This is a genomic window from Shinella sp. M31, assembly GCF_049199205.1.
GTDB lineage: Bacteria > Pseudomonadota > Alphaproteobacteria > Rhizobiales > Rhizobiaceae > Shinella.
Window position 1 is genome coordinate 1 of the sequence record NZ_JBLZPH010000110.1, and the last position, 51,986, is coordinate 51,986.

Here is a 51,986-nt window from a genome sequence, read left to right on the forward strand (position 1 = left end):
AATCGTGAGACGCCGATAGGCAGCGGATGGTCAATACGCCGGACTGCAAATTATTGAAGCGCCAAAGCTTTCATAAGCCGGGCATTCGGCCCGCTGGCCTTGCCCTCTCTTCCGAATCGGTTCTAGATGCGGTTTAAATCGCCAAATAGGCTTTGAAACGCATTTTGAGATTAGCGACATGAATATGGCTGCAACGTTCGGGCAGGCAATTTCCGAGGTCGATCAACTGATCATCGGTCAGGCGCACGAGCTGTCGGACAAGCTGAAGCAGCATCGGCTGGAGATGTTTCCACCCGTTGCGCAGAAAAACCTGCGCCAGTTTCAGCTGAGCGAGGCTGCCCATTTCCTGGGTGTGACCAGCGGCTATCTGCGCAATCTTTCGCTTGAATCCAAAGGCCCCCTTCCGCAGGTGACGCCTTCGGGCCGCCGCTCCTATTCTGCCGATCAGCTTCAGGAAATGCGGCAGTATTTGGAGCAGAACAGCCGCGGCCAGCGCTATGTCCCACACCGGCGCGGCCGCGAGCACCTGCAGGTCATCGCGGTGGTGAACTTCAAGGGCGGTTCCGGCAAGACGACGACGACGGCGCATCTGGCGCAACACCTGGCCCTCACCGGCCACCGTGTGCTCGCCGTCGATCTCGACCCGCAGGCGAGCCTTTCGGCGATCCACGGTTTTCAGCCGGAATTCGACGTCAACGAGAACGAGACGCTCTACGCCGCCATCCGTTACGACGACCAACGCCGGCCGTTGAAGGAAATCATCCGCAAGACGAATTTCCCCGGCCTGGACATCGTGCCCGGCAATCTAGAACTCATGGAGTTCGAGCACGATACGCCGCGCGTTCTGGCGCAGGGTAACCGCGGCGATTACGGCCGCATCTTCTTTGCCCGCCTCGATGAGGCGCTGTCGTCCGTCGCCGACGACTATGATGTGGTGGTCATCGACTGCCCGCCGCAGCTCGGCTTCCTGACGATGAGCGCAATCTGCGGCGCGACCGCGGTGCTGATCACCGTGCATCCGCAGATGCTCGACGTCATGTCCATGTGCCAGTTCCTGCAGATGCTCGGCGAGGTGCTGAACACGCTGAAGAGCGCCGGCGGCAACATGAACCTCGACTGGCTGCGCTATCTCGTCACCCGCTATGATCCGGCGGACGGGCCGCAGACCCAGATGGTCGCCTTCATGCGCTCGATGTTCAAGCAGCATGTCCTGACCAGTCCGATGGTGCGCAGCGTGGCGATCGCCGATGCGGCGCTGACCAACCAGACGCTTTATGAGGTCGAGCGTAGCCAGTTCACCCGCGCGACCTATGATCGCGCCTTCGAGTCCATGGAAGCGGTCAATTCGGAACTTGTCGAACTTATCCATAAGGCATGGGGGCGTTGATATGGCGCGCAAGAACGTTCTTTCCAATCTGATGGCCCCCGCCAACGACAAGTTGACACCGGTAAACCCCGCAGCGGACGAGCAGCGCCAGCATGTGACCTACAAGGGCATCGGTGCGCTTGGTGCCGTGACGCGCAGCATCGACGCACTGGCGGCGAAAGCCGATGCGGCCAAGGAGATCGAGGCGAAGCTGACGGCCGGCGAGGTCGTTATCGAGCTCGAGCCTGATCAAATCGAGGATTCGTTCGTATCGGACCGTCTGGCGCATTCCGACCAGCAGTTCCAGGAACTGGTGGATGCCATGCGCGTGCGCGGCCAGGATTCGCCGATCCTCGTGCGTCCGCACCCGGCCAAGGATGGCATCTACCAGATTGCCTTCGGTCACCGTCGTGCAAAAGCCGCGCGTCTGCTCGGCCGCCCGGTCCGCGCTGTGGTCAAGGCTCTGACCGACCGCGATCACGTTATCGCACAGGGGCAGGAGAACAGCGCGCGTGCCGATCTGTCATTTCTTGAGCGCGCGACCTTCGCCGGAGAACTGGAAAGCCGCGGCTTTGATCGTGAGACCATTATGTCGGCGTTGAGTGTCGACAAGACGACAGTTTCAAAAATGTTGTCGGTCGTGAACAGAATTCCGAAGGCCGTGCGTACGGGCATCGGCCCGGCGCTCGCCATCGGTCGCGACCGATGGCATGAGCTTGCGACGCGCTTCGACGAACCGTCGAATGAAGACAGGGCCATCGAGTTTCTCGGTCGCGAGCGGATCAAGGCCCGTTCGCCGGAGGAGCGGTTCAACCTTGTCAGCGGCCATCTCGCGAAATCAGACGCTCCGGCGCATGCCGCCAAGCCGGCCCCGGCCGCCTGGGAGCGCAAGGACGGCTCCGTGCGCGCCAGCATCAAGGCGCAGGGGCGGCAATACACGATTTCGCTGAAAGCCACGGAAGCCGCGGCGTTCGGCGCCTACATCACGCAGAACCTCGATCGCCTCTACGAGGCTTACAGGTCTGAAAAGAAACAGAAATCGGGAGATTGATCCGCAAAAGAAAAAGGCCCCCTCAACGTTACCGTCGCGGAAGCCCTTCTCATCGTTTAGCAGCCTGAGAGTCGCACTTCCCCGAATCACAGTCAAGCGTTTTTGGCATCGGTTTTCGATGAAGGGGTCTCTTTTGCCTTTTTGAGGGTGAAGAGACATGGAAACAGATGGCATAGCGACGCCCTTCGGGCGGCGAGCGATGACGCTTGGCATGTTGGCAAGCCAGGCGATCGTCAAGACGATCCCGTCGGAAGCGAGTATCGACAAGTGGAAACTCTACCGCTGGCTCTGCGAAGCGCGGCCCAAGCTGCGCGTCAGCGATCGGGCACTGTCGGTGCTGAATGCGCTGATGAGCTTCTATCCGAAGACGGAACTTGCCGCCGGCGACAGCATGGTCGTCTTTCCCTCCAACATGCAGCTCTCGCTGCGCACGCATGGCATGGCAGAAACCACGCTGCGTCGGCATCTCGCCGCGCTCGTCGATGCCGGTCTGCTGATGCGGCGCGATAGCCCCAACGGAAAGCGGTATGTTCGCCGCGATAGGGAAGGGGAGATCGGCGAGGCTTTTGGCTTTTCGCTTGCCCCCCTCCTCGCGAGGGCAGGGGAGATCGAGCAGCTCGCAGCGGCCGTAACCGCCGAACGATTGCTGTTGCTGCGGCTCCGAGAGCGGATCACGCTTGTCCGCCGTGATATCGTCAAGTTGATCGAAACGGCCCTGGAAGACGGGCTTGCCGGGGATTGGATGCAGTACGAAGCCGAATATCGGGTGCAAATCCTGGCTTTGCCACGCATCGCAACACCGGAAATCCTCACGGTTATTCTTTCTGCGCTCGAAGCCCTGCGCACGGACATACTCAAGTGCATGGAAAAACAGATTATTTTACATAATACGGCTGGCTATCCCGACCAAACTGAGCGGCACAAACAGAATTCAAAACCCGACTCTATTTCTGATCTTGAACCTAGCTTCGAACCGAAGCAGGACGGCAAGGCAGAATTCCAGCCGGAACCAACCGCAATGACTGATACGGCAGCGATGGGTGAAACCGGAAATCCTGCTGGAACGAACAACCCGCTGAACCACGGTGTGGCAGATCGGCAGCCGCGGTCCCTGGGAGCCGGTCCGGAACCACAAAAACCCTATCCCCTCCCCCTTGTCCTGCAAGCTTGCCCGGAAATTATTCTATTTGGTCCGGGTGGCACGATTTCGGGGTGGCGCGATCTGATGGCGGCGGCCGTGGTAGTGCGTTCTATGCTGGCGATCAGCCCATCGGCCTACGAAAATGCCTGCGCGGTGCTTGGGCCGGAAAACGCAGCGACGGTCATCGCCTGCATTCTGGAACGCTCCGGGCATATCAACTCGGCCGGCGGTTACCTGCGCGACCTCACCCGGAGGGCGGAACGCGGTGAATTCACGCTCGGTCCAATGCTGATGGCGCTTGCCCGGGCGAATGGTGCTCCCGCCAAACAGGCGGGATGACGACAAAACGAGACAGTGAATTCGGCTTTGGAAACCGTACGTTAACCATGCAATCCGTAATCATGGGGGGCAAGACAAGGAAGCCCGAATCAATGCCCCCTTATGCCTCCGCGCAGATGCGCCGCCGTTCTGTTGCCACCGAAACCGGACCGGTCGTGCCCTTCCCTGCCGAACGCCGCACGGCGCAAATCCGTCGCTGCGCCGGCGAGCTCGATGGCCTGCACGGCGAGGATGCACGGGTTTATTGGCGGAAGGTTTGCCGCGAACTGGCAGACGAAATGCGCAAGCTCGGATCGAGCGAAGACAATGCGCGCGCCGCGGTTTTCGCCTTCCAGGATGAGGTGCAGCAGGAACTCTTCCGTATGCACCATGCGGAAGAAGCCTGATCGCTTCGATCAGATCAGGCCAGTCGCGCTGCTCACGAGGCCGAGCGAAAAGACGACGAGGAATGCTGCGGCAACTCGGTAGATCAGACGCGGCGATAAAACCGGTGCTTGGCCGACAAGACTGCCGAGCACGAGGAAGCAGGTCCCGGCGCCTGTGACGAGCAGGCCAAAGAGCCCGAGAGCCGGTGCTATTTCCATCAGCGGTCCATGCGGCATGATGACCAGCCCGATGATGGGCGCCTTGGGATTGAGCATGGTGGTCAGGAAGACCTGGCCAACTGTTACCGCTTTCGCATCCCCCTCCCCCGCCGATTTCGACGAAACAAGCCAGAGGCGGGCGGCGAGGAAGAGAACCCAGCACGCCGCAACAATCCGTAGGCCTGCCGCCAAAATTGGGCGCCCTTCGAGAAAAGCGGCTGCAATCGTTGCCAATGGAATGACGACGATGAGATAACCGGACAACTCACCCAGCAGCAATGGAAGGCTCTCGCGAAAACCCCGCGCCGCCGCGCCGACCGTCAGCAGCGTGTTGGTCGGGCCCGGGGTCAGCAGCAAAGCAAGGATGGCGAAGAGAAAGAAGCTGTCCGGCATATCGGTTCCTATGGAAGGTTCGGTCTTTCCGTCTCTTCCCTATGTCTCCTCCTTGAGCGCAACCTTGATCTCCGTCAAGAGACCGCGCAAGCAATGGGATGTCGCTCTTCCCTCCGGCCTTTTGTCCCGCTAGGAACAGAGGCCTATTTCCGCAGGGAGGAAACAATGACGGACATGATCGCAGACGACATTCGCCGGCTCGAGGAACAGGAGCGGCTCCTGCGTTTTACCCGGTTCAGCCCGGATGATGCCTGGGCGCTTGGAAACCGCGTTCGTGAAACGGCGCTTGCGCTTGGTGCCGGTGTTGCGATCGACATCTCGCTCCGCGACCGGGTCCTCTTCCACTGCGCCCTGCCCGGCACGTCGACGGACAATGTCGAATGGATCCGGCGCAAGCGCAACACGGTGTTGCGGCTTTGGCACTCGTCCTATCTCGTCGGCCGTCGCCTGGCGCTTTCCGGCCGCGAGCAGGTGGAGGCGCATAATCTTCCCCATTCGGACTTCGCGGTGCATGGCGGCAGTTTCCCGCTTTTCGTCGCCGAACTCGGATGTGTCGGTGCGGTCACGGTTTCCGGTGTGCCGCAGCGAACCGATCATGCCATCGTAGCCGATGCCATAGCCGCCTTTCTCGGCATCGATCTTGGCGACAACCGCCTGCCGGATTGATCCCTCCCTCCCCCTAGGAAAGAAGCGATAGGCTGCGTAGGATAGGCGGCCCGGCTTCTTTCGGGTGATGGAGGAGAGGAGCCCCCAATTTCGTGAAAGTGCGTCACGCCCTGGCGTTCGCGATTCTACCGATCGTTGTCGTCCTTGCTATCCTGCAAGGCGGAACGCTGATGACGCGCAGCTATATGGATGAGGCATCATCGCAAGCGAGTTCTGCTTTACGCTTGGCGGTCGCCGCACTCGCCGGCCATCTCAGCCGATACGAGCCTCTCCCCGCACTCATCGCCGATCATGACGACATCGAAGCGCTTCTGCAGAAGCCGGACGATCCATCCCTTCGCCGGGCAGCCAGCAATTATCTCAAGGAAATCAACGGACTGCTGGAGTCTTCCGATATTTATGTGATGACCCCCGACGGCAATACGATCGCCGCCAGCAACTACGACATGCCGGCGACCTTCGTCGGGCAGAACTTCCATTACCGCCCGTATTTTCAGGATGCTATCAAGGGACATCGAGCGCGCTTCTATGCGCTTGGAACCACCTCGCTGAAACGCGGCTACTATTTTTCATCGCCTGTGGAGGTGGCCGGCAAGATCCTCGGCGTCATCGTTTTCAAGGTGGACATCGATTCCATCGAGACGTCATGGCGCGGGGGGGAATACAAGATCTTCGTCGCGGATCCCGAAGGCATCATCTTCATGACGGGCAGCCCGGAATGGCTTTATACCGGGATTCTACCACTGGATGCGCCGAGAATTTCCCGCACGCAGGCCTCGCGACGGTATGCGGAAGCCGAGTTGCGCCCCCTCCCCCAGACGGAGACGGTTTACCACGGTCAACATCTGATGAGCATCCGGTCGAATGGTGCCAGCCGCGAATATCTTCGGCTCTCTCAATACATGCCCGAGGCGGATTGGACGGTCAACGTTCTGCTCGATACGGCATCGGTGCGCGCGCAGGCTCGCACGACGCTGATCGCGGTCGTGCTCTTTATCTGCCTTGGCGGACTAGGGGGCGCCGTTCTCTGGCAGCGTCGTAGCCGGGTCGTGGAACGCTTGCGTCTGCAGGAGGAAACGCAAAACGAATTGGAACGGCGCGTCGACGAGCGAACGGCTGCTCTTGCCCGGGTCAATGAGCAGATCGAACTGGAGGTGTCGGAGCGCCGATTGACCGAGCAGGAACTGCGCAAAACGCAGGCCGACCTGATTCAGGCTGGAAAACTCGCCGGCCTCGGCCAGATGTCCGCAGCGCTTTCGCATGAATTCAACCAGCCGCTCGCCGCCGCAAAAACCTATGCTGATAGTGCTGCCCTGTTGATGGACCGTGGCCGTATGCCGGAGGCGCAGGATAACGTCCGCCGCATTTCAAGCCTCATCGACCGTATGGCTTCCATAAGTCGTCACTTACGCAATTTCGCGCGCAAGCCGAATGAAAAATTAGGACCCGTTCTCCTCTCGGCTGTGATCGCCGATACGCTCGAAATCGTCACGCCCCGGCTGAAAGCGGCGAACGCGGAGCTTGTGCTTCAGCTTCAAGAAGACGGCTTGGCTGTTCAGGCTGGGCCGGTGCGTTTGCAACAGGTTCTTGTCAATATTATCGGCAACGCGGCGGATGCCGTCGAGGGCCGCGACGATAGGAAAATTTTGCTGTCGGCAGGCCGCGAGAACGGGCGCATTGCCATCACCATCCGCGATCATGGGCCGGGTGTGCCCGCGGCGATCGCCGAGCGCATCTTCGATCCCTTCTTCACGACAAAGGGCGTCGGCAAGGGTCTTGGCCTTGGTCTTTCCATTTCTTATAATATTATCAAAGACTTTGGCGGAGACTTGTCGGTGATCAATCATGTCGAGGGTGGTGCCATATTCCGGCTTGTGCTCGACCCGGCAGGCGTAGCGCGCGAGGCGGCAGAATGATGGGACCGCGCGTTCTTCTGATCGATGACGAGGAGGAGATGCGCCGTTCCTCCACCCAGGCGCTGGAGCTCTTCGATCTCACGGTGGAGACCTTTTCGAGCGCCGAGCCGGTGCTGGAGCTTGTCGGCTATGCCTTTGATGGAGTCGTGGTGAGCGACATCCGCATGCCGGGCATGGATGGCATGACGCTGCTGCAGCGGATTCGCGAGGTCGATCCCGAAGTGCCCGTCATTCTGGTGACCGGGCATGCGGATGTGCAGCTTGCGGTCAGCGCCATGCGCGCCGGTGTTTATGATTTCATCGAAAAGCCCTTTGCCGCGCAGCATTTGGCGACAGTCATCCGCCGCGCGATGGACCGGCGCAGCCTCGTTCTGGAAAATCGCCGGTTGCGCGCGGTCGCCGGAAAGCGTGACGACATCGAAGCACGGCTGCCGGGACGCACCCAGGTTATGGTGGACCTGCGCTATAGGCTGCGGGCCATCGGCGCGACCGATGCGGACACGCTGGTCATCGGGGAAACCGGCGTCGGCAAGGAGGTCGTCGCGCGGGCGCTGCATGATGTCAGCAGCCGCGCAGGCCGGCCGTTCATCGCAATCAATTGCGCCGCCCTCCCTGAAAATCTTATCGAAAGCGAGTTGTTCGGCCATGAGCCGGGTGCGTTCCCCGGTGCGCTTCGGCCACGCTATGGCAAGTTCGAACACGGCCGTGGCGGCACGATCCTGCTCGATGAGATCGGCTCTATGCCCTTTGATTTACAAGCAAAATTCCTTCGTGTCCTGCAGGAACGCGTCATTACGCGTCTGGGCTCCAACGAGCAGATTCCGCTTGATGTGCGGTTCATCGCGACGAGCAAGGTCGATCTGGAGGCCGAGGTTGCGGCCGGCCGGTTCCGGGCCGATCTCCTCTATCGACTGAATGTTGCGACGCTTCGTGTTCCCTCGCTTGCGCAGCGTCAGGCCGATATCCCTCTCCTCTTTCTCCAACTGGTGCGCGAGGCCGCGGCGCGTTATGGTCGCAATGATATCGACGTACCGCCGGAATTGATAACGGACATCGCTGCGCGCGGGTGGCTTGGCAATGTTCGCGAGCTTCGCAATGCAGCGGATCGACTGGTGCTCGGTCTTCCCCCAGCGCCGGAAGATAGCTCTGAAACAGGTCCGCAGCGTCTGGCGGATCGCGTTGCGTCCTACGAGCGAGGGCTGATTGCCGGTGCACTGGCTGCCCATGGCGGCAGTTTGAAGCCGGTTTACGAACAACTCGGCGTTTCCCGTAAGACGCTTTACGAGAAGATGCAGAAATACGGGCTCGATAAATATGCGCGTTTTGACGTCTCTCAGGACGATTCCTGAGCTCGAATGGGTGGATTTCCACCCATGGGCCGCGCGCTTTGTCCCCTAAGTCACCCATCCCGACCGTGTTTACTGCCGTAAACTGCGCGTCATCAGGGTAACCGGCTTGTTCCGCCGGTACCATCATTCACTCTGGTGCCAACCAGAAACGGTGCGGGAGGAGCTGCGCCGGCTGGTCGTTTCATCTCGGGAGGATTTGATGAAGACCTTGAAATCCCTGCTTGGCGTATCCGCCGCCGTTGTCGCCACCCTGCTCGCGACTTCGGCGCTCGGCCAGACCTATCCGGAACGCACGATCACCATGGTCGTCCCCTTCTCCGCCGGCGGCCCGACCGATACGGTCACCCGTCTTGTAGCGGAAGCCATGTCTAAGGACCTCGGCCAGCAGATCGTCGTGGAGAATGTCGGCGGCGCCGGTGGCACGCTCGGCGCCGGGCGTGTCGCGAGCGCCGATCCCGATGGCTACACGCTGCTGCTGCATCATATCGGCATGGCGACAAGCGCCACGCTTTATCGCAAGCTGGCCTATGACACGCTGAACGCTTTCGAATATGTCGGCCTTGTCACCGAGGTGCCGATGACGATCGTCGCCCGCAAAGACCTTGAGCCGGGTGATCTCAAGGGCCTGATCGATTACATGAAGGCGAACAAGGACACCGTGACCGTGGCCAATGCCGGGATCGGTGCGGCGTCCCATCTCTGCGGTATGATGCTGATGAGCACGCTCCAGACGCAGTTTACCACCGTCCCCTACAAGGGCACCGGCCCGGCCATGACGGACCTGCTGGGCGGCCAGGTCGATGTGATGTGCGACCAGACGACCAACACGACCAAGCAGATCCAGGGCGGCACGATCAAGGCTTATGCCGTGACCTCCCCTGCCCGCCTCGGCAACCTGCCCGATATTCCAACGGCTGAAGAAGGTGGCTTGCCCGGTTTCCAGGTCGGCATCTGGCACGGCATCTATGCGCCGAAGGGCACCCCGGCTGAGGTGACGGAACGGCTTTCGAAGTCGCTTCAGCTGGCGCTGAAGGACCCCAACGTCATCGCCCGTTTCGCCGAACTGGGCACGGCCCCCTCCTCCGACGCCGACGCGACGCCGGCCGGATTGAAGGCCAAGCTCAAGAGTGAAATTGCCAGATGGAAGCCGGTGATCGAGGCCGCTGGTCAGTACGCCGACTGATCATACCTGCAGGATATGGATCGTGGCGGCGGTGACCGCCGTCACGATTTCAGCCGTTGTGCGCGCTCTCGGAGCGCCGGGAGAAGGGGAACCCATGAAAAACCTGCAATTCGACAGCACCAATGTGATATGCGGCCTGACCTTTATCGCTCTCGGATGCTTCTTTATTTATCAATGTCTTAACCTGGAACTTGGCACTGCGCTCCGCATGGGACCGGGCTATTTTCCGCTGTTCCTGGCGGTCATCCTGACGCTTCTCGGCGCAATCGTTCTGGTACAGGCAACCCGTGTTCAGGGCGAGCCGATCGGGCCGATCGCGCTGCGCGGGATGCTGTTCATTCTGCCGGCACCCGTCTTTTTCGGGCTGACGGTGCGTGGTCTCGGCTTCGTGCCGTCGCTGTTCTTCGCCGCCCTCATCGCCGCTTTCGCCTCGTCGCGAATGAAGCCGGGCATGGCGGTGGTTCTCGCGGCCGCCATCACGCTCTTCTCCGTCGCGGTGTTCAGCTATGCCCTCAGTCTGCCGTTCGAGCGGTTCGGCCCTTGGACCCGGCTCTAGGAGGGCGCGTTATGGATCTTATCAGCAATCTCGCGCTGGGCTTCTCGACGGCCGCATCGCCGGCGAACCTCGCCTTCTGCCTCATCGGCGTTCTGCTCGGCACGTTGATCGGCGTGCTGCCCGGCATCGGCGCCACGGCGACGATCGCCATGCTCCTGCCGATTACCTTCCAGCTAGAGCCAGTTTCATCGCTCATCATGCTCGCCGGTATTTACTACGGTGCGCAATATGGCGGCTCCACCACCGCGATCCTGATCAACATGCCCGGCGAATCCTCGTCTGCCGTGACGGCCATCGACGGCTATCAAATGGCGCGCAAGGGCAGGGCGGGTGCCGCGCTGTCCATTGCGGCGCTTGGGTCTTTTTTTGCCGGTACGGTCTCGACCTTCCTGGTGGCGATCTTCGCCATTCCTCTGACAGCCATCGCTTTGAAATTCGGCGCTGCCGAGTATTTCTCGCTGATGGTTGTCGGCCTCGTCTCCTCCATCGCGCTTGCCCATGGTTCCATCGTCAAGGCGCTGGCCATGGTGGCGCTCGGTTTGCTTCTCGGTCTCGTCGGCACGGATATATATACCGGCACGCCCCGATTTACCTTGGGCATTCGCGAATATGCCGACGGGCTCAACTTCGTCGCCGTCGCTGTGGGGGTCTTCGGCATCGCGGAAATCCTGCGCAATCTGGAGGGCGAGAAGACCCGAACCCTGGTGATGGCGAAGGTCTCCGGGCTTTGGCCGACCAAGGACGATTTCAAACGCATGGCGGCGCCGGTGGTGCGCGGCACGGTCATCGGCTCAGCCCTGGGAATCCTGCCGGGGGGAGGGGCGATCCTCGCCGCCTTCGCCTCCTACACGGTGGAAAAACGCGTTTCGGACCACCCCGAGGAGTTCGGACACGGCGCCATCGCCGGTGTCGCCGGGCCGGAATCGGCCAACAATGCGGGTGCGCAGACCTCGTTCATCCCCTTGTTGACATTGGGCATTCCGGCCAATCCCGTCATGGCGCTGATGGTCGGGGCGATGATCATTCAGGGGATCGTGCCGGGACCGAATGTCGCGACCGAACAACCGACGTTGTTCTGGGGCATCATCGCTTCCATGTGGATCGGCAATCTGATGCTCGTGGTGCTGAACCTGCCGCTGATCGGCCTCTGGGTAAAGCTCCTGACGGTGCCTTACTACGTGCTCTTCCCGATCATCATGGCGTTCTGTTCGATCGGCGTCTACAGCGTGAATTCGAATGTCTATGATCTCTATGCCGTCGCGCTGTTCGGCCTTGGCGGTTATCTGCTGGTCAAGCTGCGCTGCGAGCCTGCTCCGCTGCTGCTCGGCTTCGTTCTCGGGCCGCTGCTGGAGGAAAACCTGCGGCGTGCCATGATCCTGTCCAGGGGCGATCCGACAACCTTCGTGACGCGGCCGATCAGCGCGATCCTGTTGGCGATTGCACTTGCGGTTCTCATCATCGTCTTCTTGCCGTCAGTCAAAAAGAAACGCGAAGAGGTGTTCCAGGAAGAAGACTGAGCCCGACATTCGGATGGAATCACAGGGAAGGGCGGCCATAAGCCGCCCTTCTCGTTTTCAGCGATATTGCACCGCAGCGGTATTCGGGATAAAACTTGACTATAATCTGAAGGAATAATCCCCCGGCATGACATTTCAACCGCACATGCAAAACAGGATCGAAGGCTTTTCGGTGGTCGGTGGCCTTAACCGGCGGCACTGGAACGGCATCGTCGCGGATGTCTGGGATGTGGAATGCGCACCACGCGCCGGGGGTTACTATGTCGGCCGGGATCCGCGCCTGTTCGTCCTCCTCGACAAGCGGGGTCCCGGCCTATCCCGCACGCGCCTGGCGCCGGGGGGCATTGAGACCGTCGGCGATTGGGCAAGCCGCCCGATCGCCTATATTCCCGCCAATTTCGAGCTCTGGGCCGATCTCGCCGACCACCGCTTCTTGCGTCATCTCGACCTGCATTTCGACGTCGAGACCGTCAGCCGGAGACTGGCCGAGGACCTCGACCCCGCGCGCTTGCTCACGCCGCAATTGTTCTTTGCCGATGCGAAACTGCTCTCCCTGGCGCAGCTCATCGCGGCCGAAATCACCAATCCGCAGCCTTTGCATGATCTCTATGGCGACGGGCTGTCGCTGGCGCTGATCATCGACGTGATGAAATTTGCCAAGGCACCCGGCCGCAAGCGCAGCAAGCTTGCCGGCTGGCAACTGCGCCGCGCGACCGACTTCATTGAAGAAAACTGCTTGCGCAACATTCGGCTTGAGGAAATCGCCAGCCTGATCGGGCTATCGCAATCCCATTTCAGCCACGCCTTCAAGGCCTCGACCGGCGTCGCGCCGCATCAATGGCAGGTGAACGCGCGCCTCCGCTACGCTAAACAATTGATTTTGAAGGCTGAACAGTCCTTGACGGAGATCGCCGCTGAGGCTGGATTTGCCGATCAGGCGCATTTTACCCGTGTCTTCCGCAAGAATTTCGGGACCACACCCGCCCATTGGCAAAAGGCGAATGTCGGCTGAAGCCGTGTGCCGACGGATCTCCATCCCCCGGAAAATTGCCCAAAAACGTTCAATTTTCGCGGAAAGTGACAATCCCGATCGTTAAAACTGAGTTAATTACTCATCTTATCGTGGCCGGCCCGGAGAGGGGACGGCGGAGTTGGGATATCTGCATGATCATGAATACCAGGAAGTCGCACGTACTGAGAATGGCGCTGGCCTGCGGGACGGCCGCCGCCGCCTTGGTGGCGTCTCTGCCTACTCGTGCACAGGATGCCGGGGGCGCGACCCGCCTTGAGGAAATCCGCGTCGATCAAGGTGACGCCGACGGCGATACCAAGGGCGTCGATCCGGTAAAGGGTATCGTTGCGAAGTCGACGCGAAGCGGTACGAAATCGGTTACGGACCTCAAGGCAGTCCCCCAGTCGGTAACGGTTGTCGGTCGTGAACAGCTCGACGACCAGAGCCCGCAAAAGATCGATGAAGCTCTGCGCTATGTCGCGGGTGTAAGCACCTCGACCTATGGTACGGATGCCGACACGGACTGGTTCTTCATCCGCGGGTTCCAGGCCGAGCAGACCGGCGTGTTCCTTGATGGCCTCTCGCTTTTCCAGACCGGCTTCGGCACCTTTCTCGTCGATCCGTTTTTCCTTGAGCGCGTCGAAGTGATCAAGGGACCCAGCTCGGTTCTCTATGGCAGCGGAAACCCGGGCGGCTTTATCAATATGATCAGCAAGCGGCCGACCGATGAACCGCTTCGTTATGTCGAAACCGGCATCAACAATTTCGGGAACGGCTATCTCGGCCTGGACTTTAGCGACAAGCCCGGCCGCAGCGATGTTATGCGCTACCGTGTCACCGGTAAACTCTCCGGCGGCGGCTGGGAAACCGATCATGCCAAGGATTTCCGTGGCACGATCGCCCCCAGCCTGACCTGGAGCCCGGACGATTCCACGAGCCTGACGATCCTGAGTTCGTATCAGAACATCGATCTGACGCATACCAGCACCGGTTTTCTGCCCTATGTGGGTACGGTCGTCGATTCGCCGAATTTCGGACGGATCCCGCGTGATTTCTTCTATGGCGACGAGGATTTCGATACCTACGAGCGCCAGCAGGCGATGATCGGCTACGAGTTCGAGCACACGTTCGATAACAACTGGACGGTTCGCCAGAACGTTCGCTACGCGAATGTCTCGCTGCAGGAGGATGCGCTGTATGCCAATGGTGCATCGTTTGCGGATCCGGCCAAGATTGCCCGCTACCGGTTTGCGCATGATACCGATGTCGGGTTGCTGACAGTGGACAACCAGCTTGAAGGCGAATTCGCAACGGGTGGGCTTGAACACACGCTGCTCGTCGGGCTGGACTACCGGCACTACGATGTCGACCAGGTTCAGGCGACTGGCGGCTTTGTTCCCGGCGACCTGGATATCGATCCGCAGGATCCGGTTTACGGGAATGTCGATCTGCCCGACCTTTTCGACCCTTACGCGGACAACGAATTCAAGCGGGACCAGATCGGCATCTATGCCCAGGACCAGATCAAGTTCGGCGGTGGCTGGATCGCCACCCTGAACGGGCGCTACGATTTCGTCTCCACCAAAATCGAGGATCGGACAGCGGCGGCGCTTGGCTCTACCGATACGGACAACAGCAAGTTCACGTGGCGGACGGCGCTGGCCTACGAATTTTCCAGCGGCCTTACCCCCTATATCAGCTACTCGACATCCTTCAATCCGGCGACGTCGGTCGATCCGGTGAATGGCCTGCCGGAGCCGGATGTGGGCAAGCAGTGGGAAGCGGGCGTAAAATATCAGCCCGACTTCATGGATGCGCTTTTCACGGCAGCCTATTTCGACATAACCCGGGAAAATGTCGTCAAATCCGAATTCGTCGGCGGCATGAGCCGCTACCACGCGATCGGCGAAGTGGAGGTCCAGGGATTTGAGGCCTCCGCTCAGGCGAATGTGACCGAAAGCCTCAAGGCCATCGCGGCCTTTACCTATCTCGACATGAAGGTCGTCAAGGATCTGCGGCCTGAACTGGTGGGCAATACCCCTGTTCAGGTTCCCGATCTCACCGCATCCTTCTGGCTGGACTACGCCTTCCAGAACGATGCCCTGAGCGGCCTGAGCATTGCGGCAGGCGTCCGCCATGTCGGCAAGTCCTGGGCAAACGATGCGAACACCCTGAGGGTGCCATCCGCGACGCTCGTCGATGCCGCGATCCGTTATGAAAAGGACAATTGGTCGGTCGCGCTCAATGCCTCCAACCTGTTCGACAAGCGGTATGTCGCATCATGCCAGAGCGAAGCGAGTTGCGGCTACGGCGCCGGCCGCACATTCATCCTCAAGGCCAGCACGTCCTTCTGATCGTGCTTCATAGCTTAAAACTGAGAAAACCCGGCGAATCAATCGCCGGGTTTTTAGTTTACTGCAGGCAACTTAGCGGGCGAGATTGATGGTGACGCCGGCCGTCTTGAGCGCCGCCGCGACATCGCGGGGCGGGGCCTTGTCGGTGTAGAGATCGGTGAGGGCGGAGAAGTCGCAGACGCGCACCAGGCCCTGCCGGCCGAACTTCGTGTGATCGGTCACGACGACGGCGCGGCGACCCTGGGCCACCACGGCGCGGGCGAACTCGGCCTCTTCCAGATCGTAGTCCATGATGCCGATCGCGGCATCGATCGCGCCCGTCGAGATGACCGCATGGCCGACGGTGAAATGGCTGATGAACTCGATGGCCGAGATGCCGAAGGCCGCACCGTTGTCGCTGCGCAGCTCGCCGCCGGCCATGTAGACGCGGTTGTCGTTGACGGTCGAAAGCGTGCGGGCGATGTCGGAGGAATTGGTCACCACCGTCAGCCGCCGGTGGCCGAGCAGCTCGCGGGCGAGATAGCTCGTCGTCGTTCCCGTATCCAGCATGATCGAATCGCCGTCGCGGATCGTTGCGGCGACCGCGATGGCGATCGATTTCTTCGCATCGCTGTTTTCGCGCATGCGCTTTTCGAAGGGCGCCTCGCCAAGCACGGAGGGCAGGGCCACGGCGCCGTGCATCTTCACCACCGCGCCGTTGGTGGTCAGCGGCTTGATGTCCCGCCGCACGGTTTCCAGCGACACGTCGAGCTTTTTGGCGAGATCGGCGATGGTCACCGTGCCGTCCTGCTGGAGAAGGCGGAGGATATCGTTGTGGCGTTTGGAGTGATTCATGTCTTCTGGTCCGCGGAGACGTTTATTCCTTCATAATCGCGCTGGAGCGATCTGGCAAGAAAGCCGCAAAAGCAGTCACAAAAACAGAAAAAGCCACATTTCAGGATTGACACCCGGTTTCATCCTGCATGAGATTGCTAACCGAAGCGACCAAAAGACCAAAGGGAACGGCGCTTCGGGACGGTTTGCGGCAGAAGTCCGTGACACCACTTGGGAGGGCGTTGATGGACGGTCACATCGAGCTCAGCCGCGCCGTGGAGGATCGCATTCATGCGATGCCATGCTGGCAGGGCCGGATCACGATTGCGCCGCTGAAGGGCGGCATCAGCAACGAAAGTTATGTCGTCAGCGACGGCGCGGGGCGCCATGTCGTGCGTTTCGGCAAGGATTATCCGTTCCACCATGTCGTTCGTGATCGCGAATTGATGACGGCACGGGCGGCCCATGCGGCGGGTTTCGGGCCGGAGGTGCGCTATGCCGAGCCCGGCATCATGGTCTCGGCCTATCTCGGGGCGAAAACCTTCGGGGCAGGGGATGTGGTGGCGGCGCGAGGCCGCGTCGCCGATCTTCTCCGTCGTTTCCACACCCAGATGCCGGCGGAAATCAGCGGGGCGGCCTTCCTCTTCTGGCCGTTCCACGTGGTGCGCGATTATGCGCGCACGCTGAAGGCCGGAAACAGCCGAATGGTGCCGCATCTGCCCGCCTACATCGCGCTGGCCGATGAGCTGGAGGCGGCGCAAGCGCCGCTGCCCATCATCTTCGGCCATAACGATCTTTTGCCGGCTAATATTCTCGATGATGGGGAGAAACTCTGGCTGATCGATTTCGAATATGCCGGCTTCTCCACCGCCATGTTCGATCTTGCCGGCGCGACCTCCAATGCCGGGCTGTCACCCGACGAGGCGCAGGATTTCCTCGACGCCTATTTCGGCGGTGCGCCGGACCCCGCGATCCGCCGCTCGCACGCCGCCATGCAATGCGCCTCGCTGCTGCGCGAGGCGATGTGGAGCATGGTTTCGGAACTGCACCTCACCGCGCCCGGCGCCGAATATGTCGGCTACACGACGGAAAATCTCGACCGCCTCGAAAAGGCGCTCGACCACTATCGAACCTTATACGGGAAACCCAAGATATGACCCTGCCCTCCCATGCCGAGATCGTTGTCATCGGCGGCGGCATCATCGGCTGCTCGACGGCCTATCATCTGGCGCGCGACCACAAGGCGGATGTCGTCCTGCTGGAGCAGGGCACGCTGACCTCCGGCTCCACCTGGCATGCCGCCGGCCTTGTCGGCCAGCTGCGCTCCTCGGCCTCGATCACCCGCGTGCTGAAATATTCCGTCGATCTTTATAAGGGGCTGGAGGCCGAGACCGGCCTTGCCACCGGCTGGAAAATGAGCGGCTGCCTGCGCCTTGCCACCAACCAGGACCGCTGGACCGAATTCCGCCGCCTCGCCACGACCGCCAAGAGCTTCGGCATGGACATGCATCTGTTGACGCCGCAGGAAGTGAAAGCGACGTGGCCGCTTATGGAGGTCGGCGATCTCGTCGGCGCCAGCTGGCTGCCGACGGACGGGCAGGCGAGCCCCTCCGATATCACCCAATCGCTCGCCAAGGGCGCGCGCATGCATGGCGCCAGGATTGTCGAGAAGGTGCGTGTCACGGGCTTCGACATGGAGGAGGGGCGCATCAGGCGCGTGCGGACGACGCTTGGCGACATCGCTTGCGAAAAGGTCGTCAACTGCGCGGGCCAATGGGCGCGGCAGGTGGGGGCGATGGCGGGCATCAACGTGCCGCTGCAACCGGTCAAGCACCAGTATATTATCACGGAAAAGGTGCCCGGCCTCTCGACCGACGCGCCGACCATCCGCGACCCGGATCGGCGGACCTATTTCAAGGAAGAGGTCGGCGGCCTCGTCATGGGCGGCTACGAGCCGAACCCGCAGCCTTGGACCACTGGTGACGTGCCGGACGAATGGGCCTTCCGCCTGTTCGACGACGACTTCGACCATTTCGAGCAGCATATGGAGCAGGCGATTGCCCGCGTACCGGCGCTGGAGACGGTCGGCGTCAAGCAGATGATCAACGGCCCCGAAAGCTTTACACCCGATGGAAACTTCATTCTGGGTGTTGCACCGGAATGCAAGAACATGTTCGTCGGTGCGGGCTTCAATGCCTTCGGCATTGCCTCCGGGGGAGGGGCGGGCTGGGTGCTGGCGCAATGGGTCGTCGACGGCGAGGCGCCGCTCGATCTCTGGGTGGTCGATATCCGCCGCTTCGCCGGCATGCACCGCGATCGCCAATGGGTGCTCGACCGCACGCTCGAGGCCTACGGCAAGCACTACACGATCGGCTTTCCGCACGAGGAATACGAGAGCGGCCGCCCGCGTGTCGTCTCGCCGCTCTACGAGCGCCTGAAGGCGCATGGCGCGGTGTTCGGCTCGAAGCTCGGTTGGGAGCGGCCGAACTGGTTCGCGCCCAAGAGTGTGGAGCCGAGGGATATCTATTCCATGGGGCGGCAGAACTGGTTTGCCGCCGTCGGCGACGAGCACCGTCATGTCCGCGAGGCCGTCGGCATCTTCGACCAGTCCTCCTTCGCCAAATACGAGATGACGGGGCCGGATGCGCTGAAGGCGCTCGATTGGATCTGCGCCAACGATGTCGGCAAGCCGGCCGGGCGGCTTACCTATACCCAGCTTCTCAACAGCCGCGGCGGTATCGAAGCGGACCTGACGGTGGCACGCCTTGCGGAGGAAACGTTCTACATCGTCACCGGCACGGGCTTCCGCACCCACGATCTCGGCTGGATTGAGGACCACATTCCCGAAGGTCTCGACGTGACCCTGCGCGATGTCACGGAGGATTTCGGCACGCTCTCGCTGATGGGGCCGAAAGCGCGCGACGTGCTCTCGGCCGTCACGGATGCTGATGTCTCCAACGCCGCCTTCCCCTTCGGCCATGTGCGGCAAATCGCGATTGCCGGCCATACCGTTCGCGCGCTGCGCGTTACCTATGTCGGCGAACTCGGCTGGGAGCTGCATGTACCGATTACGGCGATCGGAACCGTTTTCGATGCGTTGATGGCAGCGGGTGCGCCGCACGATATCCGCCCTGTCGGCTACCGCGCGCTGGAATCACTGCGCCTCGAAAAGGGCTATCGCGCCTGGGGCTCGGATATCACGCCGAACGACACGCCCTTCGATGCGGGCCTTGGCTGGGCGGTGAAGCTGCGCAAGAACACCGATTTCCTTGGCCGCCGCGCGCTGGAAGCCGCCCAGGGCGAACCGCGCAAGAAGGCCTTCGCTGGCTTCACGGTCGATGATCCCGATATCGTGCTGGTCGGCCGCGAGACGATCCTTCGCAACGGCGAGCCCGTCGGCTACCTCACCAGCGGCGGCTACGGCTACACGCTCGGCAAGAATGTCGGCTACGGATATGTGCGCCATGCAGATGGAGTCGACGATGCGTTCCTCGAGGACGGCGACTATGAACTCGTCGTCGCCATGGAACGTACGCCGACGAAGATTCATCTTGAACCGCTCTACGATCCAATGGCTGCGCGGGTGAAAGCCTGAAAGAGAGGAACGAAGGGCTGACGGATCTTCGTTCGCGTCGTAGGAGGTGGCCGCCTTTCGGCTGCTGAGGCGCGTAGAGTGGATTTTGTCCGGTTCTGCATCTGGGGCCGCATACGGTCGAACTTCCGCCACAGGGCGCTCTGTGGCGGTTCTTGCGCGTGTTCGGGTAGGGTTTTTGCTGGCGTAGGACGCGCTATGCGCTATTCTCGTGTGAAAGATATTTCATCGCGTGCTCTTGATTTCCACTCCTTCGCATGAAATATATTTCATTATGTGAATTATATTGACACGCAATGCATCCTGCGTTTAGGTGCTCATACCGGACTTCGAGGAGGAGGCCCGGTCTTCACTGAGATCAGCGGCGTCGAACCGACGCCCACGGGCTTTTTGGGAGGGGCTTTGCGCCCCGAGGAGGACACTTGCGCACTTTTTTCACGACGACCGCCATGGCGGTCCTTGCGACCACGCTTTTTGCCGGCGCCGCAGCCGCCGAGACGGAAAATCCGTTCCGCTGCAAGCCGGGCGAAAAATACGTCATGAACGTCATGGTTTCGGGCGTCGAATACTGGTTCCCGGTCTATGAAATGTTCAAGCAGGCCGGCCAGCAGCTGGGCTGCGAGACGGAATATACCGGCACGCCGGAATATGACGTCAACAAGCAGATCGCCACCTTCGATCAGGCGCTCGCGCAAAACCCGGCCGGCATTCTCGTACATCCGATGAACTCCGATCCGTTCATCGAGCCGATCAACCGCGCCATCGACCAGGGCACGGCCGTCGTGACCTTCGCCGCCGACTCGCCGCTCTCCAAGCGCGTCTCGTTCATCACCTCGGACAATACCCGCGAAGGCACCTATGCGGCCGACGCGATCGCCGAAAAAATGGGCGGCAAGGGCGAATATGCCGTCCTCGAGAACCCCGGCCAAGACAACCACGACAAGCGCATCGCCGCCTTCATCGCCCGCATGGAAGAGAAGTGGCCGGACATGAAGCTGGTCGGCCGCGCGGCATCCAACCAGGATCCGACCAAGGCCTATCAGGGGCTTTCCAGCCTCATCCAGGCCAATCCGAACCTCGGTGCGGTCTTCATGCCGGAAGCCAACTCGGCAATCGGTGCGGCACAGGCCAACAAGGAGGCCGGCGGCAAGGTCCTCGTGATGTGCGCCGACGTCAACGCCAACATCCTCGACATGATCAAGGCCGGCGAAGTCTTCGGCTCGATCAACCCGAACCAGGGCATGCAGGGCTATATGGGCTTCATGCTGCTGTGGCTTGCCAAGCATCCGGAACTCATCGACCCGATGAACGACGCCAAGCGCTCGGGCTTCAATCCGATGAGCATCCCGGTCGTCGACAACGGCCTCTCCATCGTCACGGCCGAAAACGCCGACGATTTCTACTGGGACAAGTACCTGAAGCGCCGCGGCACCAAGGGTATCGAGGAGTAATCTCCCGAGCGAACGCCATCCGCGCCTTGCGGCGCGGATGGTCTCGAAAGGAGAAGGAGGAAGACGATGGCGGAGCCGGTGCTCACCATTCATGGCGTGACCAAGCATTTCGGAGCGGTGAAGGCGTTGACGGATGTCGGCTTCACGCTCGAACGCGGCGAGGTCCATGCGCTCTGCGGCGAGAACGGTGCCGGCAAGTCGACGCTGATGAACATCATCGCCGGCGTGTTGCAGCCCACCGACGGCGAAATCCGCGTCGATGGCCAGCCGGTGCGCATAACGTCCCCCGCCGTCGCCCAGTCGCTCGGCATCGGCCTGGTGCACCAGGAAATCGCGCTCTGCCCGGATGCGACGGTCGCCGAAAACATGTTCATGGCGGCCACCAACCGCCGTCGCTCGCCCTTCATGAATTATGGCGCGCTGGAGCGCGATGCGCAGGCCGTGATGAACCGTCTCGCCGCCATCGACGTGCGCCGCAAGGTCGCCGACTTGCCGATTTCCAGCCAGCAGCTCGTCGAGATCGCCAAGGCGCTGACCCTCGACTGCCGCGTGCTGATCCTCGACGAACCGACCGCAGCCCTCACCGAAACCGAGGCGCAGCAGCTCTTTTCGATCATTCGCGACCTCAAGGCCAACGGCATCTCGATCATCTATATCAGCCACCGCATGGCCGAGATCTTTTCGCTTTGCGACCGCGTGACCGTGTTCCGCGACGGCCGCTACGTCTGCACGGATAACATCGCCGATATCACGCCCGACGACGTGGTGCGCCGCATGGTCGGCCGCGAGATTACGCAGCTCTATCCGGACAAGCTCGGTGCGGATGAAGCCTCCGGCGAAACGATCCTTGAGGTCGATGGCATCGGCGACGGCACGCGCTTTCACGATGTCAGCTTTGGCTTACGCAAAGGCGAAATCTTCGGCATCGGCGGCCTGATCGGCTCCGGTCGCACGGAGATCGCCGAAGGCATCTGCGGTCTTCGTCCCTGCACAACGGGCGCGGTGCGACTACACGGCAAAGCACAGACGATTTCGTCCTATTCCGATGCGGTGAAGGCGGGCGTCGTCTATCTCTCGGAAGACCGCAAGGGCTCCGGCGTATTTCTCGACATGTCGATCGCCCAGAACATTTCCGTGCTCGACCTGAAGGCGCTGACCAATGCCGCCGGCCTCTTGAACGGCCGCGCAGAGGCGACGCTGGCGGAGGATTTCGCCAAGCGCCTCGCCTTGCGCATGAGCGGTGTCGAAGCGCCGGTCAAATCGCTGTCGGGTGGCAACCAGCAGAAGGTGGCGATCGCCAAGCAGCTGGCCGTCAATCCGAAGGTTATCCTGATGGATGAGCCGACGCGCGGCATCGATGTCGGCGCCAAGACCGAAATTCACCGCCTTCTGCGCGAACTCGCGCGCTCGGGCATCGGCATCGTCGTCATCTCCTCGGAAATGCCGGAACTGCTCGGCCTTTGCGATCGTGTGCTGGTCGTCCGGGAGGGACGCATCGCAGGCGAACTGGGAGCTGACGAAATGTCGGAAGAAGCCGTGATCCGTCTGGCCTCCGGGCTCGGCGCGGCGAGGGCGGCCGATCATGCCGCGTGAGAAGAAACTGGGAGAGCGGGAAATGGCAATCGACACGATGGCGGGTGCTGCGCCGAAAACATCGTCTTTCAAGCGCATCGGCTCGATGCGCGAGGCCGGGCTGATCGCGATCATTCTGACGCTCGGCATCATCATGAGCTTCGCCTCGCCGCATTTCCTCACGCTCGGCAATTTCCGCGCCATGCTGATGAGCTTTTCGGTCGAAGGCATCGTCGTCGTCGGCATGACGATCCTGCTCATCGTCGGCGGCATCGATCTTGCCGTCGGCTCCGTCGTCTGCTTCGCGATGGTGCTGTCGGGCTCGCTTTTCCTCGCCGGGCTCGATCCATGGACGGCCTCGCTGATCGGCATTCTCGCCTCGAGTGCCATCGGCGGTGCCATGGGCTTCTTCGTGACGGTCGTGGGGCTCAATCACTTCATCACGTCGCTGGCGGCCATGGTGATCGTGCGCGGCCTTTGCCTCATCATCACCAAGGGCACGCCGCTGTCGCTCTTCACGCTGCCGGCCGCCTTCAAGGAAGTCGGGCAGGGCACCTTCTACGGCATTCCCTATGTCATCCTGATCTTCGTTGCCGTCGTCATCCTGTTCGATTTCCTGCTGCGCCGGGCGACCGCCTTTCGCAAGGTCTTCTACACCGGCAGCAACGAGAAGGCCGCGCTCTATTCCGGCATCAAGACCAACCAGGTGAAATTCTGGGTAACGGTGCTGTGCTCGACGCTCGCGGGCGTGGCCGGTGTGATCTACATGTCCCGCTTCGGTGCCGCCACCCCCACCTTCGGCGCCGGCATGGAGCTGAACATCATCGCCGCTGCCGTGATCGGCGGAGCCTCGCTCAGCGGCGGTTCGGGCACGGTCCTCGGTGCCATCCTCGGCATGGCGCTGCTGTCGCTCGTCACCTCGTCGCTCATCCTGCTCAACGTCTCCGTCTATTGGCAGGACATGATCAAGGGTTGCATTCTGCTCGCCGCCGTCTCCATCGATCACTTCATGCACAAGCGGAAGGCCAGCTGACATGCCCATCGCCAAACTGAAGCCCGCCCCGCGCGAAGAGATCGTCATCGCCCGCCAGATGCACCAGGCGCTCGTCCTGCACTTCCTGGAAGGCCTGACGCAGGCGCAGATCGCTGATCAACTCGGCCTGTCGCATGCCACCGTCAACCGCCTCATCAAGCGCGGCCGCCAGCTCGGCCTCGTCGAGATCAAGATCAAGTCGCCGATGGAGCCGCTGGTCGATCTGGAGGAGCGCTTGCTCGCACTCGGCGGCTTCAGCCGCGCGGTGGTGGTGCCGACCGTCTCCGACAATCCGCAGACCGCCCTTCAGGCGGTGGGAGAGGCGGCGGCACGCCTGCTTCTCGAAGAGATCGCCGATGGCGATACGATCTGCATTACCGGCGGCAAGGGCGTCAGCGCCGTCGTCGCCGGGCTGCAGGCCGCACGCCGCTACGATGTCGAGGTCATCCCGGCGACGGGCTGCGTGCAGGGCAAACACTATACCGACGTCAACCACGTCTCGACGCTGATGGCCGACCGGCTCGGCGGCCGCTCCTGGCAGATCCACGCGCCGCTTTTTGCCGACGATGCCGCGCAGCGCGCCATGCTGATCAATATGCGCTCCGTCGCCGATGTCTTCCAGCGGGCGCGCGAAGCGAAGGTCGCGGTGGTCGGCATCGGCTCGATCCTCAGCCAGGATTCGACCTATTACGACCTGCATCCCTCTTCCAGCGAGGACCGCAACGCCATCGAACATTCCGGCGCGAGTGCGGAACTGCTCGCCCATTTGCTCGATGGCGAAGGTCGGGTCTGCGACTATTCCCTCAACCGCGCGCTCGTCTCGCTGACGCTCGAGGAGTTCGAATCCATCCCGACGAAGATCGGCGTGGCGAGCGGCCTGAACAAGGCCGGCTCCATCCTCAGCGTGCTGCGCGGCAACCATCTCGATACGCTCGTCACCGACGAGGCGACCGGCGCGCGCATTCTCGAACTGGCATCCGAAGAAGGACTTTCCGCATGAGCGGCGAACAATTGACCCGCGCCATCGGGCGCTCCGGCGTAATCGCCTCCGCCGTCGGCCTCGGCACCTGGGCCATCGGCGGCTGGATGTGGGGGGGCACGGACGAGGCCGAATCCATCGCCGCCATCCAGGCCTCGCTCGATGCCGGCGTGACGCTGATCGACACAGCGCCCGCCTACGGCCTCGGCCGGTCGGAAGAAATCGTCGGCAAAGCCCTTGCCGGCCGCCGCGACAAGGCCGTCATCGCCACGAAATGCGGCCTCGTCTGGCACACGCAGAAGGGCAAGCATTTCTTCGATCAGGACGGCAAGCCGGTCCACCGTTATCTCGGCCGCGACGGGATCATCCACGAGGTCGAGGAAAGCCTACGCCGGCTCGGCACTGACTATATCGACCTCTACATCACCCATTGGCAGGACCCGACGACCCCCATCGAGGAGACCGTCGCGGCGCTGGAAGAGCTGAAGAAGGCCGGAAAGATCCGCGCCATCGGCGCCAGCAACGTCAACCGCTCGGAGCTGGAGCAATATATCTCGACCGGGTCGCTGGATGCGATCCAGGAGCGGTTCAGCATGATCGATCGCGAGATCGAGGCGGACCTGCTGCCGCTCACTGTTCAAGACGACGTGGCGACGCTCAGCTATTCCTCGCTGGCGCTCGGCCTGCTCTCCGGCACCATCGGGCCGGATCGGGTCTTCGCCGGCGACGACCAGCGCAAGGACAATCCACGCTTCTCCGTTGCGAACCGACAGAAGGCGAAGGATTTCTCCGATGCGATCCGCCCGGTGGCGGAACGGCATAGCGCCAGCATCGCGCAGGTGGTGATCGCCTGGACGCTGGCGCAGCCGGGCGTGACCTTTGCGCTCTGCGGCGCCCGAAACCCGGCGCAGGCGCTCGACAATGCACGGGCCGGAACGCTTCGGCTCGACACGGACGATCTTGCGGCCATCGACGCTGCCATCGCGGCAAAACTGGCCAATATGGACGGATAACGGACTGTCATCATGAACCGGACAGAGACATTGCACGGGCTCCGCCAGAGCCCGAAGGTGGACGTTTGCGTCCTCGGCGGCGGCATCAACGGGCTCAGCGTCTTCCGCGAGCTGGCGCTGCAGGGTGTCAACGTGCTGCTCGTCGAACAGGCGGATTATTGCTCCGGCGCAAGTGCGGCGCTCTCGCGTATGGTTCATGGCGGCCTGCGCTATCTTGAGAATGGCGAGTTCAGCCTCGTCAAGGAATCGCTCGTCGAGCGCGATCGGCTGCTGCGCAACGCGCCCCACTATGTCGCGCCGCTTGCGACCACGGTGCCGATCTTCGATACGTTCTCCGGTCTTGCCAATGGCGTGGTGCGCTTTCTGGGCCTCACCCGCCGCCCGAGCCGCCGCGGCGCCATCGCCATCAAGGCGGGCCTCGGGATCTACGACTTCCTGACGCGCAAGCGCGCGCTGATGCCGAAACACGAGTTCCGCAGCCGCCGGGCGACGCTGTCGAAATGGCCGGCGCTCAACTCGTCGATCCGCAATTCCGCGACCTATTACGACGCCTGGGTCAGCCATCCCGAGCGCATCGGCATCGAGCTGTTGCGCGATGGCCTGTCGGCCGGCCCAAATGCCAGGGCGCTGAACTATGCGAGCGTGGAAGCCAACGGCAGCGGCTATCTTTTGCGCGATGGTCTCACCGGCGAGGCGCTGCCTGTCGAGCCGCGTCTGATCATCAATGCCACCGGTGGCTGGATCGACATTGCCAACGGCACGCTGTTTGCGGACGAGGCACGGCCCGCACCGCTGATGGGCGGCACCAAGGGTTCGCACCTCATCATCGACAATCCCGCGCTGCGAGACATGCTCGACGGCCACATGATCTATTACGAGAACGAGGACGGGCGCATCTGCATCCTGTTCCCCTATCTCGGCAAGGTGCTGGTCGGCTCGACGGATATCCGCGTCGACGATCCCGGCACGGTGCGCTGCGAGGCGGACGAGCGCGACTACATCCTGCAATCGCTCGCCTTCGTGCTGCCGGGCGTCACGATCAGGCCGGAAGAAATCGTCTTCCAGTTCGCCGGCGTGCGTCCACTGCCGGCGAGCAAGGACAGCTTTACCGGCCGCATTCCGCGCGACCATTTCTGCACCGTGCTGGAAGGTAAGAACGGCGGGCCGCCGGTGCTGTGTATGATCGGCGGCAAATGGACGACCTTCCGCTCCTTCGGTGAGCTCGCCGCCAACATGGCGCTGGACCAGTTGGGCGTGACACGCCGTGTCGATACGGCGGAGCGGGCGATCGGCGGCGGGCGCGTCTTCCCGAAAGACCCGGAGCGCTGGGTCCGCGAGCTCGCCGCATCGACAGGCCTTCCCGTCGCGCGCATTGCGGTTCTCTTCGATCGCTATGGCACGGAAGCCGAGGACATCGCCCGCTTCATCGCGGTGAAACCGGACCATCCGCTGCCGCATGCGCTCTACAGCGCGCGGGAGCTTCAGTACCTCGTCCGCGCCGAGGCGGTCGAGCATCTGGACGACCTGCTGCTCCGCCGAACGACGCTGGCGATCTCGGGCGATCTGTCGCTTGCCATGGCCGAGGCGGCGCTGAATCTGCTCGCCACCGAAAAAGGCTGGTCTGCGCAAGAGGCAGACGAAGAGCGCAGCCGTTTCCTCAATCTCATGGATGAACGCTACGGCGTTACCGAACAAACCCTTTCCGCACGGAATGAACACAGGAGTGAACTATGCGAGACAACCGCAAAGTCCGGATGAACCGGCTGTTCGGCAACGGCCGTTGCCTTGACGTGGCGATCGACCACGGTGTGTGCAACGAGCCGTCCTTCCTCGACGGGCTGGAAAACGTTCCGGCGGTGGTGAAGGCGCTGGTCGATGCCGGACCAGATGCGATCCAGATGAACTACGGCCAGGCCGACCTGTTGCAGGACCTTCCTGGCAAGGACAAGCCGGCGCTCGTCATGCGCATCGACATGGGCAACCCCTATAACCGTATCCGCCATCGCGCCATGTGGGCGGTGCTACAGAACGAGGCCGAGCCGCTGATCGGCGCCTTGCAGATGGATGCGGCCTGCGTGGTCGTGAACCTCTTCATGCTGCCGGACGAGCCGGACCTCTTCCGCCAATGCGTGCAGAACATCGCGCGCGTGCGGACCGATTGCGAGAAATACGGCATGCCGCTGATGATCGAGCCGCTGGTCATGCAGCCCGTCACCGAGCGCGGCGGCTACATGGTCGATGGCGATGCCGACAAGATCGTCACCCTGACGCGGCTTGCCCGCGAAATGGGCGCCGATATCGTCAAGGCCGACCCGACGGCCCATGCCGAGGATTTCCACCGCGTCGTCGAGGCGGCGCGCTGCCCGGTTCTGGTGCGCGGCGGCGGCAAGGAAGACTTGTCCGCGGTCTTTTCGAAATCTGCCGCCTTGATGCAGCAGGGCGCAATGGGCATGGTCTATGGGCGCAACATCTACCAGCACGCCAATCCGAGCGCCGTGGTGCGCGGGCTGATGGCGATCATCCACAGGGACGCGAGCGGCGAGGAGGCCTACGCGCTCTATCAGCAGGGATGAGATGCCTGACGCTTGCGGGACAACCACGAGGCGATGTCCCGCAAGCGCGCGAGCGAACTGAACCTGGGAGGGGTTCTCTATGCAAAAATATCTTCTGGGGCTCGATGCGGGCAACACGGTCATCAAGGCCGTCATCTTCGATCTCGAGGGCCGTGAACTCGCCCATGCCGGGGAGGAGGGGCATAGCCGCATGCCGCAGCCCGGCCATGTCGAGCGCGATCTCGGCGAGCTCTGGGCCAATGCGAAACGTGTCATCCGCACCTGCCTCGACAAGGCAGGCATCGCGGCCGGCGATATCGCCGCGATCGGCTGCGCCGGCCACGGCAACGGGCTCTATGCGCTCGACCGGGATGGCGCCCCGCTGATCGGCATCCAGTCGATCGATACGCGCGCCACCGGTCTGGTCGAGGAATGGCTGGCCGAAGGCGTAGGCGACCGCACCTATCCGATCGCCCGCCAGCGCCCCTGGCCGGCCCAGACGCCGACGCTGCTCGCCTGGCTGAAGCGCTTCAGGCCCGATGTTTTCAAGCGTATCGGCACGGTGTTCTATTCCAAGGATTTCGTCGTGAACCGCCTGACGGGAAAGCGCGTCAGCGAGGTCTCGGACATGTCCGGTGCGGGCCTGCTCGATTTGGCCGCCCGCCGCTATGACAGGACGCTGATGGAGGCCTATGGTCTCGGCGATTGCATGGACCTCCTGCCGCCGCTGATCGAAAGCGCCGACATTGCCGGGCATGTGACGGAGGCCGTGGCGGTGGAAACCGGCCTTGCCGCCGGCACGCCCGTGGTCGGCGGTCTCTTCGATGTCGTCGCCTCGGCGCTCGGCTCCGGTGTTTCGCGCACGGGCAGCGCCTCGATCATCGCCGGCACGTGGAGCATCAACCAGGTGATCATCGACGGCCCGGACCTGAAAGGCCCGGTCTTCATGTCCTCCACCTTCGACCGCAGCCGCTATATGGCGATGGAAAACAGCGCCACCTCGGCGGCCAATCTCGAATGGCTGGTGCGGGAGTTCTTCGAGGGCGATCACCACGCCGAGGTCTCGCCCTTCGATGCCTGTTGCGCGCTTGCGGCGGCCGTGGAGCCTGCAGCGGACGATCCGCTTTACCATCCCTATCTCTACGGCGCCCAGCAGGATGGCCATGCACGGGCGGGTTTTTACGGCATGGCGGGCTGGCACACCAAGGGCCACCTGATCCGCGCCCTGCTGGAGGGCGTCGCCTTCGGCCATCGCCAGCATGTCGAGACGATCCGCAAGGCGGGCGCGACCTTCGAGGAGGCGGTGCTGTCGGGCGGCGGTTCGCGCAGCAAGCTCTGGCCGCAGATCTTTGCGGATGTGCTCGGTGTGCCGGTCTCGGTTGCCGCATCGCGTGAGACGGGGGCGCTCGGTGCGGCGATTGCGGCCGGCACGGGCGTCGGCCTCTTCGCCGATTTCACGGAAGGCGCTAAAGCCATGGTGCGCACGGAGCGGCACTATAAGCCGAATGCCGGCCTTGCCGCGCATTATGCGCGGCGCTACGCGCTTTACATCGATATCGCCGAAGCCATGACGCCGCTCTGGCGGCGGCTTGCGGCTTCGGAAAAGATGGCAACGGGAGTTGCAGCGTGAACCATCCGACCCCGGGCGACCGGATGCTCGCCGCCAAGTCCATTCGCCATGCCCGCAGCCTCATGCGGGCCAAAGCGATCGCGAAATTCCGCCCTGAAGAGATGCTGCCCGGCCGCGAATACCAGAGTGAGGACGAGCTGATCCGCCGCGCCGGCGATATCGCCACGACGATCTTCCACCCGGTTGGTACATGCAAGATGGGCAGCGACCCGATGGCGGTGGTCGATGCGAAGCTGCGCGTGCACGGGCTTGACCGGTTGCGTGTCGTCGATGCCTCGATCATGCCGACCATCGTTTCCGGCAACACCAACTCGCCCGTGATCATGATCGCGGAAAAGGCGGCCGAAGCGATGCTCGCGCGGGCCTAGCCGCCGATCTGGCCGAGGAAGCGCAGGACGGCATCGTTGAAGAGCGCCGGCCGTTGCAGCGGGGCGAAATGGCTGACACCGGGCAGGGTGGTGAGCGTGGCACGTGGAATAGTTGCGGCCAGATAGGCCGCGTGTTCCGGGCGGATGAACTCGTCATGCTCGCCGAGCACGATGGCGACGGGAACCGTGATCCCGGCAAGATCCTCGGCAGTGTAGTTCGGCTCGGTCTGCATCATCAGCGAGACGTCCGCCACGAAGGTGTCGAAGGTGTCCGGCGTCGCGGACAGGGCCTGATAATCCAGCCGGTGCCGGAGGAAGCAGCGGTCGAGCACGGGCGTCGGCTGGAATTCGAACGTGCCGCTCGGGTCCATGTTGCAGGCGAAGAAGAAGACGCCGCTGACGCGTTCCGGATGCCGGTCGGCCAGGATCAGCGCCGTGCAGGCGCCGTCGCTCCAGCCGACGAGGCTGGCCTTGTCGATGCCGAGATGGTTCATCACCGTCAGCACATCGCCGGCCATCCGGCCGTAGCTGAACGGCCGGGCATCGCGCGTGCTGCGGCCATGGCCGCGGCTGTCGATGACGATAACCGTCCTGCCGGCCGCAACAAGAGCCGGCACCTGGTTGCCCCAGTTGCCGGCATGGCCGAGACCGCCATGCAGCAGGACGACAGCCGGCCCGGTGCCGAAGACGGCGTGCCAGATCCGCGCGCCATCGTGTTCGACATGGCTTTGCACGCGCGGCGGCGGCAGCGGCGGCGCGCCGTCCCGTTCGAAAGCGATGAGGTCGTCGTCAGTCGTCTGCATCGGTCTCTCCTGCTGCTTTTGTCAAGGACGCGGGGCCCGGTCGTCCTACGACATCATTCGCTAAAAATCTGCACGGGGCAGTCGCGAACCCCTCCCGCGAGCAGCGCGGCATTTGCATAGCTGCATTGCACAATAAATGTTTTCCATCCGGTCAAAAACTGGGCATAGTGCACGCAGTTGATGCACACGGCGGTTTTCCTCCCAGTGCCGCCGCATCAGCTGTTCCCCTCTGGAGGTTTTTTAACCTTCACACTTCAATGGGCCGCGATTTCGCTGGCCCATTTTTTTTGCCTGCTCCCGGCGCTGTCCGAAAATGACGCGTTCTAAATGGAGCGATAAAATGCAATCTAGTGGTTGTATTAGCATTTTCATTACGCTCTTGTGTTCCAATTCCTGCTGCCGATGTGATGATGCGATGTCCGGATTTTCGGGCAATGTCACGGGCAGGGATGCGCATATGCGACGAGCGGGCGGGATGACGGCAAACGGGACGAGGCGAAGACAGACAGCCTGTAGCATCGCAGTCATATACCCGCAGAGCCGGGGTCTTGCATGACGAGGTCTCGCAAGACAACGCTGCGCCTCGTCGCCGTCGCCTGGCCTTTCGTTCTCATCGTCCTTCTCCAGACGGCACTTGCCACGTTCAGCCTTCAGGTCACGTCGTCGTTGCGGGCGTTCGTCAGCGGCGAAAGCCTGTGGTCGAAAGGCCAGCATGATGCGCTCTACTATCTCAACCGGTATGCCGAATCCGGCAACCGGTCCTTCGTCGCGCGCTATCACCAGGCCATGGCGGTGCCGCTGGGCGACCGCGCGGCACGGCTGGCGCTCGAGGCCGATCCGCCCGATGTCGACGCTGCCTTCGAAGGCTTTCTGGCCGGCGGCAACCATCCCGACGACATTCCAAACGTCATATGGCTGTTCCGCTATTTCCGCTGGCTGCCCGTCATGGAGGCCTGCATCCGCGACTGGCGCACAGCCGAAGGCGTGCTGTTGCAACTCCTGCCGATTGGCGAGAGCATCGATACGTCCCGCCACATCAACGAGAACGACCGGCGCGATATCATCCGCCAGCTCGACGAGATCAATGCGCTGGTGACGCCGCTGACGAAGCGCTTCTCGGACCGGCTGGGGGAGGGCACGCGGCAGGTGCAGACGGTGCTCTTCGTCAGCAATGCCGTCATGGCGCTCGTCTTCATCCTCCTGACCGTCTGGCGGTTGAACAGTTTCCTGGCGCATCGCCACGCCATCGAGGAACAGCTTTCCCACACGGCCAACCATGATGACCTCACGGGTCTTCCAAACCGTCGGCTCTTCGAGGAGCGGCTGACGCGCGCGCTGGCGGAGCCCGGCAGCCGCCACGCCTTGATGTTCATCGACCTCGACCAGTTCAAGGCCGTCAACGATAACGGGGGGCACGCAGCCGGCGACGCGCTGCTGCGCCGCATCTCGCACGATCTGGACAAGGCGATCCGCGGCACGGATCTGCTGGCGCGGCTGGGCGGCGACGAATTCGGCATCATCCTGCCGGACTGCGCGCCGGAGGATGCGCTGCGCATCGGCCTCAGGCTGCGTGAGATTGCCGAGGCGATCGATTTCGTCTGGAACGGCCACCGCTATTCGATCAGCGCCAGCATCGGCGTCGTCCATCTAGCCGGGCGCAGCTACACGCTGCAGGAGGCGCTCAGGGCGGCCGATATCGCCTGCTATATGGCCAAGGAAAAGGGCCGCAACCGCGTGCATGTCTTCGAGACGACGGATGCGGCGCAGACCCAGTTTGCCGCCAATCTCAACTGGGTGCAGCGCCTGCACCGCGCGCTGGAGGAAGACAGTTTCAGGCTGTTCTCGCAGAAAATCGCCACCATCGACGGCAGCGGCGCACCGGCCGAGCACTGCGAAATTCTGCTGCGTCTGGAAGAAGGCGGCAAGCTTCTGGCGCCCGGCGCCTTCATTCCGGCGGCCGAGCGGTTCGGCCTGATGCCGGCCCTCGACCGCTGGGTGGTGCGTCACGCGCTCGACATCATCAGCCGGCGAACCGGAGCCGCCTCATCTACGTATTCAATCAATCTCAGCGGCCTGACGCTGAAGGACGACACGTTCCTGCCCTTCCTGCGCGAGATGCTGCGCCGCAGCCGCGTGCCGGCTGATATGCTCTGCTTCGAGATCACCGAGACCAGCGCCATCGAGAATCTCGACGAGGCCATCGCCTTCATGAACGCCATGCGCGCCATGGGCTGCCGTTTCGCGCTCGACGATTTCGGCGTCGGCATGTCGTCGCTCACCTACCTCAAGCGCCTGCCGGTCGACTACGTGAAAATAGACGGCAGCTTCGTGCGCGACATGCTGACCGACAAGGCGGACTGGATGACGGTCGAGATGATCAACCAGATCTCGCATCTCGCCGGGCGCAAGACGATTGCCGAGTTCGTGGAGAATGCCGAGATTCTCGCCGCCCTGAAGACGATCGGCGTCGACTATGCGCAGGGCTATTTCCTCGGGCGGCCGGAGCCTTTCCTGCCGGGCGTTGCGGGCACCGTTATCCCCTTGCGTCGCGCCGACGTTGCTTAGGGCATTTACAGCAAAAGTGTGAAGCGGTTTTGCGTTCGGAAATGCGGAATTGTTCTAAGCCTGTTCGGCCCGCTCCAGCGCCTTCAACATCGTGCGTTCGGCAAGGTTGAGATAGGTCTCCATCTGCGCGGCGGCCTCGGCCGGCTTTCCCTGCTCCAGCAGCGTGACGATGGCGTCGTTCATGTCGACGAAAGGCGAATGCAGGTGCTCGGGATCGTTGAGGAGCCCGAAGCAGAGGCGCAGCTCCGCCGAGATGCGCTCGTAGAATTCGGTGAGCCGCGCGCTGTCCGAGAGGTCGATGATGGCCGAGTGAAAGATCATGTTGGCGCTGCCGACGCCGACCCAGTCGCCCGCATCGCGTTTTTTCTGCCCGTTGGCGACGGCATCGCGCATCACGCGGATGGCCGGGTGCTGCTGCCAGGCCTGGCGCAGCGCGCCGCATTCCAGCATGCGCCGCACGCGGTAGATATCGATGACGGAGGCCATGGAGGGCACAGTGACGAAAACGCCGCGATTGGCCTCATGGCGCAAAAGCCCGTCCTTGGTGAGCAGGCGGAAGGCTTCGCGCAGCGAATTGCGCGAGACGTCGAAGCGTTCGCTGAAGGCGGCTTCCGACAGGCGCTGGCCGGGCGAAAGCTCGCCTGAAATCAGGAGCGTGCGAATGTGCCGCGCCAACCGGTCCGCCAGCGGCAGGCCTTCTCCGTCTTCCGTCATGCTCTTCTCCCCGGCCGGGCAAATGATGCCCGGTGACCCTCTTTCCGCTCTGCCCTTAGCATGAATGCGGGGGCGGTGGCGCCGAAAATTGTGGCGAATCCTGTGCTATGTGATTGGTAAAGCGGCGATAATAAGGAACGATATAGAAATATTGTTGAACAATGTTGACATTTTTGTGTAGCAGTTCATCATTTGGGCATGAAACATCCGCGAGGGGCGGGTGCGTGAGAGCGGAGAAATCTCATGGAACGCAATGCTGCCGTGCCCGCGGGCCAGAGCGCGATCGCGCAGGGCCTCGAAACCGTCAAGTCCCGTCGTTCGGCGCTTGTCGCTGCGATCTTCCTGATGGCGACCAGCGCCATCGGTCCCGGTTTCATCACCCAGACGGCGACGTTTACGACGAAGCTCGGCGCCGCCTTTGCCTTCGGCATCCTCGCTTCCATCATCATCGATTTCGTGGTGCAGCTCAACATCTGGCGCATCGTCACGCTGACGCGCATGCGCGCCTCCGATGTCGCCAATGCGGCGATCCCCGGTTCCGGTTATCTGCTCGCCATCCTCGTCATCGTCGGCGGCCTGTTCTTCAATATCGGCAATATCGGCGGCACGGGTCTCGGCCTTAATGCCGTTTTCGGTCTCGACCCGAAGATCGGCGGGGCGATCAGCGCAGTGTTTTCGATCGGCATCTTCCTGTCGAAGCGTGCCGGCCTTGCCGTTGACCGCTTCATCATTTTTGCCGGTATCCTGATGATCGTGCTAACACTTTACGTCGCCTTCGTGTCCGGTCCGCCGGTCGGCGATGCCCTGTTCCAGACCTTCCTGCCCGATACGATCGACTTCGCCACGATCACCACCATCGTCGGCGGCACGGTCGGCGGCTACATCACCTATTCCGGTGCGCACCGGCTGCTCGACCGCGGCATGGTCGGCCAGGAGCATCTGCCGGCCGTCACCCGCGCCGCGCTGACCGGCATCGCCGTTACCGGCCTGATGCGCTATGTACTCTTCCTTGCCATTCTGGGCGTCGTTGCCAGCGGCGTCGTCATCGACACGGCGAGCCAGGCGGCAAACCCCGCAGCGCAGGCCTTCCAGGCGGCCTCCGGCGATTTCGGCCTGCGCCTCTTCGGCATCATCTTCTGGGCGGCCGCCATCACCAGCGTCATCGGCGCGGCCTATACGTCGGTCTCCTTCATCACGGTCTTCAAGCAGGATATCAGCGAGCGCGCCCGCAACCTCGCCACCGTGGTCTTCATTGCCATCTCGCTCGTCTGCTACCTGCTGATGACCACGCCGCCCGCCGCCATGCTGGTCTTCGTCGGCGGTCTCAACGGCCTCATCCTGCCGATCGGCCTTTCCATCTTCCTCTTCGCCGCCTGGAAGCGCGAAGACCTGATGGGCGGTTATCGCTATCCGCGTTGGCTGCTGGTGCTCGGCGCCCTGGTCTGCGCGCTCACATGGTATATGGGCTACAAGTCGGCCGGCACGATCTTCGGACTGCTGGGTCTCTAAAAGAAGAGGGAGGAAACCATGACAGCGATCGACCTCAACAGCGATCTCGGCGAAAGCTATGGCGCCTGGCGCATGGGCGACGACGCGGCGATGCTCGCCGTCGTCTCCTCCGCCAACATCGCCTGCGGTTTCCATGCCGGTGATCCGGCCGGCATTTTCCGCACGGTGAAGGCGGCGGCCGCAAACGGCGTCGTCATCGGCGCCCATGTTTCCTATCCCGACCGCGTCGGCTTCGGCCGCCGCGATCTGGATGCCACGTCCGAAGAGCTGATCGCCGACGTGATCTACCAGATCGGCGCGATCAAGGGCGTCGCGACCGCCGCCGGTACGGTGGTACGCTACGTCAAGCCGCACGGCGCGCTCTACAACCGCATCGCCTATGATGCGAAGCAGGGCCAAGCTGTTATCGACGGCATCAAGGCGGTCGATCCGTCGCTGATCCTGATGGGCCTTGCCAATGCGCCGATCCTCGATCTCGCCCGCAAGGCCGGCCTTGCCGTCGTCGCGGAAGCCTTTGCCGACCGTGCCTATACGCCGAAGGGCGAGCTCGTCTCGCGCCGCGAGGCCGGCTCCGTGCTGCATGACGAGAAGAAGATCGCCGACCGCATGGTGCAGCTCGCCCGCGAGGGCACGCTGGAAGCCATCGACGGCAGCACGATCCGGATCGAGGCGCAGTCGATCTGCGTGCATGGCGACAGCCCCGGCGCCGTTGCCATCGCCCAGGAAATCCGCCGTCGTTTCGAGGCGGAAGGCATCGCCATCCGCTCCTTCGCCGACAAGGCGTGAGGTGCGGCCATGACGCTTCCGACCGCCTATCTGGACCATGCCGACGCCACCGCCGCCCGTCAGGCTCGGGCCACCTACCGGGATGGGCTCGTCGCGCCCACCTCGGGCATCGCGCCGGGCTTCACCCAGGCCAACATGATCGTGCTGCCGCGCGACTGGGCCTTCGATTTCCTGCTCTACGCGCAGCGCAATCCCAAACCGTGCCCGGTGCTCGATGTCTCCGATCCGGGTTCGCCGACGACGCTGCTTGCGCCCGGTGCGGACCTGCGCACCGACCTGCCGCTCTACCGCATCTGGCGTGACGGCAAGCTTGCCGAGGAAACGCCCGACGCGACCGCCGCCTGGGCGGAGCGCGACGACCTCGTCGCCTTCCTGATTGGTTGCTCCTTCACCTTCGAGACGCCGATGGTGGAGGCGGGCATCGAGATCCGCCACATGACGGACAAGAGCAATGTGCCGATGTACCTGACCAACACGGCCTGCCGCCCGGCGGGCCGGCTGAAGGGCAATATGGTCGTTTCCATGCGGCCGATCCCGGCCTCGCGCGTCGCCGATGCCGCCACGATTTCCGGCCGCTTCCCGGCCGTGCACGGCGCGCCTGTGCATATCGGTTCGCCCGAAGACATCGGCATCGCCGATCTCGCCAAGCCGGATTTCGGCGATGCGGTGCGCATCGAGCCGGGCGAAGTGCCAGTCTTCTGGGCCTGCGGCGTCACCCCGCAAGCGGCCGTGATGGCGTCAGGTGTGCCCTTCGCCATCACCCATGCGCCGGGCTACATGTTCATCACCGATATTCCCGATTCCGCCTATCACGCGTGAGGCTTCGATGCGTTTTCTACCCGTCAGCCTGACCACCATCCTCGTCGAGCTTGCCGATCTCGACGAGACGCTCGCCCTCTTTGCCTCCTTGCAGGCCGATCCTATTGGCGGCATCGAGGAAATGGTGCCGGCCGCCCGCACGCTGATGATCCGTTTCCGCCCGGAAAAGGTCTCATCTTCGGATCTCGCGGCAGTCATCGCCACGCGCGATCTCTCGGCGAAGATCGCGCCCTCTGAGTATCTGGTGGAAATCCCGGTGCGCTATGACGGCGAGGACCTCGGCGACGCCGCTAATCTGACCGGCCTCAGCGTCGAAGAAGTCATCCGCCGCCACACGGAAAGCGAATTCACCGTCGCGTTCTGCGGCTTCGCGCCCGGCTTCGGCTATCTCGTCGGCGGCGATACCGCGCTGCATGTGCCGCGCCGCAAAAGCCCGCGCACCCGCATTCCGGCCGGCTCCGTGGCGCTGGCCGGCGCCTTCAGCGGCGTTTATCCGCAAGCGAGCCCCGGCGGCTGGCAGATTATCGGCACGACGCCCGTCAAGATGTGGGATATCGACCGCGACCCCGGCGCGCTGTTCCAGCCCGGCTACCGCGTGCGCTTTTTCGACATGGCGAAGGCGGGCAGGACCTTCAGCATCCCCGAACCGGCCGCCCGCCCGGAACGGGCCGTCGCGGCCAGCGATCCGCAGTTCAGGGTGCTCGCCGCGCCGATGCCTGCGGTTTTCCAGGATCTCGGCCGCTTCGGCCAGACGGGGCAGGGCGTCTCCGCGTCCGGCGCGCTCGACCGTGGCGCTTTCAATGCTGCAAACCGCATCGTCGGCAATCCGGTCAACACGCCCGCCCTCGAGCTTACCCTCGGCGGCTTCTCCTTCGAGAGCAACGTCCGCGCGGTGATCGGCCTTGCCGGCGCGCCCTGTCCGGTGACGGTGCGCGATGCCGAAGGCCGCAATCGGGATTTTCAGACCTGGCAGCCGATCGCGTTGGAAGCCGGCGACGTCGTCACCATCGGCCATCCGAAGGCCGGCATGCGTGCCTATCTCGCGGTACGCGGCGGTTTCGACGTCGCGCCGGTTCTCGGCAGTGCCGCGACCGATACGCTCGCCGTCGTCGGCCCGCAGCCGGTCACGGCGGGAACGGTGCTGGTGCTGAAGGGCCGCAACGGAGGGCTGACTAGCGTCTCCACCGATGAAATCCCGGCCTTTGATGCGCCGTCGGTAAGCGACGTTGTGACGCTCGACGTGGTGCTTGGCCCACGCGCGGACTGGTTCACCCAGAAGGGGCTGGAAACGCTGACGAGCCAGCTCTGGCAGGTCACGCCGCAATCGAGCCGCGTCGGCATCCGCCTTGCCGGCGACGTGCCGCTGGAGCGCAGAGATAGCGCGGAACTGCCGAGCGAGGGCACGGCGACGGGCGCAATCCAGGTGCCGCACAGCGGCCAGCCGGTGCTCTTCCTCGCCGATCACCCGCTGACCGGCGGGTATCCCGTCATCGGCGCGGTCGCCGAATACCATCTGGATCTGGCCGGCCAGATCCCCATCAACGCAAAGATCCGTTTCCGTCCGGTCGGCCCCTTCGCCGATACCGCCGCAAGCCGCTAGGAGAGTGCCATGAAGAAAGTGCTGATTGCCAATCGCGGCGAAATCGCCGTGCGCATCCTGCGCGCCTGCAGGGATTATGGGCTGCAATCCGTCGCCGTCTATGCCGATCCGGATGCCGACGCGCTCTTCGTGCGTCTGGCCGACGAAGCCTACGGCCTTGGCGGCGTGCGGCCGGCGGAAACCTATCTCGACATCGAAAAACTGATCGCGATCGCCAAGCGGTCCGGTGCGGATGCCGTGCATCCGGGCTACGGCTTCCTGTCGGAAAACGCCCGGTTCGCCAAGGCGGTGCAGGAGGCCGGCCTGACCTGGATCGGACCCGATCCCGACGTCATCGTGGCGCTGGGCGACAAGGTCGAGGCGCGCCGCATCGCCCAGAGCGTCGGGGCGCCGCTCGTGGCCGGCAGCGACGGTCCGGTGTCCACGGCGGCCGAAGTGATCGCCTTTGCGGAACAGCATGGCCTGCCGGTCGCCATCAAGGCCGCGCATGGCGGCGGCGGGCGCGGCATCAAGGTCGCCTGGAAAATGGAAGAGGTCGCCGATCTCTACGAATCCGCCGTGCGCGAGGCGACCGTCGCCTTCGGCCGCGGTGAATGTTTCCTCGAACGGTTCCTCGACCGCCCGCGCCATATCGAGGCGCAAGTCATCGCCGACAAACACGGCAATGTGCTGGTTCTCGGCACCCGCGACTGCTCCGCGCAGCGCCGCAACCAGAAGCTCATCGAGGAGGCGCCGGCGCCCTTCCTTTCGCCCGAACAGCGCGAACGGATCCACGCCGCCGCCAAAGCGATCTGCGCGGCCGCCGGCTATTCCGGTGCCGGCACGGTGGAGTTCCTGCTCGGCCTCGACGGTACGATCTCCTTCCTCGAGGTCAACACCCGCCTGCAGGTGGAGCATCCCGTCACCGAGGAGACGACGGGCATCGATCTCGTCATCGAGCAGTTCCGCGTCGCCGAAGGCCAGCGCCTGACGCTCCTTGAAACGCCGACGCCGCGCGGCCATTCCATCGAGTTCCGCATCAATGCGGAAGACCCCGGCCGCGGCTTCCTGCCGACGCCGGGCGCCATCACCGCCTTCGATCCGCCCTCCGGCCCCGGCGTGCGCCTCGACAGCGGCGTCGTCACCGGCTCCACCATCCCCGGCGTTTTCGACTCCTTGATGGCCAAGCTCATCGTGACCGGAGCTACCCGCGAGGAGGCGCTGCGCCGGGCGCGCCGGGCGCTGAAGGAATTTCGCATCGAGGGTGTCGCGACCGTCCTGCCGTTCCACCGCGCCGCCATCGACACCGAGGATTTCATCGGAACCGATGGCTTCAAGGTGCATACCCGCTGGATCGAGACCGATTTTGCCGCCATGCCGGAGGCCTCGGCCCGGCCGGAGCCGGCAGCCGACCCGACGCTGATCCGCACCCATCTCGAAGTCGACGGCAAGCGTGTTTCGCTGGCGCTGCCAAGCCTGCTTCTTGCTGGGTTTGGTGCGGCCGGGCAGGGCACGGCAACCACAGGCGGCGGCAAGCCTGCCGAGGACGGCATCGCCGCCCCGGTTTCGGGCACGCTGCAGGCCTTCAAGATCGCCGACGGCGCGACCGTCGCCGAAGGCGAGCTGGTCGCCGTCATGGAGGCGATGAAGATGGAAACGCAGGTGCTCGCCCCCAAGGCCGGCCGGCTGCGCCTGCGCGTCAAGGAAGGCGACTATATTCAGGCCGGCGATGCCTTGATGGTTTTCGAGGGCTGACCGCCCATCCCAAATGGGACATTGACCCGAACGGGCAGCACTTGCCTTAATCCCCTCGGATTTTTCATCTGGGGGACACATGGTACGCACGCTTCAAAGCACGCCGAAGGCCGATGGTTTTCGCGCACCGGGAGAATTCGAGCCGAAGGCCGGCTGCTGGCTGATCTGGCCGGAGCGGCCCGATACCTGGCGTCTCGGCGCCAAGCCCGCGCAGAAGCTTTTTGCGCGGGTCGCGGCGGCGATTGCCGAGAGCGAGCCCGTCACCATCGCCGTCTCGTCGCGTCAATGGCTGAATGCCCGCGCCATGCTGCCGGAAAGCGTGCGCCTCGTCGAAATGTCGACGGACGATTCCTGGCTGCGCGACAGCGGCCCGAATTTCGTCATCAACGATCATGGCGTGGTGCGCGGCGTCGATTGGACCTTCAACGCCTATGGCGGCCATGACGGCGGCCTCTACGCGCCGTGGAACCTCGACGACCTCGCCGCCCGCAAGGTGCTGGAAACCGAGAACCTGGACCGCTACCGCTCGACGCTGATCGCCGAGGGCGGCGGCCTGCAATGCGACGGGCAGGGCACGCTGATCACTACGGAACAGTGCCTGCTCAACCCCAACCGCAACGGTCATCTCGGCAAGGCCGAAGTCGAAAAGCAACTTTCCGATTATCTTGGTCTCGAACACGTGATCTGGCTGCCGCGCGGCTTCTGCTTCGACGAGACGGATGGCCATGTCGACGACGTTTGCTGTTTCGTGCGGCCCGGCGTGGTGGCGATGAGCTGGACGGAAGACCGCGACGATCCGCAATACGAGATCGTGCGCGAGGTGGAGGACGTGCTGCGCTCGGCCCGCGATGCGCGCGGCCGGTCGCTGGAGGTGCACCGCATCCTGCATCCCCGCCCGATCGAGATGACGGCGGAGGAGGCGGCGGGCGTCGATCAGGTCGACAGCACCTGGGCGCGGCCCGCCGGCAACCGCATCGCGGCGACCTATATCAACTACTATCCCGGCAATTCCGCCGTCGTCGTCCCGCAGTTCGACGACGAGAAGCTCGATTTGGCTGCCAAGGCCAAGCTTGCCGAACTCTTCCCCGATCACCGCATCACCGGCATCGAGAATTCCCGCGAAATCCTGCTCGGCGGCGGTAATGTCGCCTGCATCACCCTGCCGGTCTATGCCGGCCCGACGAAAGCCTGAGGAGAAGACCATGCGCAAGACTGCTCTCGTCTCGGCCCTCGCTCTGCTCGCCGCCATGGGCGGTGCGCGGGCGCAGGAGGAAAAGGTCGTCAACGTCTATAACTGGTCGGATTACATCGCGCCGGATACGGCGGGAAAGTTCGAGAAGGAAACCGGCATCCGCGTCGTCTACGACGTCTATGACGGCAACGAGGTGCTGGAAACCAAGATGCTGACCGGCGGCTCGGGCTACGATGTCGTCTATCCCTCGGCCTATCCGTTCCTGAAAAATCAGGTAAAGGCGGGCGCCTTCCAGCCGCTCGACAAGGCGAAGCTTTCGAATATCGGCAAGCTCGATCCGCAGGCGCTGAAGCTGATTTCGGGCGCCGATCCCGATAATACCTACGCCGTGCCCTACATGTCCGTCACCGACGGCATCGGCTACAATATCGCCGCGGTCAAGGAGCGCATGCCCGACGCCCCGGTCGACAGCTTCGCCATGGTCTTCGATCCCGCCATCGTCGAGAAGTTCGCCGATTGCGGTGTGGCCATACTGGATGCGCCGGCCGAGATCATCCCGATGGCGATGAACTATCTCGGCATCGATCCACATTCGACGAGCCCGGACGATATCGCCAAGGCAGAGGAGCTGCTGCTCAAGGTGCGCCCGCACATCCGCTATTTCCATTCCTCGCGCTATATCAACGACCTCGCCAACGGCGATATCTGTGTCGTGCTCGGCTGGTCGGGCGATATCCTGCAGGCCAAGGCGCGTGCGGCCGAAAGCGAGAAGAAGCTGGAGATTGCCTATGCCATTCCGAAGGAGGGCACGCTGATCAACTTCGACACAATGGCCGTGCCGAAGGATGCGCCGCATCCGGAAAACGCGCTCGCCTGGATCGATTTCAACATGCGGCCGGAGATCGCGGCGGCCAATTCCAGCTATGTCTCCTATGCCAATCCGATCCCGGAATCGCTGCCGCTGATGGATCAGGCCGTGGCGAAGGATCCCGGCGTCTTCCCGCCGGATGACGTGAAGGCCAAGCTCTTCGTGGTGGAAACGAGTGACGCCAAGCTGTTGCGCCTGCAGAACCGCCTGTGGACGCGGGTCGTGTCAGGGCAGTGAGGGCAGCGCGCGGCCGCCATCGCGTGCGGCGGCCATCAGCTCGACCTGCGAATGAATGCCGAGCTTGCGGTAGACCGTCTTGATGTGGTTGCGCACCGTGCCGGGCGAGATGGAGAGGTCGCGCGAAATGGCTTTCGCGCAGCCGCCGTCGATGAGGAGGAGGGCGATCTGGCGTTCGCGCGTGCTGAGTTCGCCCAGCGACAGCAGGCTTTCACCCGCCGGCCGCCATTGCCGCCACAAGCGCTCCAGCACCATGCGGGTCGCCTTGGCAGTGGCTTCCGCCATCGCGACATCCTCGGCGCCGAAGGGGCGGGCGCCACGACGGCGCAGATAGGTGACGAAGCCCGCGGCATTGCGGTCGAAATTGAAGACGCCGGTGATCTCGTCGAAGCTGCCCGACGGTTCGTAGAAATCCCGGTAATAGGCGCTGGTGTGGAAATCGCCCTTGTCGAGCGCGGAGAGCGGCAGCAGGAAATCCTGCCTTGAGCCGGCGAACCGGCGGAAGAACGGGTCCTGCTGGTATTTGCGCGTGTCGTAATTGTGGTTCCAGTGGTCCGGATCGCGCTCGTAGATGGTGATCGAGGCGCTGTCGCGCAGATAGAGGCCGATATAGACCTGGTCGGAGGCGATGAGATCCCGCGCGCCGGCCGTGAAATGCGCCGAAATATCCTCGGGCAAAGTGGCGCTGACAGCGGAGGCGATGCCGCTACTCCAGCGCTGGAGCTGTTCGAAGGTGAGGTTCGGGCGCATGGCGACAGGATAGACGGGGCGGCCGGGAATTCAAGCGACCCTTGCCGATGGGCTGGGACGTCTGTCAGTTTACCCCATCCATGACGAGCGGCGCGCAATGCAGGTAGCGTGCGACCTTGCGCTTTGCGGTGATATCGGTCCAGACCAGCTCGACCTGGCTTGAGCTGAGGCCCGTCGCCGCGGCAATCGCCTCGGCCGGCAAGCCGTGGTTCAGCCCGTAGAGGCAGATGTCCATCTTGTCGTAGGGCAGGGCGAAATAAAATTCCTCCTGCGTTTGCGGCAGGGAATAGGTGTCCGTCGTCGGCGGGCGCGCGAGGATTTCGGCGGGTACGCCGAGATAGGCGGCGAGCTGATAGACCTGCGATTTGTAAAGATGGGCGATCGGCTTGATGTCGGCTGCGCCATCGCCGTTCTTCACGAAGAAGCCCTGATCGTATTCCAGCCGGTTCGGCGTGCCGAGCACGGCGAAATTCAGCCGGTCGGCGTGGTAATATTCGAGCTGCTTGCGGCTGCGCTGCTTCATGTTCGTTGCCGCGACGATACCGAGATAGGCGCTGGCCGGCAGGCGCACCTTGCGCATCTCGCCTTCGGGCGTGCGCACGACGAGCGAGGAAATGTTGTAGCCGCCCGTCGTCATCGTGCTGTCGAAGACGATCTTCGAGGCCCAGCCGTCGCCGTATTCGGGCACGGCCTCGCGGATGGCGGCGTCGCGGCGCGCGTAGCAGCCCATGGCGGCGAGCGCCGGGCCGATATCCTCAAGCGTGCTGTCGATGCCGAAGGTGTCCGCGACCGCGCGGCCGAGCCGCAGGCTTTCCGGGTCGGAATCGTTTTCCGGCATATAGAGGGCAAAGACATTCTTCGCGCCGAGCGCCTTGGCGGCGAGCGCGGCGCAGAGGCTGGAATCGATGCCGCCCGAAAGGCCGAGCACCAGCCCGCGCTTGCGCAGGTCAAGCCGCAGCTTCTCGCGCAGCCATTGCGAGATGCGTTCCACCTCGGCGGCGGGATCGAGCACGAGCGGGGCGAAGGCGGGGATATGGGACATCATTTCGATCCTGTCGGGTTGGCGGGCAGGGCGGCGAGGCGGCGGCTGGCCTTGCCGCTGTCGGTTTTGGGCAGCGTGTCGCGGAATTCGACCGATTTCGGCACCATGTGGTCTTCGAGGTGGCGGGCGCAGAACCGCAGCACGTCGCGCTCGGTGAGGGATGTGTCGGAGGCGACGACGACAGCCTTGATGGCCTCGCCGAGCACTTCATGCGGCACGCCGACGACGAGAGCCTCGATTATGCCGGGCATGCGGCACAGCACCTCCTCCACCGCCTGCGGCGCGACCTTCTCGCCGCGCGACTTGATGATGTCGTCCATGCGGGAGACGAAGGTGAGGTAGCCATCGGCATCGGCGGTGAAGAGATCGCCGGTATGGAGGCGAAGCGCGCCGGTTCCGGGCACGGGGCGCAAGGCGCGGTCTGTGGCGGCCGCATTGCGCCAGTAGCCGTGCATGACATGCGGTCCCTCGATGACGAGTTCGCCGATCGTGCCGGGCGCAACGGCCTCGCCGGCCTCGTCCGCCACCACGGCTTTCGTGCCGGGTATGGCGATGCCGACCGAGCCGCGCTTTGCATCGAGCGTGTCGGGCGGAAGCCAGGTGGCGCGGGTGCATTCGGTCTGGCCGTACATGCAGAAGAGTTTCGTATGCGGCAGGAAGGCGCGCAGCCAATCGAGATGGGCGAGCGGCAGGGGTGCTGCGGCGCTGGTGACGTAGCGCAGGCTTGCAAAGAGCGACGCGTCGAGATCGCGCGCCTGCATCATCATCGCCGCCATGGCCGGCACGAGCGGGAAACCGGTGACGCGCTCGTTGCGGATCGTCTCGAAGACGGCCTGCGGGAAGGCGAAGGATTTTTCGATGACCAGCGTCGCGCCTGACAGGATCGTCGTCACCAGCTGGTTGAGCCCATAGCCGAAGGACATCGGCAGGACGACGAGGATAATGTCGGCGGCGCTGTTTTCGAGGTAGCGGGTGATCGACCGCGCCGCGGCGTCGAGCGTATCGTGGCCGTGCATCACGCCCTTCGGCTCGCCGGTCGAGCCGGAGGTGTAGATCAACGCGGCGAGATCCGTGCTGGGGAAATCCTCGGCTGGGACTAAGGGACCGGCCTCGAGCGCTGCATCGAAACTCATGCCCTCGCCGGCGACGAGGCGTGGCAGGGCGGCTAGCGCGGAGTTTTCCCCGACAAGCCGTTCCAGACGGCTTTCGACGATGACGAGCGCGGGTTCGCAATTATGGGCGATGGCGGAGAGCCGCTCGGCCTTGGTCGCGGGATTGAGGGGGCAGATCGCGGCCCCCGCAATCCAGGTCGCAAAAACGGCGACGGCGGTGCGCCAGTTATTGTCGAGCAAGACGAGCACGCGGTCTCCGCGTCGCACGCCTTGGGCATGAAGCGTCGTCGCGAGGCGCCGGGAGAGATCGAGCAGGCGGTCGTAGCTGAGGCACACCTCGCCGGAGACGATCGCCGTCTTGGCGCCGTCCTGCGCAGCACTGGCCTCAAGGTAATGCTCGATCCGCATCGCGTCTCAGGCGGCCTGTTTGCGGGCGATGAAGCCCGCAATGCGGTCGATCGTGTCGAGATTGGCAGGCACGATATCGGCATCCGCGATGGAGATCGCGAAGCGTTCCTCCAGGAAGCCGACCAGCTCGAGAATGCCGGTGGAATCGATCAGGTCGTTGTCGATCAGCGAGAGATCGGCCGCGAGCGGCTGGCTGTCGTCGCCGAACAGGAAGTTTTCCACGATGAAGGCGCGGATGGTGGTTCTGGTTGCGTCGGACATATCAGGGGGGCCCCTCCCTAGGTTTGGTGTGTCGATGGCGCGGCCGCGCCGAGAAGCTGCGCCGAAAGAATGCCGATGAAAGCGGCGTTGTCGCGGAAACCGCTCGCCTGCCCCTTGAGGACCTTGTCCTTCAGCTTGCCGACCGCCGGTCCGTTGAAGAGGCCGCCTTCGGCAAGCCGCACCGGCGAAAGGATCTGGTCGAGATAGGCCGGCGTGTCGGGTGCGGCAAAGCTTTCGCTGTCGGGGGCACGGTAAGGCTGTTTGGGCCGCTCTACGATCGCCTCGGGCACGAGGCCGCGGGCGGCTTCCTTGAGGATATGTTTTTCGCGCAGGCCCCGCAGCTTGGCCTCCGGCGGAAGGTTGGCGGCGAAAGCGACGACGCGGGGATCGAGGAAAGGGAAACGGCCCTCCACGCCATTGGCCATCATCACGCGGTCGCCTTGGCTGGACAGGATATAGCCCGGCAGCAGAAAGGCCGTTTCGAGATATTGCGCCTGATGCAGAGTATGCCAGCGGCCGAAATCCGCCGGCAGCCGGTCGGCAAGCTCCGCGGCGGCATCGTAGTCGCCAAGCGTGTTTTTGAGATCGGGCGAGAAGAACAGTTTGGCGGCTGCCGTTGAGCGGAAGCGGGGGCGGTGGGAATAGAGCGGGTCGTCATGCGCTTCCGCGCCGAAGGCGAAGAAGCGGGCGAGATAATCCGGCGACTGCTGCTGCAGGCCCGGCAGGTAGGGATAGAGCCGCTGGAAGAGACGTGGACGGCGGGCCGAACCCGGCTGGCGGCCGCAGAAGCGGCGCACGCGCGCCTCGCGGAAAAGATCGTAGCCGGCGAAGATCTCGTCCGCCCCTTCGCCCGTCAGCACCACCTTCATGCCGCGTTCGCGCACGCGGGCGGCGAGCCGGTAAAGGGGCACGGGCGCGGTGCGCAGGATCGGGCATTCGATATGGCGCATCACCGCCGGAAGGCTGTCGGCGATCGCCGCCGTGGTGCATTCCACGCTGTCGGCCTCGGTGTTCAATGCTGCCGCCATCTGGCGCTGCCAGCTGCTTTCGTCATGCTCTTCGCTGCGGAAGGTGAGCGAAAAGGTGCGCAGGCCGTGGGTGACGGTGCGCGCGGCGAGTGCTGCGATCAGCGAGGAATCGAGGCCGCCGGAGAGATAGGCGCCAACGGGCACGTCGGCGCGCAGCCGGATGCGGGTGGCGTCGGAGAGCAGCGCCCGCAATTCCTCCACCTGTTCGCCCATCGGACGGGCGGACGGCACGTCGGCACGATCGGGATAAGACAGCTGCCACCAGGGACGGATGGTGCGTGTGCCATCCTTCACCAGCATCCGGTGGCCGGGCGGCAGTTCATGGATGCCGCGATAGGCCGTGCGCGGCGGAAGGGGGCACCAGAGCGTAAAGATCTGGTCGAGCGCGACAGGATCGATCTCCGCCGTCATGCCGGGAAGCGCAAGCAGCGCCTTGATCTCCGAGGCGAAGAACAGCGCGCCCGCATGCTCGGTGTAGAAGAGCGGCCGCACACCCATGCGGTCGCGTGCCAGAAGCAGCGTGCGGTTGCGTGCATCATGCAGCGCGAAGGCGAAGTCGCCGTTGAAATCCGCAAGGCAGTCGGTGCCCTTGGCCGCGTAGGCCTTCAGCAACACTTCGGTGTCGGAGCTCGTCCGGAAGCGGTGGCCGTGCGCCTTGAGGTCTTCGCGCAGCTCGACATAATTGAAGATCTCACCGTTGAAGGAGACGGCGATGTCCGCGTCGTCCGAGACCATCGGCTGGGCGCCGTCGGCAAGGCCGACGATGGAAAGGCGGGTATGGGTAAGGCCGGTGTCCCCGCGCACAAGCACGCCCTCGCCATCCGGTCCGCGGTGGCGAAGGGCGGCAACCATGCGGGACAGGTAGTCCGCACCCTGTTCGGTCGAAAAATGTCCTCCGTGATAGCCCGCTATCCCGCACATGCCGGGCTACTCGAAACGGTCGCCAATGAGGCGCGTCCAGCCCTCGCCGGCCAGGCCGTTGAGGAAGGGCTGGCCGTGCGTCAGGGCGGCGAGGATGGCCGGATCGCGGGCATGCACGACGGTCGAGGAGGTATGCAGGAAGGCGCATTTCTTGCCGATCATGGCCTGAAGCAATTGCGGCTGCGTGCGGCCCCGGATCGCGACGAGACCGCGTTCATAGGCATTGCGGATGAGGCAATCGATGACGATGGATTCCTGCCCCGGTGCCGCCATGACCTGCACGACACGGCCGATGCCGCCGGGATTTCCATAATAAAGATAGAGGCCGACCGGCTTGCCGGTCCGGGTGCGCACAATGTGCTGGACGCGCTCGCCATGCAGTGCTTTGCGTTCGGCATGCCGCAGCATGCCTTCCAGCGTGGCCTGATCCCAGACCGGGCGCAACGGAAACGGCTTGACCAGATCGCGGCAGAGTGCTGCGAATTCGGCATTATCGGCCGCGGTCGCCTCGAAAGCATCGGCCTTGCCGGCGCGCGGCGTGTAGTGCGACCACGACGGATTGTCGTCTTGCCGGCAGAGAATCGCATCGCCGAGTTTCGCGAAAGGCGACAGCAGGCGCACGGCCGAAATTTTTGCAGCCGCCGCTTCCAGCACGAAAGCGGCGGGCTTGAAAATGCGCAGCCATTCCAGGCTGTAGGGGGCCAGCACGCCCGCCCGCATCGACCGCCACATGTCGGTGGAGACGTCGTTGGAAGTCTCGCTGAAGGAGAGGTCCTGCGGGCCGGAGAGGGTGTCGCGCAGCAGGCGGGCACCGGCGAAAGGGTCGCTGTCGCGGTCGTCGCTGGCGAAGGTGCCGCAATTGGCGGCGAGCAGGCGGCGCCCTTCGAATTCCATTTCGACGGGCAGCACGCCGAGGAAGCCCGAGACGGTGCCGTCGGCGCGCACATGCACGCGCGAGACAAGACCGGTGTCGCGGCTGGCCTCGCCAAGGAAGAGCGTTTGGAGATAGGTTTTCAGCGCGTCGCTTGCCGGCGCGTCGGTCTTACGCAGCAGCCGCTGGAAAAGGCTTGCCACCGCATCGACATCTCCTGCCTCAAACGAACGTACGCTCGACATCGCGACCCACTCAGACCCTGTGCCATTCCGGTTCGCGGCAAAGACTTGCCGTCCGCTTTCCTTACGTGAGGAGCGTGAAGAAAGGGTCAAGACGCGAAAAACGGCGCCGCTTCTGGGCGGCGCCGGTTCGCTTTACATGGCGTGGCCGCCGATATAGCCGAGCGAAGCCGCTGCCATCCAGACCGCCATGGCGATCATCATCAGGTTTTCCGTCAACGAGATGAAACCGAGCGGAACGTTGCTTGCGCCGCCGACGCACGCGCATTTCAGTTCACGCTTGTCGATGTAAACAGCCTTGAACACCGAGACCGCGCCGATCGTGCCGATGAAGAGGGCGATCGGGACCGACAGCCAAGTCAGCGCGCCCGCCACCATCAGCACGCCGGCCAGGCCCTCCGCATAAGGGTAGATATAGCTGTAAGGCACCCAGCGCTTGGCGAGCAGGTCGTAGTTGAGGAACATGGTGGCGAAGCTTTCCACGTTCTGCAGCTTGAGCAGCGCCAGCACCACCATCGAGAAGGCGATGAACCACTCGGCGGCACGCAGCGTGAAGGGCGAGCCGCTGACGGCATAGCTTGCCGCCATGGCGGTCAGCGCCGTCAGCGTGAAGAGCACGACGACTGGCCGATAGGTTGTGGCCTTGGGGTCGGCGACGGGCTTGCCGAGATAGCGGCGCAGGTCGTCATAGCCGCCGACCCTGACGCCGCCGATGAAGACCTGCGGTGTGGTGGCGACGCCATGCTCGGCCTTGAAGGCGTCGGTCGCTTCACGGGTCGTCAGATGGTGGTCCTCCACCTCATAGCCCGAGCGCTTGAGCAGGTCCTTCGCCTTGAGGCCATAGGGGCAGGTGTGGCTTTCCATCACCATGCGGTAGAGGACGGCCTTCTTGGTATCCTGGATTTTGTCCAACATCTCACGTCTCCTGTCTTGTGAAATCATTGGCAGGACTATAGGTTCCGTACCATGGTACAGAGTCAACAGCCAAAAGACCTGACGATCGGAAAATTTGCGGCGGCGGCGGATGTCGGCGTCGAGACGGTGCGGTTTTACCAGCGCCGGGGCCTGCTTTCGACGCCCAAGCGCATCGACGGGTTCCGCCATTACGGCGAAAGCGACGTCAGTCGCCTGCGGTTCATCCGCCAGGCACAGGCGGCCGGTTTCACGCTGGAGGAAATCCGCCAATTGCTGGCGCTCGATTCCGGCGAGGATCGCGCCGCGGCGCGTGAGATGGCGTCGAAACGCATTGCCGAACTCGATGCGCGCATGGAGGCGCTGCAGCATGCGCGGGCCTCGCTGCAGAAGCTGGTTTCGGAATGCGCCGTCGGCAAGACCGGACCGTGCCCGATCCTCAAATCCTTCGGTGCCTGAGGCGCAGCCGTTCAGCCCGCGGAAAGCTCATCTATGAGGCGGGCGAGCATCGCGTCGCAGCGCGCAAGCTGCTCCGCGCTGACGAATTCGTCCGGCTTGTGCCCCTGGTCCATGAAGCCCGGGCCGCAGATGGCGGTGGACATGCCCAATTCCTGATCGAAAAGCCCGCCTTCGGTGCCGAAGGCGACCTTGAGCGTGCGGTCGTCGCCCAGGATCCTCTTGAGGAGGGTCACGACCGGTGCATCCGCATCGGTGTTGAGGCCGGGATAGCCCGAGACGGGTGCGATCTCGATGCAGGCCATGGGAAAGCGATTGCGGTAGGGTTTTGCGATGGTCTCGGCATCCGCCGCGATACCGGCGAGGATGGCGCTAGGGTCGTCCTCGGCGATGTTGCGGATCTCGAAGTCGATCTCACAGCGATTGGGCACAATGTTGAGCGCGGTGCCGCCCTGCATCACGCCGGCATGGATGGTGGAATAGGGGATATCGTAATCATCGTCGCGTGCGCCGTGGTCGGCCAGTGCCTCCTGGCGTGCCTGAAGCGCCTGGATGAAGGCGGCGCCGAGATGAAGCGCGTTCAGTGCATTGGGCGCGAGCGCTGAATGGCCTTCCTGGCCGATGCAGCAGGCGCGCAAGGCGAGCTTCCCCTTGTGGCCGGTGGCGATCTTCATGCCCGTCGGCTCGCCGACGATACAGAGCGCCGGCCGTTCGGATCGCGCCGCG

The 51,986-nt window shown here is 63.4% G+C and carries 43 protein-coding genes and 1 pseudogene; 32 read left to right on the forward strand and 12 right to left on the reverse strand.

Annotation, left to right across the window (positions count from 1 at the left end; translation table 11 throughout):
* The first annotated feature begins 178 nt into the window (after positions 1-178).
* The 4 genes from repA (at position 179) to ACOZKU_RS18610 (ending at position 4,283) form a co-directional block, all read left to right on the forward strand.
* Positions 179-1,387: a plasmid partitioning protein RepA gene (repA, locus tag ACOZKU_RS18595; RefSeq protein WP_314089033.1), complete on the forward strand. Its 1,209-nt coding sequence runs from the start codon at positions 179-181 to the stop codon at positions 1,385-1,387.
* 1 nt (position 1,388) lies between these two features.
* Complete coding sequence (gene repB / locus ACOZKU_RS18600; RefSeq protein WP_421580121.1) at positions 1,389-2,417, forward strand: plasmid partitioning protein RepB; 1,029 nt, start codon at positions 1,389-1,391, stop codon at positions 2,415-2,417.
* Positions 2,418-2,574: 157 nt separating this feature from the next.
* Positions 2,575-3,897, forward strand: a complete 1,323-nt coding sequence (gene repC, locus ACOZKU_RS18605; RefSeq protein WP_421580122.1) for a plasmid replication protein RepC — start codon at positions 2,575-2,577, stop codon at positions 3,895-3,897.
* Positions 3,898-3,989: 92 nt separating this feature from the next.
* On the forward strand, positions 3,990-4,283 hold the full coding sequence (locus ACOZKU_RS18610) for a DUF6074 family protein (protein WP_421580123.1): 294 nt from the start codon (positions 3,990-3,992) through the stop codon (positions 4,281-4,283).
* Positions 4,284-4,292: 9 nt separating this feature from the next.
* Here ACOZKU_RS18610 and ACOZKU_RS18615 read toward each other — a convergent pair whose 3' ends face one another.
* A complete protein-coding gene (locus ACOZKU_RS18615; RefSeq protein WP_421580124.1) occupies positions 4,293-4,874 on the reverse strand; it encodes a LysE family translocator in 582 nt (193 codons plus the stop codon).
* 165 nt (positions 4,875-5,039) lie between these two features.
* On the opposite strand from ACOZKU_RS18615, the gene ACOZKU_RS18620 reads away from it, so the two are divergent.
* From ACOZKU_RS18620 to ACOZKU_RS18655, 8 genes are all read left to right on the forward strand, one after another.
* Positions 5,040-5,540 carry a heme-degrading domain-containing protein gene (locus ACOZKU_RS18620; protein ID WP_421580125.1) on the forward strand — a complete coding sequence of 167 codons (501 nt, stop codon included), beginning with the start codon at positions 5,040-5,042 and terminating at the stop codon, positions 5,538-5,540.
* A 92-nt stretch (positions 5,541-5,632) separates the two neighbouring features.
* On the forward strand, positions 5,633-7,456 hold the full coding sequence (locus ACOZKU_RS18625) for a sensor histidine kinase (protein ID WP_421580126.1): 1,824 nt from the start codon (positions 5,633-5,635) through the stop codon (positions 7,454-7,456).
* Positions 7,453-8,805 carry a sigma-54-dependent transcriptional regulator gene (locus ACOZKU_RS18630; protein WP_421580127.1) on the forward strand — a complete coding sequence of 451 codons (1,353 nt, stop codon included), beginning with the start codon at positions 7,453-7,455 and terminating at the stop codon, positions 8,803-8,805. Before ACOZKU_RS18625 ends, ACOZKU_RS18630 begins: the two co-directional genes overlap by 4 nt.
* A gap of 199 nt (positions 8,806-9,004) precedes the next feature.
* On the forward strand, positions 9,005-9,988 hold the full coding sequence (locus tag ACOZKU_RS18635; RefSeq protein ID WP_421580128.1) for a tripartite tricarboxylate transporter substrate-binding protein: 984 nt from the start codon (positions 9,005-9,007) through the stop codon (positions 9,986-9,988).
* A 94-nt stretch (positions 9,989-10,082) separates the two neighbouring features.
* Positions 10,083-10,544, forward strand: coding sequence for a tripartite tricarboxylate transporter TctB family protein (locus ACOZKU_RS18640; protein ID WP_421580157.1), 462 nt, complete (start codon positions 10,083-10,085; stop codon positions 10,542-10,544).
* 11 nt (positions 10,545-10,555) lie between these two features.
* Positions 10,556-12,061 (forward strand): tripartite tricarboxylate transporter permease, encoded by a 1,506-nt coding sequence (locus ACOZKU_RS18645; RefSeq protein WP_314089009.1) that lies wholly within the window; start codon positions 10,556-10,558, stop codon positions 12,059-12,061.
* 127 nt (positions 12,062-12,188) lie between these two features.
* The gene (locus ACOZKU_RS18650; RefSeq protein ID WP_421580129.1) at positions 12,189-13,073 is read left to right on the forward strand and encodes a helix-turn-helix domain-containing protein; all 885 of its coding nucleotides are present in this window, start codon (positions 12,189-12,191) and stop codon (positions 13,071-13,073) included.
* A 65-nt stretch (positions 13,074-13,138) separates the two neighbouring features.
* On the forward strand, positions 13,139-15,427 hold the full coding sequence (locus tag ACOZKU_RS18655; protein WP_421580130.1) for a TonB-dependent siderophore receptor: 2,289 nt from the start codon (positions 13,139-13,141) through the stop codon (positions 15,425-15,427).
* A gap of 72 nt (positions 15,428-15,499) precedes the next feature.
* Here ACOZKU_RS18655 and ACOZKU_RS18660 read toward each other — a convergent pair whose 3' ends face one another.
* Positions 15,500-16,261, reverse strand: a complete 762-nt coding sequence (locus tag ACOZKU_RS18660; RefSeq protein ID WP_314089000.1) for a DeoR/GlpR family DNA-binding transcription regulator — start codon at positions 16,259-16,261, stop codon at positions 15,500-15,502.
* A gap of 224 nt (positions 16,262-16,485) precedes the next feature.
* Between ACOZKU_RS18660 and ACOZKU_RS18665 the strand changes: the two genes are divergently transcribed.
* The 11 genes and pseudogenes from ACOZKU_RS18665 to ACOZKU_RS18715 form a co-directional block, all read left to right on the forward strand.
* On the forward strand, positions 16,486-17,397 hold the full coding sequence (locus ACOZKU_RS18665; protein WP_421580131.1) for a phosphotransferase: 912 nt from the start codon (positions 16,486-16,488) through the stop codon (positions 17,395-17,397).
* The gene (locus ACOZKU_RS18670; RefSeq protein WP_421580132.1) at positions 17,394-19,835 is read left to right on the forward strand and encodes a GcvT family protein; all 2,442 of its coding nucleotides are present in this window, start codon (positions 17,394-17,396) and stop codon (positions 19,833-19,835) included. Before ACOZKU_RS18665 ends, ACOZKU_RS18670 begins: the two co-directional genes overlap by 4 nt.
* Positions 19,836-20,254: 419 nt before the next feature.
* Entirely contained in the window at positions 20,255-21,283 is a 1,029-nt protein-coding gene (locus ACOZKU_RS18675) for a substrate-binding domain-containing protein (RefSeq protein ID WP_314088991.1), read from the forward strand.
* Between the two features lie 66 nt (positions 21,284-21,349).
* Positions 21,350-22,876 (forward strand): sugar ABC transporter ATP-binding protein, encoded by a 1,527-nt coding sequence (locus tag ACOZKU_RS18680; protein WP_421580133.1) that lies wholly within the window; start codon positions 21,350-21,352, stop codon positions 22,874-22,876.
* Between the two features lie 22 nt (positions 22,877-22,898).
* Positions 22,899-23,888, forward strand: a complete 990-nt coding sequence (locus ACOZKU_RS18685; RefSeq protein ID WP_421580134.1) for an ABC transporter permease — start codon at positions 22,899-22,901, stop codon at positions 23,886-23,888.
* A 1-nt stretch (position 23,889) separates the two neighbouring features.
* Positions 23,890-24,888, forward strand: a complete 999-nt coding sequence (locus ACOZKU_RS18690) for a sugar-binding transcriptional regulator (protein WP_421580135.1) — start codon at positions 23,890-23,892, stop codon at positions 24,886-24,888.
* A complete protein-coding gene (locus ACOZKU_RS18695) occupies positions 24,885-25,880 on the forward strand; it encodes an aldo/keto reductase (protein ID WP_421580136.1) in 996 nt (331 codons plus the stop codon). The genes ACOZKU_RS18690 and ACOZKU_RS18695 overlap by 4 nt, the downstream gene beginning before the upstream one ends.
* Before the next feature lie 12 nt (positions 25,881-25,892).
* Positions 25,893-27,638: a glycerol-3-phosphate dehydrogenase/oxidase gene (locus ACOZKU_RS18700; protein WP_421580137.1), complete on the forward strand. Its 1,746-nt coding sequence runs from the start codon at positions 25,893-25,895 to the stop codon at positions 27,636-27,638.
* A complete protein-coding gene (locus ACOZKU_RS18705; protein WP_421580138.1) occupies positions 27,611-28,453 on the forward strand; it encodes a class I fructose-bisphosphate aldolase in 843 nt (280 codons plus the stop codon). The genes ACOZKU_RS18700 and ACOZKU_RS18705 overlap by 28 nt, the downstream gene beginning before the upstream one ends.
* A 79-nt stretch (positions 28,454-28,532) precedes the next feature.
* Positions 28,533-30,062 carry an FGGY-family carbohydrate kinase gene (locus ACOZKU_RS18710; RefSeq protein WP_421580139.1) on the forward strand — a complete coding sequence of 510 codons (1,530 nt, stop codon included), beginning with the start codon at positions 28,533-28,535 and terminating at the stop codon, positions 30,060-30,062.
* Positions 29,978-30,430, forward strand: a pseudogene (locus ACOZKU_RS18715) (GMC oxidoreductase); the annotation flags it as partial. The gene ACOZKU_RS18710 and the pseudogene ACOZKU_RS18715, both read left to right, overlap by 85 nt.
* On the opposite strand, the gene ACOZKU_RS18720 reads toward ACOZKU_RS18715, so the two are convergent.
* The gene (locus tag ACOZKU_RS18720; protein WP_421580140.1) at positions 30,427-31,233 is read right to left on the reverse strand and encodes an alpha/beta fold hydrolase; all 807 of its coding nucleotides are present in this window, start codon (positions 31,231-31,233) and stop codon (positions 30,427-30,429) included. The pseudogene ACOZKU_RS18715 and the gene ACOZKU_RS18720 overlap by 4 nt on opposite strands.
* A 552-nt stretch (positions 31,234-31,785) precedes the next feature.
* On the opposite strand from ACOZKU_RS18720, the gene ACOZKU_RS18725 reads away from it, so the two are divergent.
* On the forward strand, positions 31,786-33,798 hold the full coding sequence (locus tag ACOZKU_RS18725; protein WP_421580141.1) for a putative bifunctional diguanylate cyclase/phosphodiesterase: 2,013 nt from the start codon (positions 31,786-31,788) through the stop codon (positions 33,796-33,798).
* Between the two features lie 54 nt (positions 33,799-33,852).
* Here ACOZKU_RS18725 and ACOZKU_RS18730 read toward each other — a convergent pair whose 3' ends face one another.
* Positions 33,853-34,512, reverse strand: coding sequence for a GntR family transcriptional regulator (locus tag ACOZKU_RS18730; protein ID WP_314088967.1), 660 nt, complete (start codon positions 34,510-34,512; stop codon positions 33,853-33,855).
* 243 nt (positions 34,513-34,755) lie between these two features.
* Between ACOZKU_RS18730 and ACOZKU_RS18735 the strand changes: the two genes are divergently transcribed.
* From ACOZKU_RS18735 to ACOZKU_RS18765, 7 genes are all read left to right on the forward strand, one after another.
* Positions 34,756-36,021, forward strand: coding sequence for an NRAMP family divalent metal transporter (locus tag ACOZKU_RS18735; RefSeq protein ID WP_314088964.1), 1,266 nt, complete (start codon positions 34,756-34,758; stop codon positions 36,019-36,021).
* An 18-nt stretch (positions 36,022-36,039) separates the two neighbouring features.
* A complete protein-coding gene (locus ACOZKU_RS18740) occupies positions 36,040-36,807 on the forward strand; it encodes a LamB/YcsF family protein (RefSeq protein ID WP_421580142.1) in 768 nt (255 codons plus the stop codon).
* Between the two features lie 9 nt (positions 36,808-36,816).
* Positions 36,817-37,626: a putative hydro-lyase gene (locus tag ACOZKU_RS18745; protein ID WP_421580143.1), complete on the forward strand. Its 810-nt coding sequence runs from the start codon at positions 36,817-36,819 to the stop codon at positions 37,624-37,626.
* A gap of 7 nt (positions 37,627-37,633) precedes the next feature.
* Positions 37,634-39,226 (forward strand): 5-oxoprolinase/urea amidolyase family protein, encoded by a 1,593-nt coding sequence (locus ACOZKU_RS18750; RefSeq protein ID WP_421580144.1) that lies wholly within the window; start codon positions 37,634-37,636, stop codon positions 39,224-39,226.
* Between the two features lie 9 nt (positions 39,227-39,235).
* Positions 39,236-40,960 carry an acetyl/propionyl/methylcrotonyl-CoA carboxylase subunit alpha gene (locus tag ACOZKU_RS18755; protein ID WP_421580145.1) on the forward strand — a complete coding sequence of 575 codons (1,725 nt, stop codon included), beginning with the start codon at positions 39,236-39,238 and terminating at the stop codon, positions 40,958-40,960.
* A gap of 79 nt (positions 40,961-41,039) precedes the next feature.
* Positions 41,040-42,152: an agmatine deiminase gene (gene aguA / locus ACOZKU_RS18760; RefSeq protein ID WP_421580146.1), complete on the forward strand. Its 1,113-nt coding sequence runs from the start codon at positions 41,040-41,042 to the stop codon at positions 42,150-42,152.
* A gap of 10 nt (positions 42,153-42,162) precedes the next feature.
* Complete coding sequence (locus ACOZKU_RS18765) at positions 42,163-43,257, forward strand: polyamine ABC transporter substrate-binding protein (RefSeq protein ID WP_421580147.1); 1,095 nt, start codon at positions 42,163-42,165, stop codon at positions 43,255-43,257.
* Here ACOZKU_RS18765 and ACOZKU_RS18770 read toward each other — a convergent pair.
* From ACOZKU_RS18770 to ACOZKU_RS18800, 7 genes are all read right to left on the reverse strand, one after another.
* Complete coding sequence (locus tag ACOZKU_RS18770; protein ID WP_421580148.1) at positions 43,246-44,007, reverse strand: helix-turn-helix transcriptional regulator; 762 nt, start codon at positions 44,005-44,007, stop codon at positions 43,246-43,248. The genes ACOZKU_RS18765 and ACOZKU_RS18770 overlap by 12 nt on opposite strands.
* Before the next feature lie 64 nt (positions 44,008-44,071).
* The gene (gene nadE / locus ACOZKU_RS18775) at positions 44,072-45,049 is read right to left on the reverse strand and encodes an NAD(+) synthase (RefSeq protein WP_421580149.1); all 978 of its coding nucleotides are present in this window, start codon (positions 45,047-45,049) and stop codon (positions 44,072-44,074) included.
* Positions 45,049-46,569 carry a class I adenylate-forming enzyme family protein gene (locus tag ACOZKU_RS18780; protein ID WP_421580150.1) on the reverse strand — a complete coding sequence of 507 codons (1,521 nt, stop codon included), beginning with the start codon at positions 46,567-46,569 and terminating at the stop codon, positions 45,049-45,051. The genes nadE and ACOZKU_RS18780 overlap by 1 nt, the downstream gene beginning before the upstream one ends.
* A gap of 6 nt (positions 46,570-46,575) precedes the next feature.
* Complete coding sequence (locus ACOZKU_RS18785; protein ID WP_421580151.1) at positions 46,576-46,830, reverse strand: acyl carrier protein; 255 nt, start codon at positions 46,828-46,830, stop codon at positions 46,576-46,578.
* A gap of 17 nt (positions 46,831-46,847) precedes the next feature.
* Positions 46,848-48,779, reverse strand: coding sequence for an asparagine synthase (glutamine-hydrolyzing) (asnB, locus tag ACOZKU_RS18790; RefSeq protein ID WP_421580152.1), 1,932 nt, complete (start codon positions 48,777-48,779; stop codon positions 46,848-46,850).
* A 6-nt stretch (positions 48,780-48,785) separates the two neighbouring features.
* Positions 48,786-49,853, reverse strand: a complete 1,068-nt coding sequence (locus ACOZKU_RS18795; RefSeq protein ID WP_421580153.1) for a hypothetical protein — start codon at positions 49,851-49,853, stop codon at positions 48,786-48,788.
* A 174-nt stretch (positions 49,854-50,027) separates the two neighbouring features.
* Positions 50,028-50,807, reverse strand: coding sequence for a MauE/DoxX family redox-associated membrane protein (locus tag ACOZKU_RS18800; RefSeq protein WP_421580154.1), 780 nt, complete (start codon positions 50,805-50,807; stop codon positions 50,028-50,030).
* Positions 50,808-50,858: 51 nt separating this feature from the next.
* Here ACOZKU_RS18800 and ACOZKU_RS18805 point away from each other — a divergent pair, with 51 nt between their 5' ends.
* Positions 50,859-51,263: a MerR family transcriptional regulator gene (locus tag ACOZKU_RS18805; RefSeq protein ID WP_421580155.1), complete on the forward strand. Its 405-nt coding sequence runs from the start codon at positions 50,859-50,861 to the stop codon at positions 51,261-51,263.
* An 11-nt stretch (positions 51,264-51,274) separates the two neighbouring features.
* Here ACOZKU_RS18805 and ACOZKU_RS18810 read toward each other — a convergent pair.
* A partial coding sequence (locus ACOZKU_RS18810) for a M20/M25/M40 family metallo-hydrolase (RefSeq protein WP_421580156.1) occupies positions 51,275-51,986 on the reverse strand: 712 nt, incomplete at its 5' end.

Bases quoted from the DNA above. Each gene is read 5' to 3' on its own strand.
- repA (WP_314089033.1), top strand. From the start codon at position 179: ATGAATATGGCTGCAACGTTCGGGCAGGCAATTTCCGAGGTCGATCAA.
- repB (WP_421580121.1), top strand. From the start codon at position 1,389: ATGGCGCGCAAGAACGTTCTTTCCAATCTGATGGCCCCCGCCAACGAC.
- repC (WP_421580122.1), top strand. From the start codon at position 2,575: ATGGAAACAGATGGCATAGCGACGCCCTTCGGGCGGCGAGCGATGACG.
- ACOZKU_RS18610 (WP_421580123.1), top strand. From the start codon at position 3,990: ATGCCCCCTTATGCCTCCGCGCAGATGCGCCGCCGTTCTGTTGCCACC.
- ACOZKU_RS18615 (WP_421580124.1), bottom strand. From the start codon at position 4,874: ATGCCGGACAGCTTCTTTCTCTTCGCCATCCTTGCTTTGCTGCTGACC.
- ACOZKU_RS18620 (WP_421580125.1), top strand. From the start codon at position 5,040: ATGACGGACATGATCGCAGACGACATTCGCCGGCTCGAGGAACAGGAG.
- ACOZKU_RS18630 (WP_421580127.1), top strand. From the start codon at position 7,453: ATGATGGGACCGCGCGTTCTTCTGATCGATGACGAGGAGGAGATGCGC.
- ACOZKU_RS18635 (WP_421580128.1), top strand. From the start codon at position 9,005: ATGAAGACCTTGAAATCCCTGCTTGGCGTATCCGCCGCCGTTGTCGCC.
- ACOZKU_RS18640 (WP_421580157.1), top strand. From the start codon at position 10,083: ATGAAAAACCTGCAATTCGACAGCACCAATGTGATATGCGGCCTGACC.
- ACOZKU_RS18645 (WP_314089009.1), top strand. From the start codon at position 10,556: ATGGATCTTATCAGCAATCTCGCGCTGGGCTTCTCGACGGCCGCATCG.
- ACOZKU_RS18650 (WP_421580129.1), top strand. From the start codon at position 12,189: ATGACATTTCAACCGCACATGCAAAACAGGATCGAAGGCTTTTCGGTG.
- ACOZKU_RS18660 (WP_314089000.1), bottom strand. From the start codon at position 16,261: ATGAATCACTCCAAACGCCACAACGATATCCTCCGCCTTCTCCAGCAG.
- ACOZKU_RS18665 (WP_421580131.1), top strand. From the start codon at position 16,486: ATGGACGGTCACATCGAGCTCAGCCGCGCCGTGGAGGATCGCATTCAT.
- ACOZKU_RS18670 (WP_421580132.1), top strand. From the start codon at position 17,394: ATGACCCTGCCCTCCCATGCCGAGATCGTTGTCATCGGCGGCGGCATC.
- ACOZKU_RS18680 (WP_421580133.1), top strand. From the start codon at position 21,350: ATGGCGGAGCCGGTGCTCACCATTCATGGCGTGACCAAGCATTTCGGA.
- ACOZKU_RS18685 (WP_421580134.1), top strand. From the start codon at position 22,899: ATGGCAATCGACACGATGGCGGGTGCTGCGCCGAAAACATCGTCTTTC.
- ACOZKU_RS18690 (WP_421580135.1), top strand. From the start codon at position 23,890: ATGCCCATCGCCAAACTGAAGCCCGCCCCGCGCGAAGAGATCGTCATC.
- ACOZKU_RS18695 (WP_421580136.1), top strand. From the start codon at position 24,885: ATGAGCGGCGAACAATTGACCCGCGCCATCGGGCGCTCCGGCGTAATC.
- ACOZKU_RS18700 (WP_421580137.1), top strand. From the start codon at position 25,893: ATGAACCGGACAGAGACATTGCACGGGCTCCGCCAGAGCCCGAAGGTG.
- ACOZKU_RS18705 (WP_421580138.1), top strand. From the start codon at position 27,611: ATGCGAGACAACCGCAAAGTCCGGATGAACCGGCTGTTCGGCAACGGC.
- ACOZKU_RS18710 (WP_421580139.1), top strand. From the start codon at position 28,533: ATGCAAAAATATCTTCTGGGGCTCGATGCGGGCAACACGGTCATCAAG.
- ACOZKU_RS18720 (WP_421580140.1), bottom strand. From the start codon at position 31,233: ATGCAGACGACTGACGACGACCTCATCGCTTTCGAACGGGACGGCGCG.
- ACOZKU_RS18725 (WP_421580141.1), top strand. From the start codon at position 31,786: ATGACGAGGTCTCGCAAGACAACGCTGCGCCTCGTCGCCGTCGCCTGG.
- ACOZKU_RS18730 (WP_314088967.1), bottom strand. From the start codon at position 34,512: ATGACGGAAGACGGAGAAGGCCTGCCGCTGGCGGACCGGTTGGCGCGG.
- ACOZKU_RS18735 (WP_314088964.1), top strand. From the start codon at position 34,756: ATGGAACGCAATGCTGCCGTGCCCGCGGGCCAGAGCGCGATCGCGCAG.
- ACOZKU_RS18740 (WP_421580142.1), top strand. From the start codon at position 36,040: ATGACAGCGATCGACCTCAACAGCGATCTCGGCGAAAGCTATGGCGCC.
- ACOZKU_RS18745 (WP_421580143.1), top strand. From the start codon at position 36,817: ATGACGCTTCCGACCGCCTATCTGGACCATGCCGACGCCACCGCCGCC.
- ACOZKU_RS18750 (WP_421580144.1), top strand. From the start codon at position 37,634: ATGCGTTTTCTACCCGTCAGCCTGACCACCATCCTCGTCGAGCTTGCC.
- ACOZKU_RS18755 (WP_421580145.1), top strand. From the start codon at position 39,236: ATGAAGAAAGTGCTGATTGCCAATCGCGGCGAAATCGCCGTGCGCATC.
- aguA (WP_421580146.1), top strand. From the start codon at position 41,040: ATGGTACGCACGCTTCAAAGCACGCCGAAGGCCGATGGTTTTCGCGCA.
- ACOZKU_RS18765 (WP_421580147.1), top strand. From the start codon at position 42,163: ATGCGCAAGACTGCTCTCGTCTCGGCCCTCGCTCTGCTCGCCGCCATG.
- ACOZKU_RS18770 (WP_421580148.1), bottom strand. From the start codon at position 44,007: ATGCGCCCGAACCTCACCTTCGAACAGCTCCAGCGCTGGAGTAGCGGC.
- nadE (WP_421580149.1), bottom strand. From the start codon at position 45,049: ATGTCCCATATCCCCGCCTTCGCCCCGCTCGTGCTCGATCCCGCCGCC.
- ACOZKU_RS18780 (WP_421580150.1), bottom strand. From the start codon at position 46,569: ATGCGGATCGAGCATTACCTTGAGGCCAGTGCTGCGCAGGACGGCGCC.
- ACOZKU_RS18785 (WP_421580151.1), bottom strand. From the start codon at position 46,830: ATGTCCGACGCAACCAGAACCACCATCCGCGCCTTCATCGTGGAAAAC.
- asnB (WP_421580152.1), bottom strand. From the start codon at position 48,779: ATGTGCGGGATAGCGGGCTATCACGGAGGACATTTTTCGACCGAACAG.
- ACOZKU_RS18800 (WP_421580154.1), bottom strand. From the start codon at position 50,807: ATGTTGGACAAAATCCAGGATACCAAGAAGGCCGTCCTCTACCGCATG.
- ACOZKU_RS18805 (WP_421580155.1), top strand. From the start codon at position 50,859: ATGGTACAGAGTCAACAGCCAAAAGACCTGACGATCGGAAAATTTGCG.